47 protein-coding genes and 1 pseudogene are annotated in these 46,088 nt (G+C 64.6%); 26 read left to right on the forward strand and 22 right to left on the reverse strand.

All coding sequences use genetic code 11. The features are described from left to right. Positions 1–209: 209 nt before the first annotated feature. Positions 210–509, forward strand: a complete 300-nt coding sequence (locus RFM40_RS28535; RefSeq protein WP_320278675.1) for a DUF1330 domain-containing protein — start codon at positions 210–212, stop codon at positions 507–509. A 54-nt stretch (positions 510–563) separates the two neighbouring features. On the opposite strand, the gene RFM40_RS28540 is transcribed toward RFM40_RS28535, so the two are convergent. Together RFM40_RS28540 and RFM40_RS28545 are read right to left on the reverse strand one after the other, a co-directional pair. After that, positions 564–1,199, reverse strand: coding sequence for an ankyrin repeat domain-containing protein (locus RFM40_RS28540; RefSeq protein WP_320278676.1), 636 nt, complete (start codon positions 1,197–1,199; stop codon positions 564–566). A 164-nt stretch (positions 1,200–1,363) separates the two neighbouring features. After that, positions 1,364–2,575: an MFS transporter gene (locus RFM40_RS28545; protein ID WP_320228653.1), complete on the reverse strand. Its 1,212-nt coding sequence runs from the start codon at positions 2,573–2,575 to the stop codon at positions 1,364–1,366. Positions 2,576–3,013: 438 nt separating this feature from the next. On the opposite strand from RFM40_RS28545, the gene RFM40_RS28550 reads away from it, so the two are divergent. Beyond that, complete coding sequence (locus RFM40_RS28550) at positions 3,014–3,433, forward strand: VOC family protein (RefSeq protein ID WP_320278677.1); 420 nt, start codon at positions 3,014–3,016, stop codon at positions 3,431–3,433. On the opposite strand, the gene RFM40_RS28555 is transcribed toward RFM40_RS28550, so the two are convergent. From RFM40_RS28555 to RFM40_RS28590, 8 genes are all read right to left on the reverse strand, one after another. Further along, positions 3,430–4,956, reverse strand: coding sequence for a winged helix-turn-helix domain-containing protein (locus RFM40_RS28555; RefSeq protein WP_320278678.1), 1,527 nt, complete (start codon positions 4,954–4,956; stop codon positions 3,430–3,432). The genes RFM40_RS28550 and RFM40_RS28555 overlap by 4 nt on opposite strands. Positions 4,957–5,019: 63 nt before the next feature. Further along, positions 5,020–5,250, reverse strand: a complete 231-nt coding sequence (locus RFM40_RS28560; RefSeq protein ID WP_320278679.1) for a hypothetical protein — start codon at positions 5,248–5,250, stop codon at positions 5,020–5,022. Positions 5,251–5,308: 58 nt separating this feature from the next. Further along, complete coding sequence (locus RFM40_RS28565; protein WP_320223916.1) at positions 5,309–5,461, reverse strand: hypothetical protein; 153 nt, start codon at positions 5,459–5,461, stop codon at positions 5,309–5,311. Positions 5,462–5,546: 85 nt separating this feature from the next. Continuing rightward, a complete protein-coding gene (locus RFM40_RS28570; RefSeq protein WP_320228658.1) occupies positions 5,547–6,440 on the reverse strand; it encodes a carbohydrate ABC transporter permease in 894 nt (297 codons plus the stop codon). 1 nt (position 6,441) lies between these two features. Beyond that, entirely contained in the window at positions 6,442–7,341 is a 900-nt protein-coding gene (locus RFM40_RS28575; RefSeq protein ID WP_430691740.1) for a carbohydrate ABC transporter permease, read from the reverse strand. 132 nt (positions 7,342–7,473) lie between these two features. Next, positions 7,474–8,799, reverse strand: a complete 1,326-nt coding sequence (locus tag RFM40_RS28580; RefSeq protein ID WP_320228660.1) for an ABC transporter substrate-binding protein — start codon at positions 8,797–8,799, stop codon at positions 7,474–7,476. A 35-nt stretch (positions 8,800–8,834) separates the two neighbouring features. Beyond that, complete coding sequence (locus tag RFM40_RS28585; protein ID WP_320278680.1) at positions 8,835–9,911, reverse strand: ABC transporter ATP-binding protein; 1,077 nt, start codon at positions 9,909–9,911, stop codon at positions 8,835–8,837. Between the two features lie 207 nt (positions 9,912–10,118). Then, on the reverse strand, positions 10,119–10,721 hold the full coding sequence (locus RFM40_RS28590; protein WP_320228662.1) for a DUF922 domain-containing Zn-dependent protease: 603 nt from the start codon (positions 10,719–10,721) through the stop codon (positions 10,119–10,121). 166 nt (positions 10,722–10,887) lie between these two features. On the opposite strand from RFM40_RS28590, the gene RFM40_RS28595 reads away from it, so the two are divergent. From RFM40_RS28595 to RFM40_RS28605, 3 genes are all read left to right on the forward strand, one after another. Continuing rightward, positions 10,888–11,115 (forward strand): hypothetical protein, encoded by a 228-nt coding sequence (locus RFM40_RS28595; protein ID WP_126100798.1) that lies wholly within the window; start codon positions 10,888–10,890, stop codon positions 11,113–11,115. Between the two features lie 92 nt (positions 11,116–11,207). After that, positions 11,208–12,305 carry a flavin-containing monooxygenase gene (locus tag RFM40_RS28600; RefSeq protein WP_320278681.1) on the forward strand — a complete coding sequence of 366 codons (1,098 nt, stop codon included), beginning with the start codon at positions 11,208–11,210 and terminating at the stop codon, positions 12,303–12,305. 307 nt (positions 12,306–12,612) lie between these two features. Continuing rightward, on the forward strand, positions 12,613–13,242 hold the full coding sequence (locus RFM40_RS28605; RefSeq protein ID WP_320228664.1) for a glutathione S-transferase family protein: 630 nt from the start codon (positions 12,613–12,615) through the stop codon (positions 13,240–13,242). 36 nt (positions 13,243–13,278) lie between these two features. Here RFM40_RS28605 and RFM40_RS28610 read toward each other — a convergent pair whose 3' ends face one another. Next, positions 13,279–13,815, reverse strand: a complete 537-nt coding sequence (locus tag RFM40_RS28610) for an Hsp20/alpha crystallin family protein (RefSeq protein WP_320228665.1) — start codon at positions 13,813–13,815, stop codon at positions 13,279–13,281. 454 nt (positions 13,816–14,269) lie between these two features. On the opposite strand from RFM40_RS28610, the gene RFM40_RS28615 reads away from it, so the two are divergent. Further along, positions 14,270–14,497, forward strand: coding sequence for a hypothetical protein (locus tag RFM40_RS28615; RefSeq protein WP_320228666.1), 228 nt, complete (start codon positions 14,270–14,272; stop codon positions 14,495–14,497). Between the two features lie 42 nt (positions 14,498–14,539). On the opposite strand, the gene RFM40_RS28620 is transcribed toward RFM40_RS28615, so the two are convergent. Next, entirely contained in the window at positions 14,540–15,547 is a 1,008-nt protein-coding gene (locus tag RFM40_RS28620; protein ID WP_320228667.1) for an aldo/keto reductase, read from the reverse strand. Positions 15,548–15,620: 73 nt separating this feature from the next. Beyond that, entirely contained in the window at positions 15,621–16,118 is a 498-nt protein-coding gene (locus tag RFM40_RS28625; protein WP_320228668.1) for a GNAT family N-acetyltransferase, read from the reverse strand. A gap of 319 nt (positions 16,119–16,437) precedes the next feature. Between RFM40_RS28625 and groL the strand changes: the two genes are divergently transcribed. The 8 genes from groL to RFM40_RS28665 all read left to right on the forward strand — a co-directional run bounded on the left by groL (position 16,438) and on the right by RFM40_RS28665 (position 26,906). Further along, a complete protein-coding gene (gene groL, locus RFM40_RS28630; protein WP_320278682.1) occupies positions 16,438–18,066 on the forward strand; it encodes a chaperonin GroEL in 1,629 nt (542 codons plus the stop codon). 177 nt (positions 18,067–18,243) lie between these two features. Then, on the forward strand, positions 18,244–18,468 hold the full coding sequence (locus RFM40_RS28635) for a hypothetical protein (RefSeq protein WP_126100791.1): 225 nt from the start codon (positions 18,244–18,246) through the stop codon (positions 18,466–18,468). Between the two features lie 239 nt (positions 18,469–18,707). Further along, complete coding sequence (ligD, locus tag RFM40_RS28640) at positions 18,708–21,194, forward strand: DNA ligase D (RefSeq protein ID WP_320228670.1); 2,487 nt, start codon at positions 18,708–18,710, stop codon at positions 21,192–21,194. A 398-nt stretch (positions 21,195–21,592) separates the two neighbouring features. Next, entirely contained in the window at positions 21,593–22,504 is a 912-nt protein-coding gene (gene ku / locus RFM40_RS28645) for a non-homologous end joining protein Ku (protein ID WP_320228671.1), read from the forward strand. Positions 22,505–22,515: 11 nt separating this feature from the next. Then, positions 22,516–23,619 (forward strand): tetratricopeptide repeat protein, encoded by a 1,104-nt coding sequence (locus tag RFM40_RS28650; protein WP_430691741.1) that lies wholly within the window; start codon positions 22,516–22,518, stop codon positions 23,617–23,619. A 214-nt stretch (positions 23,620–23,833) separates the two neighbouring features. Further along, on the forward strand, positions 23,834–24,487 hold the full coding sequence (locus RFM40_RS28655) for an alpha/beta hydrolase family protein (RefSeq protein WP_320278683.1): 654 nt from the start codon (positions 23,834–23,836) through the stop codon (positions 24,485–24,487). Positions 24,488–24,654: 167 nt separating this feature from the next. Next, positions 24,655–25,431, forward strand: coding sequence for an exodeoxyribonuclease III (locus RFM40_RS28660; RefSeq protein ID WP_320278684.1), 777 nt, complete (start codon positions 24,655–24,657; stop codon positions 25,429–25,431). Between the two features lie 347 nt (positions 25,432–25,778). After that, a complete protein-coding gene (locus RFM40_RS28665; RefSeq protein WP_320278685.1) occupies positions 25,779–26,906 on the forward strand; it encodes a hypothetical protein in 1,128 nt (375 codons plus the stop codon). Between the two features lie 125 nt (positions 26,907–27,031). Here the strand turns inward: RFM40_RS28665 and RFM40_RS28670 are convergent, their stop codons facing one another. The 3 genes from RFM40_RS28670 to RFM40_RS28680 all read right to left on the reverse strand — a co-directional run bounded on the left by RFM40_RS28670 (position 27,032) and on the right by RFM40_RS28680 (position 27,572). Beyond that, entirely contained in the window at positions 27,032–27,124 is a 93-nt protein-coding gene (locus tag RFM40_RS28670) for a lasso RiPP family leader peptide-containing protein (RefSeq protein WP_320223187.1), read from the reverse strand. 132 nt (positions 27,125–27,256) lie between these two features. Next, entirely contained in the window at positions 27,257–27,355 is a 99-nt protein-coding gene (locus tag RFM40_RS28675; RefSeq protein WP_292345590.1) for a lasso RiPP family leader peptide-containing protein, read from the reverse strand. Positions 27,356–27,479: 124 nt separating this feature from the next. Next, complete coding sequence (locus tag RFM40_RS28680) at positions 27,480–27,572, reverse strand: putative RiPP precursor (protein ID WP_320223186.1); 93 nt, start codon at positions 27,570–27,572, stop codon at positions 27,480–27,482. Between the two features lie 344 nt (positions 27,573–27,916). Between RFM40_RS28680 and RFM40_RS28685 the strand changes: the two genes are divergently transcribed. Together RFM40_RS28685 and RFM40_RS28690 are read left to right on the forward strand one after the other, a co-directional pair. Continuing rightward, positions 27,917–29,509: a WD40 repeat domain-containing protein gene (locus RFM40_RS28685; RefSeq protein WP_320278686.1), complete on the forward strand. Its 1,593-nt coding sequence runs from the start codon at positions 27,917–27,919 to the stop codon at positions 29,507–29,509. A 260-nt stretch (positions 29,510–29,769) separates the two neighbouring features. Continuing rightward, positions 29,770–31,782, forward strand: a complete 2,013-nt coding sequence (locus tag RFM40_RS28690) for an amidase (protein WP_320278687.1) — start codon at positions 29,770–29,772, stop codon at positions 31,780–31,782. Between the two features lie 177 nt (positions 31,783–31,959). On the opposite strand, the gene RFM40_RS28695 is transcribed toward RFM40_RS28690, so the two are convergent. Next, the gene (locus tag RFM40_RS28695) at positions 31,960–33,180 is read right to left on the reverse strand and encodes an MFS transporter (protein WP_320228678.1); all 1,221 of its coding nucleotides are present in this window, start codon (positions 33,178–33,180) and stop codon (positions 31,960–31,962) included. Positions 33,181–33,277: 97 nt separating this feature from the next. Here RFM40_RS28695 and RFM40_RS28700 point away from each other — a divergent pair, with 97 nt between their 5' ends. Beyond that, complete coding sequence (locus RFM40_RS28700; RefSeq protein ID WP_320278688.1) at positions 33,278–34,186, forward strand: LysR family transcriptional regulator; 909 nt, start codon at positions 33,278–33,280, stop codon at positions 34,184–34,186. Between the two features lie 10 nt (positions 34,187–34,196). On the opposite strand, the gene RFM40_RS28705 is transcribed toward RFM40_RS28700, so the two are convergent. Then, complete coding sequence (locus RFM40_RS28705) at positions 34,197–34,715, reverse strand: hypothetical protein (RefSeq protein WP_320278689.1); 519 nt, start codon at positions 34,713–34,715, stop codon at positions 34,197–34,199. Positions 34,716–34,858: 143 nt separating this feature from the next. Here RFM40_RS28705 and RFM40_RS28710 point away from each other — a divergent pair, with 143 nt between their 5' ends. The 6 genes and pseudogenes from RFM40_RS28710 to RFM40_RS28735 all read left to right on the forward strand — a co-directional run bounded on the left by RFM40_RS28710 (position 34,859) and on the right by RFM40_RS28735 (position 39,661). Beyond that, positions 34,859–35,410, forward strand: a complete 552-nt coding sequence (locus tag RFM40_RS28710) for an isochorismatase family protein (RefSeq protein ID WP_320228681.1) — start codon at positions 34,859–34,861, stop codon at positions 35,408–35,410. 226 nt (positions 35,411–35,636) lie between these two features. After that, positions 35,637–36,092: a GFA family protein gene (locus tag RFM40_RS28715; RefSeq protein WP_320278690.1), complete on the forward strand. Its 456-nt coding sequence runs from the start codon at positions 35,637–35,639 to the stop codon at positions 36,090–36,092. Positions 36,093–36,391: 299 nt separating this feature from the next. Further along, a pseudogene (locus RFM40_RS28720) lies at positions 36,392–37,590 on the forward strand (amidohydrolase family protein). A gap of 171 nt (positions 37,591–37,761) precedes the next feature. Next, positions 37,762–37,932 carry a DUF2934 domain-containing protein gene (locus tag RFM40_RS28725; protein ID WP_320223176.1) on the forward strand — a complete coding sequence of 57 codons (171 nt, stop codon included), beginning with the start codon at positions 37,762–37,764 and terminating at the stop codon, positions 37,930–37,932. Between the two features lie 82 nt (positions 37,933–38,014). Continuing rightward, positions 38,015–39,322 (forward strand): mechanosensitive ion channel family protein, encoded by a 1,308-nt coding sequence (locus RFM40_RS28730; protein WP_320228693.1) that lies wholly within the window; start codon positions 38,015–38,017, stop codon positions 39,320–39,322. Positions 39,323–39,463: 141 nt separating this feature from the next. Then, complete coding sequence (locus tag RFM40_RS28735) at positions 39,464–39,661, forward strand: DUF1127 domain-containing protein (RefSeq protein WP_320228683.1); 198 nt, start codon at positions 39,464–39,466, stop codon at positions 39,659–39,661. A gap of 144 nt (positions 39,662–39,805) precedes the next feature. On the opposite strand, the gene RFM40_RS28740 is transcribed toward RFM40_RS28735, so the two are convergent. Beyond that, positions 39,806–40,120: a GYD domain-containing protein gene (locus tag RFM40_RS28740; RefSeq protein ID WP_320228684.1), complete on the reverse strand. Its 315-nt coding sequence runs from the start codon at positions 40,118–40,120 to the stop codon at positions 39,806–39,808. A 245-nt stretch (positions 40,121–40,365) separates the two neighbouring features. Then, entirely contained in the window at positions 40,366–41,106 is a 741-nt protein-coding gene (locus RFM40_RS28745; protein WP_320276517.1) for a sulfotransferase family protein, read from the reverse strand. Between the two features lie 343 nt (positions 41,107–41,449). On the opposite strand from RFM40_RS28745, the gene RFM40_RS28750 reads away from it, so the two are divergent. Continuing rightward, entirely contained in the window at positions 41,450–42,613 is a 1,164-nt protein-coding gene (locus tag RFM40_RS28750; RefSeq protein WP_320278693.1) for an aminotransferase-like domain-containing protein, read from the forward strand. Between the two features lie 268 nt (positions 42,614–42,881). On the opposite strand, the gene RFM40_RS28755 is transcribed toward RFM40_RS28750, so the two are convergent. Continuing rightward, positions 42,882–43,418 (reverse strand): hypothetical protein, encoded by a 537-nt coding sequence (locus RFM40_RS28755; protein WP_320278691.1) that lies wholly within the window; start codon positions 43,416–43,418, stop codon positions 42,882–42,884. Between RFM40_RS28755 and RFM40_RS28760 the strand changes: the two genes are divergently transcribed. Both RFM40_RS28760 and RFM40_RS28765 read left to right on the forward strand, forming a co-directional pair. Beyond that, positions 43,417–44,271 (forward strand): hypothetical protein, encoded by an 855-nt coding sequence (locus tag RFM40_RS28760; RefSeq protein ID WP_320278692.1) that lies wholly within the window; start codon positions 43,417–43,419, stop codon positions 44,269–44,271. The genes RFM40_RS28755 and RFM40_RS28760 overlap by 2 nt on opposite strands. 182 nt (positions 44,272–44,453) lie before the next feature. Continuing rightward, the gene (locus tag RFM40_RS28765) at positions 44,454–44,999 is read left to right on the forward strand and encodes a YbhB/YbcL family Raf kinase inhibitor-like protein (RefSeq protein WP_320228687.1); all 546 of its coding nucleotides are present in this window, start codon (positions 44,454–44,456) and stop codon (positions 44,997–44,999) included. A gap of 33 nt (positions 45,000–45,032) precedes the next feature. On the opposite strand, the gene yghU is transcribed toward RFM40_RS28765, so the two are convergent. Next, positions 45,033–45,902, reverse strand: a complete 870-nt coding sequence (yghU, locus tag RFM40_RS28770) for a glutathione-dependent disulfide-bond oxidoreductase (RefSeq protein ID WP_320228688.1) — start codon at positions 45,900–45,902, stop codon at positions 45,033–45,035. Positions 45,903–46,088: the final 186 nt, after the last annotated feature.

Below are 46,088 nucleotides of genomic sequence, written 5' to 3' on the forward strand. Positions count from 1 at the left end.
GCCTGGAGTGGCTGATGGCGATGCCAATCTCGATCAGCCAGACGGTGAGCAAGGTGAAGTCGTTGCGCCGCCATCGCCGTGGCGCCGCCACGGCGGGCTTTCTTCTGTATGAGGAGATTCCAATATAAAATCCGCATCGGCAGAGTTTCGACGAGAGGGGGCACGCCGGGTCCCCGGTCCTGATGATTTACAACGGGAGGAGAAACGCGATGGCCGCCTATCTGATTGCAGATGTCGATGTCATCGACATGGCCATGTTCGACGAATACAGGCGCGAGGTGCCGGCGACCGAGGCCCGCCATGGCGGGCGCTATCTCGCGCGTGGCGGCGCGACCAGGGTGCTCGAGGGCGACTGGGAGCCGCATCGCCTGGTCATCGTCGAATTTCCCGACATGACAAAGTTGATCGCCTGGTACGATTCCCCGGAATACGCGCGACTGAAGGAGCTACGCTTCCGCTGCGCGAAGACGCGCATCATAGCGCTCGAAGGGATGCCGCCGGTAGGTTGAGCCTATGATTTGTCGTGCCGGGAAACATGCGGTGGCGCATCGCCGCCTCCGCATTCACTTGCCTTCGAAGAAGGCGTGGATCGCGGCGTCCAGCTTCTCGATGAGCTCAGCGTTGCGCGTACTGCCGGCCCAGATCAGGGCGTTGAGCCGCATGTCCTTGTTGAGGAAATTCACCTTCCGGGTGCCCAGCAGATAGCCCGCGACCGCGTAGTGGCGGCCCTTGATGGCTTCGATGAGCGCGCTGTTGCGTCCGGTCTTGTCGGCTAGATTGACGTCCGCGCCATGCTCGATGAGCAGCTTGACGACGTCCAGATGGCCGTTTCTTGCGGCTTCGATCAGCGGGGTCCTGCCGTAGTAGTCGGCGCGGGCATCGATATCGATTTGCGGATGTTTCACCAGCGCCAGGATACAGGCGAGATGACCCTTGGGCGCGGCCAGGCTCAAGGGCGTGCTCTTCCATTTGTTTCTGGAGTTCACGTCGATCGCCGGGTGGCCGATCAAGGTTTCGAGCACTGCGATGCGGCCGTTGTGGGCAGCGAGATGAAGCGCCGACCAGCCGTCTTCGTCGGCCTGGTTGATGTCCGCGCCCGCCTCGAGTTCCGAGCCAAGCGCATCGGCATCGCCACTCTCCGCCGCGATCAGCAGGCGGGACCAATTCCTGGCTTCTGCGGCTTCCGTGCCTGCGGCCACTGCAATGTCCCCGCAATCATGGATCGCGCCGGCCTGACCGGCATTTCAGATGCAGCGTCTTGGCGCAGAGTTTCACACTCGCCGTCGTCGGGCAAATGGATTTCTCGCCGAGGCGAGCCGGCGGTTCCGTGAAGATCGGAACCGCCGAATGTTCATCGCGATGCCTACGCCATCTGCAGTCGCTGCCTGCTCGGCTGAGGCGGGAAGGCAATCGCGATGCCGGCCGCGCCGAGTCCCACCAGCGCCGAGCCGATGAACAGCCAGGAATAGCTGGCATAGGCGTCGTAGATCATGCCACCGGCTAACGGGCCGAACGACATGCCGAGGCTGGAGAGCATCGTGGCGGCGCCGAACACGGTGCCGATGATGCGCGGCCCGAAATATTCGCGCGCCAGGACCGCATAGAGCGGCATGACGCCGCCATAGGTGGCGCCGAAAATGACGGCCAAAATGTAGAACTGCTCGAGTTGGCCGACCGCCAGATAGGCGGCGATCACCGCGGCCTGGATGGCAAGGCCGGTGATCAGCACCGGCTTGACGCCAAGCCGGTCGCCGAGCACGCCGTAGAGCAGGCGGCCTCCGAGGCCGGCGAGCCCCTCGACGCTGTAGATCGAGACGGCCGCCATCGGCGCCACGCCGCAGGCCATGGCATAGCTGACCATGTGGAAGATCGGCCCGGAATGCGCCGCGCAGCAGGCGAAGAAGGTCGTCCCCAGCACCAAAAATTGCGGCGAGCGCAGCGCCTGGCCGACGCTCATGCCGGGGTCGTCCGTGGCAGGCGAGGGCACGCTGCCGTCGCTTGCCACGACCGCCGACGGCGGCTGGCGCACCAGCAAGACCACTGGCAGCAGAAGCACCCAGGCCATGACGCCGATGTCGAACATGGCGGTGCGCCAGTCATAGGCCGAGATCAGCCAGCGCGCGAAGGGCGAGATCGTCATCGGCGCCACCCCCATCCCGGCCGAGACCAGCGAAACGGCCAGGCTGCGGTTGGTGTCGAACCACGCAGTGGTGAGCGCGATCATCGGCGCGAAGAAGGCGCTGGCCGCGAGACCGACGATCACGCCGTAGCTGAGCTGGAAGACCAGCAGCGAGTTGGCGCGGCTCGCCACCACCAATGCCAGGCCAAGCAGCACCGCGCCGGCCAGCACGACGGGCCGCGCTCCGACGCGGTCATAGATCGAGCCCCAGGCGAAGCCGCCGAGCCCCATCACGAGGAAGTTCAAGGTCATGGCGCTGGAAATGCCGGCGCGCGACCAGCCGGTGTCGATCGACATCGGCTCGAGAAAGATCGCCAGCGAGAACATCGCGCCGAGCGCCACACAGGTCATCAGCGCGCCAGCCGCGACGATGACCCAACGATAGGAATGGTTCATGGTTTTCTCCCATGCCGTAAGGCATCCTGTTTGATGCGGCACGTTTTTCCAGGCTCATCGCGCCGCTTGCGTCCGAAGGACGCCCGGTCGGATGCTGATCCTACAATCTGGTTGCATTTTTTATCTGGTTTTTTTGCTGTCGATTATTGGGCTATGGCTAGACAGGTCGCGATCCTTCACACCCTCCTCTGTCCTGCCGGACATCTCCCTCACAAGGGGGAGATTGGCAGTTTCGGCGCCAGCGCTTTTCCTGCGATGTTGGAGATTGCGAAAGCCGTCGTGACATCTGATCTCCCCCCTCGTGGGGGAGATGTCCGGCAGGGCAGAGGGGGGCGCTGTCCCGCCAGCCTTTCAGCATGTCAGCAATCATCGGCACCCCACATTGACCGGACGGGCGCCCCTTCTAAATTGCCCCGTGACAACAGGAGGCACCACCCCATGCAACTCTACCGCGGCCGGCTCATCGATCACATCCAGTTGGTGGTGCGCGACCTGAAGGCCAGCCGGCGTTTCTATGGCGCGCTCTTCGAGGTGCTGGGCATCCCTATCGGCGGTGAGGCCGAAGATTACTTCTGGGCGGACGAGCTGTTCGTCTCCAGCGCCGACAGCCGCGCGGCGCTCGGCATGCTGACCGGCCGCCACCATCTCGCCTTCCAGGCCAAGGACCGCGCCATGGTCGACGCCTTTTACAAGGCGGGGCTGGCCGCTGGCGGCAAGGACAATGGCGCGCCGGGCGAGCGCCCCTACCACCCCGGCTACTACGCCGCCTTCCTGCTCGACCCCGACGGCAACAACATCGAGGCAGTGTTCCACGGCGAGGCGAAGCGGAGCGCCGATGCGGTGGAAATCAGTTTCTAGGGAAGGGCGTCGTCCCAGCCGGCGCGCTGCAGCCCCAGGCGCATCCGCTCGCGGTCCTCGGCGCGTTCGATGCGCAACTCGGCCAGAATGTCCGCCGCGGTTAGGCCTGGCTCCAGCGCGCGGCCTTGCCTGGCGCAGGCCGTGGCCTTCTCCGTATCGCCCTCGAGCGCGTGACACGCGGCCAGCCACGCCCATTGCCAGGCACTCTTGCGCGGCAGGCATGATAAGGACGCCACCACGTCCCTGTAGCGTCCAAGCACGAACAGGGCTGCGGCCCGGTCGCAATAATACCAGACTGGATGCATCGGATTGAGCTGGACGGCCTGGTCGAGCAGGGCCAGGCCGGCTTCGCCATCACCGCGCAGCGCTCGGAAATAGCCGATCTGAGCCAGCGTGTCGGCGTCGTAGGGGTTCAAATCGAGCGCGCGGGCGAAATGCTTCTCGGCGGCGTCGTATTCATCGAGCCCCCGATGAAGGAGGGTCTGTGCCAGGATCCGATGGCACCTTGCCTCGTCGGGACTGAGCGCGATGGCGTGCAGCGCCCGGTCTCGCGCCCCATCGAGCACGGCGCGCGGCGCGTCGGCATAACCGCCGATGATCACTTCGGCCAGCGCCAGATAGGCGTGCGCCAGCCCGTAGCCAGGATCGCGCTCGATCGCCTTCAGGAAATGCGCGCGCGCCGCCTGGTTTACGCCCTCGCCATAGCTGCGCAGCAATTCCCTCCCGCGCAGGAAATGCAGATAGGCCTCGACATTGGCCGCCGGCGCCGGCAGGCCGCGTCGCATCACCGCGCTTTCTATATTGGCGACCAGCGCGGTCACGATCCGCTGCGCCAGCATCGTCTGGAAGGCGAAGATTTCGCCTTTGGGGAAGCTGAACGTCTGCGACCAGACGCGTCGGCCCGATGTCGTCTCAGTGAGCACCACGCGCGCGCTGTAATCCTCTCCAGCGGCCTCGACGGTGCCTTCGGCGACATAGTCGGCTCCGAGCCGCTCGGCGGTCGCCCTGACGTCCTCGCTCAAGTGCGCGGCCAGCGCGAAGGCCGAATGGCGCGCCAGCACGGCGACTGTCTTGAAGTAGGAGAGCGCGTTGGTAATTTCCTCGACCGCCCCGTCGAACAGCGCCTTGGCAGTGGCGTCGGCGGGGTCGATATGGAACGGCAGGACGGCCACCATCGGCTCGGCCCGGGCAGCGGCCACTTCGGCAACGAGAGGCGGCGCTGCCTGGCTGTCGGGGGGCTGGAACAGGTAGCCGCGGCGCGGCACGGTGCGGATCAGCGTCTGCGCCTCGTCGCCGATGGATTTGCGAGCGTCGTGGATGGATTGGGTGAGCGAGTCTTCGGAGACGGTGAATCCCGGCCAGACTGCCTGCAGCAATTCTTCCTTGCTCAGCACCCGTCCGGGATTGCGTGTCAGGAACGCGAGCAGCTCGAAGGTTTTTGGCCGGACCGGCACGATCTCGCCGTCACGCCGGAGCGTACCCCGGTCAAGGTCGAGAACCGCGCCGCCGATCTGTAGCGCCAACCCGCTGCCCCATCGCCGCGCCTCATTGCGCACCGTTCATGGGAACGGCAAATGCGGGCGAGGTCAAGCTGGAAACAAGTGCAAGCGTGAAAAGAGGCCGCGACGGCGAAGCCGTGGGCCGGGTGGTTCGGTGACCGGGTCAACCGATGTCTCGCTGGACGCCAGCCGTTCGAGATAGGCCAGCATCTCGTTGCTCTCGCCGCAGCATGGGCCGGTAAAGCCTGTCGAGAGGAATCGAAGCAATTCATCCCGTGCCAGCTGGGCGGGTAACGGCGCGTCAGCGTTGATGTTCATGACCAACCTCCAGGTGCTCGTCGCGGTGATCGAAGCGCAAGCATTGCGGCGACAGGGCTTATTTGTCCTGAACGGCTGCTGACATTTTGCTGAATTCCATCGCCGCGTCCGGCTCAGGCTGGCGGGCAAAGGCGGGCTGTGACGCCATGCGTCGAGACAGCCGGATACTCTTGGTGTGCTGATGTTCGTGGCATTTGGCGATGCCGTCCATGCCGCTATCGCGCGGGCGGCTGAACGTGGAACTCCTGACGCGCCGCATCATCCGCGACGCGGCGAAGCTGGCGCCGGGGCGGCGCCTATTCCTTCACCGCGCCCGTCATCGAGGAAACATAGTGCTCGACGAAGAAGGAATAGAGGACGACGACCGGCAGCGAGCCGATCAGCGCGCCTGCCATCAGCGCTCCCCATTCATAGACGTCGGAGCGGACCAGCTCGGTGAGCACGCCGACCGGCACCGTCTTCTTCTCCGACGACTGGATAAAGGTCAGCGCGTAGATGAACTCGTTCCAGGATAGGGTGAAGGCGAAGATGCCGGCCGAAATCAGGCCCGGCACAGACAGCGGCAGCACGATCTTGGTAAGGATCTGCCAGCGGCTCGCGCCGTCGATGAGCGCGCATTCCTCCAGCTCGAACGGGATCGAACGGAAATAGCCCATCAAGAGCCACGTGCAGAACGGGATGAGGAACGTCGGATAAGTGAGGATCAGCGCAAACGGCGTGTCGTAGAGGCCGAGGTTGAACACCATCACCGACAGCGGGATGAACAGGATCGAGGGCGGCACGAGATAGGCGAGGAAGACCGCGAGGCCGACTTGCCGTGCGCCCGAGAACCTCAGCCTTTCGATCGCGTAGGCCGCCAGCACCGCGGCCACCAGCGACAGGAAAGTAGCGGCGGTCGAGATGATCACCGTGTTGAGCAGCCAGCCGGGATAGGAGGTCTCGAAGAGCAGGTAGCGTATGTGCTCCAGTGTCGGATGCACGACCCAGAACGGATTGTAGTTCACATAGTCGGTCATCTCGACATTGGGTTTAACCGCCGTGATCGTCATCCAGTAGAACGGAAACAACAGCACGACCAGAAACACCACCAGCGGCAGATAGACCGTCACCACCCGGCGCGGCAGGCTTTGCAGATAGCCCATGCCGCCTTCGTCGGTTTCCATGCGTTCGGCTTCCTTGATCGCGGCCATGTCAGTCTCCGCCGCCCTGCTGCCACCTGCGCCGTTGCAGGCCGAAATAGCTGAACAGGATCGCCGCCAGCAGGAAGGGGATCATGGCGACGGCGATCGCCGCGCCTTCACCGAGCTGGCCGCCGGCAATGCCGCGCTGGAACGACAATGTCGCCATCAGATGCGTGGCGTTCACCGGTCCGCCGCGGGTCAGCACATAGATCAGCTGGAAGTCGGTGAAGGTGAACAGCACCGAAAACGTCATGGTGATGGCGATGATCGGCGTCAAAAGCGGCAGCGTCACGTGGCGAAACAACTGCCAGCGGCTGGCCCCGTCGAGCGTGGCAGCTTCATAGAGCGACTGCGGGATAGTCTGCAGGCCGGCAAGCAGCGTGATCGCGACGAACGGGATGCCGCGCCAGACATTGGCCGCGATGACGGAAGCGCGCGCATTGGTCGGGTCGCCGAGGAAGTTGATCCGATGGTCGATCAGGCCCATCTGCTGCAGCGCCCAGGACAGGATCGAAAACTGCGAATCGTAGATCCACCAGAAGGCGATGGCCGACAGCACCGTCGGCACCACCCAGGGCAGCAGCACCACGGCGCGGAAGAACGACTTGAAAGGCAGCTTCTCGTTGAGGATGAGCGCCAGCCACAGGCCGAGCACGAATTTCAGGATCGAAGCGCTGACCGTGTAGAGCAGGGTATTGAAGACCGACAGCCAGAACACGCTGTCGCTCCAGAGATATTCATAGTTCTCGACGCCGATATAGATGCCGGGCCGGCCGATGCGTGTGTCGGTGAAGCCAAGCCAGACGCCGAGCCCCAGCGGATAGGTGAGAAAGACCAGGAGCAGCGCCGCCGCCGGCAGCATGAAGCCGAGGCCAAGCGTGTTGTGGCTCTCGGCGAGCCGCGAAAGCATCGACGGACGCCGCTGAACGGCAACGGATGGCACGGCCATGGCGCGGTCTCCCTGCGAGATGCGGTGGAACGGTGGGTGACCGCGCTGGCTTCCGTATCCCGGAAACGATGCGGCCACCCGCTTCAGATGGGATCAGACGCGGTAGTAGCGGTTGGCGCGTTTTTCCGCCTCTTCCATCGCCTCTTGCGGCGTCGCCTGTCCGGTCACGGCCTTGGCGAACATGTCGACCAGCACATAGTCGGCCATGGTCGCGGCCGATGCGTAGCCGAGCGGCCCGGCATAGCCGTTGGGGCGCAGCGTCGCCGAGGCTTTCGCGTAAGCCGCGTTGTTGGGGTCCGCCTTCCAGACCGGATTGTTGTCGAACGCCTTCAGCGTCTGGCAGCAATAGCCTGCCGACGACGTGATCCAGTCCGACATCTGCGGATCCTCGAACATGAACTGCAGATAGGCTTTGGCCGCGTTGGGGTAGGGCGTGTAGTTGAAGATGACGGCCGTGGTCACCTGGAACAGCTCGACCGATTTTCCGACGGGACCGATCGGCAAATTGGTGGTGCGGATGTCCTTGGCTATTTCGGCCAGCTTCGGGTCGTTGTCCTTGTTGACCTTGGCTGTGTTGTAGGCCGAGATGCCGTTGGCGATCACGCTCACTTCGCCGGCCAGGAAGGCACGGTTGTTGTTGACGTCGAGCCAGCTTTCGGTGCCGGGAATGAAGGTCTTGTAGAGCTCCTGGGCATACTCGATCGCCTTGAGCGTCTCGGGGCTGTTGATCGTCACCTTGCCTTTCTCGTCGACCATCTGGCCGCCATGGCTCCACAGCAGCCAATGCGCGTAATTGTTGCCGTCGCCGACGCCGTGGCCGTGGGTGAAGCCGGCCGGATGGCCCTTCGCCTTGAGCGCCTTGCAGAGTTCGAGGAAGCCGGCGGTGTCCTTCGGGAATTCGGAGAAGCCGGCCTCCTTCACCCAGCTTTCGCGATAGACGATGGCGTTGCCGATGGTGGCCAGCGGCAGGCCGAGGAACTTGCCCTCGCGCGTCGCATACTGTTTCGGGCCGTCGTGCCAGTCGCCATATTTCTTGCCGAGATAGTCGCCGAGTTCCGTCACGTCGAGCAGCTTGTCGGGATATTGGTGCGGGTCGTCGAACCAGACGAACATCAGGTCGGGGCCGGAGCCGACATTGGCGGCGACCGCGGCCTTCGGACGGATGTCTTCCCAGCTCTCCTTGTCGACGCGGACCTCCACGCCCGTCGCTTCGGTGAAGCGCTTGGTATTTTTGAGCCACTGGTCCTCGTCGCCCTGCACGAAAGGCGACCAGCGCAGCAGCCGGAGCTTGGCGCCTTCCTCCGGCTTGTAGGTCAGGCCCTCTTGCGCGAAGGCGCTCGAGCCGACGAAACGGCTGCCCAAGGCCCCGGCGGCCGCGCCGGCGGTCGTGCGGATCACGTCGCGTCTGGTGAATTTCATGCTCGTCTCCTCCTGTTGCTTCCTCGTTGCGTGGTCTATCGCGCGGCTTCGATCCGCTGGCCTGTTTTGCCGTGGAACAGATGGATGGGACCAGGCTCGACCGACAGCCGAATGGATTCTCCCGGCGCGAAGGAATGGCGCTCGCGGAAATTGGCGACGATATCCTCGCCGCCGGCCGTCCGGCCGATGATCTGCACTTCTGAACCGGTCGGCTCGATCACCGCCACGGTGACCGGGATACCGTCCTCGGCCAGCCGCAGATGCTCTGGCCGTACTCCGAGCACGATGGTTTCGCCGTTGCCGATCGAGGGTGGTTTCGGCAAAGGCACGGAGACGCCTCCGGCACCCCGGAAGGACGGCGCGCCATCGTTGGCGAATGTGCCCTTGAGCAGGTTCATGGCGGGCGAGCCGATGAAGCTCGCGACGAAAAGGTTGTTCGGCCGGTCGTAGAGTTCGAGCGGCGGCCCGATCTGCTCGACGACGCCGTCATGCATGACCACGATCTTGTCGGCCATGGTCATGGCCTCGATCTGGTCGTGGGTGACATAGACGGTCGTGGTCTTCAGCCGCTGGTGCAGTTCCTTGATCTCGGCCCGCATCTGAACCCTGAGCTTGGCGTCGAGGTTCGAGAGCGGCTCGTCGAACAGGAACACCTGCGGATTGCGCACGATCGCCCGGCCCATGGCGACGCGCTGGCGCTGCCCGCCCGAAAGCTGGCGCGGATAGCGGGACAAAAGCGGCACCAGCCCGAGGATTTCGGCCGCCCGCTTCACGCCGGTATCGCTTTCCGCCTTCGAGACACCTTTGAGCATGAGCGAGAACGCCATGTTCTCGGCCACCGTCATATGCGGGTAGAGCGCGTAGTTCTGGAAGACCATGGCCACGTCGCGCTCCTTCGGCGCAACGTCGTTGACGATCCGGCTGCCGATCGAGATATGGCCGCGCGAGATTTTTTCCAGCCCGGCAATCATCCTGAGAAGGGTCGATTTCCCGCAGCCCGAGGGCCCGACAAGCGTGACGAACTCGCCGTCTTCTATGTCGACGCTGACGCCATGCAGGATCTGGGTAGCCCCGAACGATTTGTAGACATCGCCAATCGCGACAGACGCCATCGAATTCCTCCCGATGGTCCCTGCGAAATCTCGCGGGGAGCCGTTTCTACTCAGGTGTGGTTGAAACGGATGCCGGCAAGCATCCACCACTGGCGTCGGCGACGTCTGCCCCAGCTCCCCCCGGGTCACGCGACTGTGAAACGGTAGCGCTACCAAATCCGCCTGTAAAGCGGCGGCGCGCGCCCTTATACTTTCGTCGTTGAGGGCTCACTTGCCAATCAGGAACGCCGCGATCAGGCTCTGCAGGTTCCCGCCCGCGCCGAACTCGACCTTGTCGAAGTCCCGGCTGGCTAGGCGCTGGGCCTTGGAAAGCTGATCGAGATATTGCGTCAGCTCGGCCCTGATCTTGGTGCAGCCGGGGTCATCAGCGACGGTGAGGCCGGTGCTGAAGGCGACGATCTTGTCCACCATGTCGACGATGCCGGCGCCATGCACCTTCTCATGCGCGGCGAGCCCGGCGGCAAACGCATCCCAGCGCGCCTGCACGGCGGGCGCAAGTTTTGCGGCGGGTCTTGGCAAAGTGTAGGTGATGATGAGTTTTGGCCGCGCCGTCTTCAGCACGCAAGCGCCCGCCTGCGGTTGATAATCTCGCTGCCAGGTCAGCTTGAAGTTGGTGTGCGCGATGGCCCGCCGCTCATTGCCGGCCGAGTCCTTGCCGATCACCGGACCCTTTTCGCCGATCGAGACATAGAGCGCCTCCACTGTCTGGCCCGAGATGGCATAGTTCGCAATTTTCTCGACCGGCTTCCAGTCGGCGAGAGCGGGCGTGGTGAGGAGCAGGGCGGTGAGGAAGGGAACAGTTCGCTTCATGGGGACGCGGTGGGATTCCGGGCGAGGGCCTTGTGCATAGCGGCTAACAGCGGTTGGAGCAAAGAGGGGGTACTGTCCCGCCGGTGCCCGACTTTGGTGCCCGCCCGGAACCGCCCGGCCCGCTATCCGTTTCTATGCCATCGTCCCGACCCAGGGGGAGGACAAGATGACCCGCAACGAGATCATTTCCGTGCTTGGTCCTGTCGACGAGGCCGTGATCGCCGACATCGCGCTCACCGGCGCCAGCCTCGAGGAACTGCGCGAGGCCTTCGCCTGGATCGGCGCGGACGAGGCGCTGATGAACGAGGGTCGTGCGATGCCCGGCGCGCGCGTGGCGCGGCTGATCGAGATTTTGGAGCCGCCAGAAGACGAGCCGGAGGCGCCGACGGAGTAGCGCCGGCGCGCACTCCGCATAGGTGTTTCTCCCCACTTGCTGCTTTATACCTCCCGGCATAGCCTGATATGGCCTTGCGGGAGGAGGGGAGCATGGACACCAATGTCGTCATTGTCGGCGCGGGACCGGCCGGTCTGGCCGTCGGCGCCTGCCTGAAACAGGCTGGGCAGGACTTCGTCATCCTCGAAAAGGCACATGAGGTGGCACCGGCCTGGCGGCGGCATTACCGGCGGCTGCATCTGCACACGGTGAAGTCGTTTTCCTCGCTGCCTTTCATGCCGTTCCCCAAAAGCCACCCCCGCTATGTGCCGCGCGAGAAGGTCGTCGCCTATCTCGATGCCTATGCCGAGCGGTTCGGCCTCGAGCCCCGTTTCGGCGTGACGGTGAAATCGATCCGCCGCGAGGGCGGAAAATTCCTGGTCGACACCGATGCCGGCGAGATCCGCGCCCGCAAGATCGTGATCGCCACCGGCAACAATGCCGAGCCGATCGTGCCGGGCTTTCCTGGCATCGAGGCGTTCAAGGGAGAGGTGCTGCACAGCGCCGCTTACACCGAAGCGGCACCCTATGTCGGCAAGAGCGTGCTGGTGGTGGGCATGGGCAACACGGGCGCGGAGATCGCGCTCGATCTTGCCGAGAGCGGCGCCCATCCGACGATCTCGGTGCGCAAGGGCGTCCACATCGTGCCGCGCCAGCTCTTCGGCGTGCCGATCCAGATGGTGGGCATCGCCAGCCGGCCGATGCCGCAGGCTCTGAACGATTGGATGTTTCCAAAAATCCTGGATCTCGCGCTGGGCAGGCTGGAGAAATACGGCATCGTGCGCCCGAAGACCGGCATTCTTGCACAGATCGACGCCGGGCGCATTCCGGTGATCGATGTCGGCACCGTGGCGGCGATCAAAGCGGGCAGGATCGGCATCGCGCCTGACATCGCGAGCTTCACCGAAGACGGTGCGAAATTCGCCGGCGGGCGGGAGAAAAACTTCGACGCGGTGATTTTCGCCACCGGCTATCGGCCAGGCTATGACGGCTTTGTGCCTGCGGAGCTGCGGCCAGGCAAGAGCGGGGTGAATGCCCGTGCCTCGGAGCTCGGCGTCTATCTCGTCGGCTTCTACAATCCGGTCACCGGCCTGCTGCGCGAGATCGGCATCGAGGCGAGGGCTGTGGCGAAGGATATTGCGGGGCGGTGAGGGCGGTTGATGCTGCATAAACAGCGTACGCCGGCGTTCTTGCGCGCCCCCCTCTGTCCTGCCGGACATCTCCCCACAAGGGGGGAGATCGGATGTCGCGCCGGCTTTCGCCAATCGCCGGCGTTGCAGAAGATAGCCGGCGCTGAAGCTGCCAATCTCCCCCCACGTGGGGGAGATGTCCGGCAGGACAGAGGGGGCGCTGTCCTGCCAGCGCATTAAAGCTCACGTCAGCGGACGCGCTGCATAAATCGGGTGGCGCCCCTTATCGCCCCATGCCAATCCAATCCCGTCAAACCGGGGATCCGTCATGCTCACGCTCTACGATTACCTGCCATCGCAAAACGCCTGGAAGGTGCGCGTCCTGCTCGGCTTGCTCGGCATCGCTTACGAAACCCACCAGGTGTCGATCTTCGAGGGCGAGAGCCACACGCAAGCGTTCCTGAAGCTCAATCCGGCCGGTGCCGTTCCGGTGCTCGGCCTGGAGGACGGCGAGGCGATCGCCGAGTCCAACGCCATCCTCACCTATCTCGCCGAGGGCACGCCGTATCTGCCGGCGGACCGCTTTTCCCGCGCCAAGGTCATGCAGTGGCTGTTCTTCGAGCAGTACCATGTCGAGCCGGTCGTCGGCTCGCTGCGCTTCTGGACGCTGACCGGGCGGCTGCAGCGCAACCAGGCAATGGTTGCCGGCAAGCGCGAGGCGGGCGCCCGTGCGCTCGGCGCACTCCAACGCAGCCTAAAAGGCAGGCCGTTCCTAGTCGGTAATGCGCTCACCATCGCCGACATCGCCGTCTATGCCTACGGCCACCGTGCGGAGGACTGCGATTTCGCGCTCGCCGATTATCCGGCGGTCAGCGCCTGGATCGATCGGGTCCACGAAGCGATCGGCCCAGGCTATCCCGTGCACCCCTACAGCATCGACCCGCATTCGGGCGGTTGAGCGGCGCTGCCGGGCTCGGCGCCCGGCAGCCAGCGTTCAATGCTTGCTCTTAGTCGAACCGGCACCGGCGCCGCCGATCGGAATGCGTCTGGCTTTCGCTTGGGCGCGTTGGGTCTTTGGCAGCGTCACCGTAAGCACGCCGTTGTGGAAGTCCGCGCGCACCTTGTCTTCCTCGACCTCGGTGCCGAGCGGAATGCGACGTTCGAAGCGGCCATAGAAGCGCTCGGAAAACTGCCTGTCCTTATCCTCGGTCTCCGACTTCTTTTCGCCGCGCAGTGTCAGTACGCCGTCGTCCAGCATCAGCTCGACGTCCTTCTCCTCCATGCCGGGCATCTCGGCCATGATGCGGACTTCGGAATCGGTGTCCGAGATTTCCACGCTCGGCCATCCGGAGCGCCCGCCAAAGGATTCGCCGAGCGACGGCATCCTGCTGCCAAAGCCGCGGAACGCGTCATCGAACAGACGGTTCATCTCGCGATGCAGCGCCATGAAGGGATCGCGATCGTTGTCGCGATAGAAGCCGGGAGCCTGATTGCCTTCCCTGGCCCAGGGAATGAGATCACGAATTGCCATGTTAGTGTTCTCCTTTCTCGCGTTCGCAGAAACGATGCAGGTACCTGGGCACCGGACAGCCTGCTGGGCCGTGCATTCCCTTCGGCCTGACTGGTCGTCCGGAGCGTCAAACCGTGCTTCGGGCGGACCCGGCATGTCCGGCACTTGCGCACGAGATCGGTAGCATCGATTTGGTGGTCGGCTCACCGAAGTCAAGACGCGCTTTTGTGGTGCGGCGGGGTTTTTTCTGCCGGCCCCCGCTAGGCATCGATTGGCGCCCCCTTGGTCAGCGCCGAGACCCCCCGGAAAATGCCGGAACGGGAAGCCCGGGCAAGGCGTTTCCGTTCCAGCAATTCGAGGAAAGTGCGCAGCGAGTTCCGTCCTGAATTGCGTGAAAACAGTAGAGCGGCGAACCGGTGCCGTCTCGCTTCGGCGCCTGGCGGTCCCTCATACGCCAGCAAATGGGAGATCAGGAATGGTTCGCACCATCGCTATCGCAATTCTCGCCACTGGCATTACCAGCCTGCCCGCCACGGCGGCCGAGGAATACTGGGTCGCCAGGGATGCCGTCTCGAAGCAATGCGAGATTGTGCCGAAGAAGCCGGACGGGACGCTTGTCGTCGATCTCGGCAAGAAGAAATACGCCAGCGAGGGAGAGGCGAGGAAGGCAATGGAGGCGTTGCCGGATTGCAAGAAGAAGTGAGGCGCTGCGGATCTTCCCCTCAAGGGGGGAGATTGGCAGGCCCTACCGATCCACCGTCGACATCTTCCGCTCATCATATCTCGGCCCGGAAACCTTGTCGGGCGTCAGCGCCATGTCGAGCCCCAGCATCTCCGTGGCGTCGAGCTTGATGTCGGCCGCCGCGACATTTTCTTCGAGATAAGTCCGTCGCTTGGTGCCGGGGATCGGCACGATGTCGATGCCGAATTCCGGACCCTTGGCGAGCAGCCAGGCGATCGCCACCTGGCCAGATTTCACGCCCTTGGCGGCGGCGATGTCGCGCACCGTGGCGGCCGCGGCGACATTGGCGTCGAAATTCTCGCCCTGGTAGCGCGGGTCCCCGCGCCTGAAATCACCTTCGGGATACTCTTCCGCGCGCTTGACGTCGCCGGCGAGGAAGCCGCGCCCGAGCGGCGCGAACGGCACCAGCCCGATGCCCAATTCCGCGAGCGCCGGGATGATCTCGGGCTCCAGGTTGCGCTCCCACAGCGAATATTCGCTTTGCAGCGCCGAGACCGGATGCACGGCGTGCGCGCGGCGGATATTGGCGATGCCCGCCTCCGACAGGCCGAAGAAGCGCACCTTGCCTTCCTCCACCAACTCGCCAACCGTGCCCGCGACATCCTCCATCGGCACCTCGGGGTCGACGCGGTGCTGGTAGAGCAGGTCGATGCGGTCGGTGGCGAGCCGCGCGAGCGAAGCGTCGACCACCTCGCGGATATGCTCGGGCCGGCTGTCGCGCCCCGTTCCGTCCTGCTTGCCGTCGACGATGCGGAAGCCGAACTTTGTCGCGATCGTCACCTGATCGCGCCGGCCCTTCAGCGCGCGTCCGAGCAGTTCCTCGTTGAGGAAGGGCCCGTAGACTTCGGCCGTGTCGAGGAAGGTGCAGCCGAGCTCGATCGCCCGGTGCACGGTGGCGATCGATTCCGCCTCGTCGGCCGGCCCGTAGGACTGGCTCATGCCCATGCAGCCGAGGCCGATGGCCGAGACGACGAGCCCCTGGTTGCCGAGTTTCTGCTTGCCCAGGCTCATCTGTCTGTCTCCGGTGAGAAATTAGCGCTTGCGAAATTATAGGGCCGGGGCGGAACACGTCCAGCGCCGCGCTTCAGGCCATCGGCAGCAGCCGGCGCATGATCAGCGAGGCGTGGCCGCCGACGCCATGCGCGGCCGGCCGGCGCTCGACCACCTCGAAGCCGTGCTTGCGGTAGAAGGCAACCGCCCGGTCGTTGCCCTCGATCACCTCCAGCGCGATGCTGGGAATGCCGGCATGGGCGGCAAGCACTGCATGCAAAAGGTCGACGGCAAGGCCGCTGCCGAATTCCTGCGGCTCGATATGCAGCCGGTTGAGCGTGACGTCGCCATTCTCATCCATCGCCGCCATCGCATAGCCGGCGATCGAGCCGTCCGTCCGCTCCGCGACGAAAGACATCTTGTTGTCGTCGGCAAGTTCGGCCGCGAGCTTGTCGGGCGCATGCTTCTCGTCGGAGAGCCTGGCCGTGGCATCTTCGCCCATGATCGGCGAATAGGTACGCCGCCAGGACTGGCCGAGCAGCCGCGAGACGGCGGCCAGGTCGTTCTTCGTCATCGCCCTGATCTGAACCATCCCTATCTCCCTTGCTCGCCAGCGGCGGCACAGCCTCTTGTGCCGCTTGCGCGAAGGTCTGGCAAGGCCGGCGGTCGGGTCTCGTTGAACGGGCTGACGAGGCGAAGCGTTCCGATGCTGCGGCGCACAAGTTGCGACAGCAGTGGGGGAGATATAGTCTCCGTTTCGCTGTCCCGAATAACCTCATGATTACAGCGCGTTGAAATCAAGACGGGTGCCGAAAAATTCCGGACCGGCGCCCTTGAAACCTCTTTGCGCCAGACTAGTTGCGATAGGCACGCGAGGTCCGGCTGCAGACCCTCGCGGAGGGAGGGTTCCAATGGCTGCCAAGGAAGTAAAATTCCATACGGAAGCTCGCGACAAGATGCTGCGTGGCGTCGATATTCTGGCCGACGCGGTTAAGGTGACGCTCGGCCCCAAGGGGCGCAACGTCGTCATCGAGAAGTCGTTCGGCGCGCCGCGCATTACCAAGGACGGCGTGACCGTGGCGAAGGAAATCGAACTGGTCGACAAATTCGAGAATATGGGCGCGCAGATGGTGCGCGAGGTGGCCTCGAAGACCAGCGACGTCGCCGGTGACGGAACCACCACCGCCACCGTGCTCGCCCAGACGATCGTTAGGGAAGGGGCGAAGGCCGTTGCCGCCGGCATGAACCCGATGGATTTGAAGCGCGGCATCGACAGGGCCGTGGAAGTGATCGTCGCCGAGCTCAAGGCCAATGCCCGCAAGGTGACCCGCAACGACGAGATCGCCCAGGTCGGCACCATCTCGGCCAATGGCGACGCGGAGATCGGCCGCTTCCTGGCCGAAGCGATGCAGAGGGTTGGCAATGAAGGCGTAATCACTGTCGAGGAGGCCAAGACCGCCGAGACCGAGCTCGAGGTGGTCGAGGGCATGCAGTTCGACCGCGGCTATCTCAGCCCTTACTTCATTACCAACCAGGACAAGATGCGTGCCGATCTCGATGAGCCCTATCTGCTGATCCATGAGAAGAAGCTGTCCAACCTGCAGGCGCTGCTGCCGATCCTGGAGGCGGTGGTGCAGTCGGCGAAGCCGCTTCTGATCATCGCCGAGGACGTCGAAGGCGAAGCGCTGGCGACGCTGGTCGTCAACAAGCTGCGTGGCGGCCTTAGGGTCGCCGCCGTCAAGGCGCCGGGCTTCGGCGATCGCCGCAAGTCGATGCTGGAGGACATCGCCATCCTCACCGGCGGCCAGGTCATCTCCGAGGATCTCGGCATCAAGCTGGAGAACGTCACGCTGGACATGCTCGGCCGCGCCCGGCGGATCACTGTTGAGAAGGAGAACACTACCATCGTCGACGGCGCCGGGGCCAAGCCCGAGATCGAGGGCCGCGTCGCCCAGATCGGGCAGCAGATCGACGAAACTACTTCCGACTACGATCGCGAGAAACTGCAGGAAAGGCTGGCCAAGCTCGCTGGCGGCGTCGCTGTCATCCGCGTCGGCGGCTCGACCGAGGTCGAGGTCCGCGAGCGCAAGGATCGTGTCGACGATGCGCTGCACGCCACCCGCGCCGCGGTGGAGGAGGGCATCCTGCCCGGTGGCGGCGTGGCGCTGCTGAGAGCCGCAAAGGCGCTCGACGCGGCAGCCGTCGACAACCCTGACCAGAAAACCGGGGTCGAGATCGTGCGCCGTGCGCTGGAAACGCCGGTGCGCCAGATCGCCGAGAACGCGGGCGCCGAAGGCTCGATCATCGTCGGCAGGCTGCGCGAGAACGGGCAATTCTCTTTCGGCTGGAACGCACAGACCGGCGGCTATGGCGACCTCTACGGCCAAGGTGTGATCGACCCTGCCAAGGTGGTGCGCACCGCCCTGCAGGACGCCGCGTCCATCGCCGGGCTGTTGGTCACCACCGAGGCGATGGTGGCAGAAAAACCGAGGAAGGAGGCCGGTCCCGCGACGCCTCCGGGGGCGGGAATGGACTATTAGAGCAGCGCGGCCATGGCTGGCTAAGCAGCCCGCTTTGCAGATGGCGAAGCCGGGAGGCTTCGCCATCTATCGTGTTGCGGGCGTGATCGCCGCCAGCTGCGCCAAATTGACTCGCTCTCCGCTCTCCGCCATCCTAATAGGCGCCGCCCTTGAGCGGCAGCGTATTTGAGTGAGGTCATGGCCAGTCCCGTCGCGAGAGAAAATTCCCGCCGCGCCGCGGTGAAGAAGGCGCTCGACCGCCACAAGATCTATGTTTCCGCGCAGAGCTTTTCCGGCGGCACCTATCAGGCGCGCGTGCTGGTTGACGGCGAGGCTTATTGGGTCGACGAGTTCCGGCTGAGCCAGCTGAGGCAAGGGTTGACGCCGGCTGAGCTCGAACTGACGCCGGCGACTGACGATTGAGGGTAGTGCCTTCGTCATCCCAGGGCGGAGCAGGAGCGAAGCGACGTCGCGGAGACCCTGGGATCCATGCCGTGACGTCGGCGCGTCGCGGCGGTCCAAGTTCTGCTCGGCTGCACTCCGGGGTTAAGGTCACGGCATGGATCCTCGGGTCAAGCCCGAGGATGACGACCGCGCGGGCTGGGGGGCGCGAAGGAACGCAGCCTTTGCGATTGTCTGCTCTGCGCTTTGGCATCTAACCCATGCCTGCCAAACTCAAACCCTATCGCGCCAAGCGCGAATTCAGCAGGACCCCTGAGCCCGCGGGCGGGTCAGAGGTCGGCGGCGGCTACCGCTTCGTCGTGCACAAGCATCACGCCAGCGCCGACCACTACGACCTGCGCCTCGAAGTCGGCGGCGTGCTGAAAAGCTGGGCTGTCCCCCGCGGGCCCTCGCTCAACCCGGCCGACAAGCGGCTTGCGGTCGAGACCGAGGACCACCCCATCGAATATATCGACTTCGAGGGCGTCATTCCCGAGGGCGAATATGGCGGCGGGCCGATGATCGTCTGGGACGCCGGCACCTGGGCGCCGATGGAGGATGTCGAAAAGAGTCTCAGGACGGGCGCCTTCAAGTTCCGGCTGGCCGGCCAGAAGCTTAACGGCGGCTGGATGCTGACCAGGCTGAAACCGAAACCCGGCGAGGACGAGAACAAGAAGAACTGGCTGCTGTTCAAGGAGCGCGACCTCGCTTCCGACACCAAGCTCGACATCCTCGAAGCGCGGCCGGAAAGCGTGAAGTCGGGCCGCCGCATCGAAGAACTGGTAGCGCCGCCGAGGAGGCCAGAGCGCCTGCCGCCCAAGCCAGGCTCTTTGAAGCCCGGCGCGCTGCCCGGCGCCGTCAAGGGCGACCCGCCAAGCCGCATCGAGCCGCAGCTCGCCACCCAGGTGACGGCGCCGCCGGGCGGACCGGTGGAGGATACAGGCACGCTCTGGCTGCACGAGATCAAATTCGACGGTTACCGCACCATGGCGCATGTGGTGGACGGTGAGGTGCGGCTGATCACCCGCGGCGGCATCGACTGGACCAAGCGCTATGGCGATCTTCCGCAAGCTTTCGCGCGATTGCCGGTCAGCCAGGCGATCATCGACGGCGAGATCATGGTGCTCGACGACAAGGGCATCTCCCGCTTCGCGCTGCTGCAGGACGCGCTCGCCGAAGGCGCCGGCTCCAAATTGCATTTCTATGCCTTCGATCTTCTGCACCTCGACGGCTGGGACCTGCGCAAGGCGCCGCTGCAGAAGCGTAAGGCGCTGCTCGCCGAGCTGCTCGCCGGTCAGACCGCCAATTCCGCCATCCAATACAGCGACCATGTCGAGGGCGATGGGCGCGGGCTCTATGACCAGGCCTCGGACCTTGGGCTGGAAGGCGTCGTTTCCAAACGCGCCGACGCCACCTACCAGAGCGGCCGCACCAAGAGCTGGACCAAGGTGAAGGCGCAGAAGACGGAGGATTTCGTCATCGCAGGCTATACCGTCTCTGACCGGGCGGAAGGCCTGGCGGCGCTCGGCATGGCCGAGTTCGAGAACGGCGAATTGCATTATCGAGGCAAGGTCGGCACCGGCTTCGACCGCGACATGGCGACCGAGCTGCTCGCCAGGCTGGAACGTCTGACGACCGGCGCCACGCCGCCCGAAGGCGCGCCGCGCGAGATCATGCGCGAGATGCACTGGGTGAAGCCGCTGCTCTCCGCCCGCGTCCGTTATTCCAACCGCACCGCCGACAATGCGATCCGCCATGGCGTCTTCCGCGGCCTGCGCGACGTCGGCGGCCTGACCACGCCGGTGTCCGTCAAGCGCAAGCGGCTGATCGCCGAATCCGACCTCGCCACCATCTGGGTCACCAATCCGGAGCGGCGCTTGTTCGGCAAGACCGGGCCGACCAAGCTCGACATCGCCGTCTATTACGCGCTGGTCGGCGATTTCATGCTGCCGCACATCATCGGCCGCCCGGTGTCGCTGGTGCGCTGCCCGACGGGCAAGCCGCAGGACTGTTTCTTCCAGCGCCACGCCTTCACCGGCATGCCGCCTTCGGTCGTCACTTTCGAGGCCACCAACTCCGAAGGCGAAACCAAATCCTACCTCTCGGTCGAGGGAGCAAAAGGCTATCTGGCGCTGGCGCAATTCGGCGTCGTGGAATTCCACACCTGGGGCACGCACCGCACGAAACTCGACAAGCCCGACCAGATCGTCTTCGACCTCGATCCGGGCGAGGGGATTTCGTGGCGCGAGGTGGTGGAGGCGGCCGTCCACATCAAGGCCGGGCTCGAAGGCCTCGGGCTGGTGCCGTTCGCGAAAACCTCCGGCGGCAAGGGCATCCACATCACGGTCCCGGTGACGCGCAAGCAGAACTGGAAGAAACTGCACCAAGCAAGCAGCACCATTTCGACTTTCCTCGCTTCGAGCGCGCCGGACACCTTCACCACGACGATGGGCAAGGAGAACCGCAAGAAGCGCATCTTCATCGACTTTCACCGCAACGCCCGCGGACACACCTCCGCCGCCCCCTATTCGTTGCGCGCCCGCACCAACTTGCCGGCCTCGACCCCGGTGAGCTGGACGGACCTGGAGACGATCGACGCGCCGGAGGATCTGAACTACGCCTCGCTGCCCGGATTGCTGGAGACGTCTGGCGATCCGTGGGCGGAGATCGATGAGGCCGCGAGGGATCTGCCGGTGTTTGAGCGCTAGTTCCTCGCCCCCACGAATGTGGGGGAGAGGTGGCCGCGCAGCGGCCGGAGAGGGGGCAGCGCCAGCGCATGCAGTTAAGGCGCGAAGAGCATTCAGGTTCGCGCCATTTCCCCTCTCCGTCTCGGCTTCGCCGAGCCACCTCTGCGGGGGCGAGGAACTGGCGCTGCGCCATCGACGCTTGCTACAATTTGAACTATCCTCCCGCGCAATTCCGCCCCAAAAACATTTCGCTAGGAATTCGGCTGTAAGGTTAGGGGTCGGTGTAGGATTTCCACGGTGCTGCTCGTCCTTCGGACGAAAGCGCTGCAGAGAGCATGATCCCAAAAAGTGGGAACCGGTTTTTGGAGGAGATCATGCTCAAGCTAGAATGTCAGTGCATGGCCGCGTAGGAGTTCATCATGGCGCCCAGGGCAAGTTGGAAAGGTTACCTCAAGCTCAGCCTCGTCAGCTGTCCGGTCCGGCTTTATCCGGCCACCAGCGCGAGCGAACGCATCTCGTTCAACCAGCTGCACAAGAAGACCCACAACCGCATCAACATGAAGCCGGTGGATCCCGAGCTCGGCCTTGTCGAGCGCTCGGACCTGGTCAAAGGCTACGAATACGAGGACAAGCAGTACATCATCATCGATGACAGCGACCTCGAGGCGGTGAGGATCGAATCCAACCACACGATGAACATCGAGGCTTTCGTCGATGAGAGCGAGGTCGATGTCATCTACCAGGACTCGCCCTATTATCTCGCGCCCGACGGCGCGATGGCGGAGGAGACCTTCATCGTGTTGCGCGAGGCGATGCGCAAATCCGGCAAGCTGGCGATCGCGCGCCTTGTGCTCTCCAGCCGCGAGCGCGTGGTGACGATCGGCTCGCGCGAGAACGGCATGTTCGTCTGCACCTTGAGAAACCCCAACGAAGTGCGCGGCACGGCTGAATATTTCGGCAACATCCCGGCCGGCAAGCCGGACCCGGAAATGCTCGACCTCGCCCAGGCACTGATCAAGCAGAAGGAAACCCACTTCGATCCGAAGAATTACGAGGATCGCTACGAAGTGGCGCTGATGGCGATGATCCGCGAGAAGCTCAAGGGCCACAAGCCGATCATTGCGGCCGCGCCGGAGCGCGGCAACGTCATCAACCTGATGGATGCGCTGAAGGCCAGCCTTTCGCAGCAGGCGAAGCCCCCGGCCAAGTCGAAGAGCAAGGCCGACGAGGCGCCGGCCAAGCCCGCCAAAAAGGCGGCCGCCGGCGGCGGCGCGCCTGAGAACCCGCTGAAGGCGAACCTGCTGAAGGCCGTCGGCAAGAGCAAGAAGTGACCGGAGGGCCAGTGATCCTTCCCGGCGCTGTCTTCGGCGTCGTCGGCGCGCTGGCCGCCTTCCCCTTGCGGCTTGCCGCGCGCGAGGTTGAGCGCCGCCATGCGGAGCTGAGGCGCGGCGTCACCCGCCGCACAACGCATGTCGTGTTCGGCCGAACGCTTCTCGCCAAGACGGCGCTGACGAAAGCCGGCGACGTCGAGATCGAGCGCCGCGTGAAAGCCGAGCGCGACGCCGGCCGCCAGCTCGTCAGCGAGAACGGTTTTCTCCGCCTGCTCGGTTTGATGAAGGCGCCGGAGGCGTCGTCGCTCTCCAGGCAATCGCTCATCGACCAGTCGCGGCTTGCCGGCGACGATCTCGACATGTTGTCGCTGTTCGACGCTTTCGAGCACGACGCCGAGCCTTATTCCTTCCGCGATCTTATCCTGGCCAGGAAATATGCCGGACTGATCGCCAGCGGCGCTGCCTGGGGTGCGATCGCGCGTTCCGTCCACCGCTCCGGCCCGGTCGCCTCGCTCACCGCCAAGGCGCTCAACCTTGGCTCCCAGCACGGCCGCCCGGACGCGATCTATCTCGACGAAGGCAGAAGCGAGCTCGACGGCCAGCTGCTGTTCGATCTCGGTTCCCCGGAAGACGACACGCTGGAGGAGCTCTTCGCCGAGGCGGAAGCCGCGGAAGAGGAGGGGCGCCAGGACGACGCGACCGCACTCTATCAGCGCTGCCTCGCGATCGACCCGACGGATGCGATCGCCGCTTTCAACCGCGCCAACTGTCTGCGCGGCGCCGGCCGCGTGGCGGAAGCCGCGCATGATTATGCCCGTGCGATAAAGCTCGATCCGGGCTTCGTCGAAGCCTGGTTCAACCTCGCCGGGCTGATGAGCGACGAGGGCAAGGTTGCTTCGGCGCGCAGGCATCTGCAGAAGGCGATGGCGCTGGACAAGACCTATGCCGACCCGGTGTTCAACCTCGCCCGGCTGGAATTCGATGCCGGCAATCTTGCCGAGGCCCGCGGACTCTGGGCGCGCTACCTGGAGCTCGATGCGGAGTCCGAATGGGCACGCATTGCGGCACGGGGAATACAGTTCGTGGATCTGCACATGGCGCGGACGGCGGGGTAGCGCCTCTCCTTCACTCCTTGTGGGCGAAGGTGGATCGGCGCGTCAGCGCCGAGACGGATGAGGGGTGTTGGAAGGAATGAGACGCCGGTGATCTGTCGCTTGCAAGGATATCGATGACCGTGTCCGCCAAGCTGGAACACCCCTCATCCGTCCGAGCTTCGCTCGGCCACCTTCTCCCACAAGGGGAGAAGGGATCGCCCACGTTGGAGCACCCATGACCTACTTCCTCCTCGACGGCCCCGAAGATGCCCCTATCACCATCCTGCTCGCCCATGGCGCCGGCGCGCCGATGGACTCGGCCTCGATGGCCGCCACCGCCAAGGCCTTGGCCGCGGCCGGCTTCCGCGTCGCGCGCTTCGAGTTCCACTATATGGCTGCCCGCCGCTACGGCCACCGCAAGCCCCCGCCGCGCGCCGAGACGGTGAATCCGGAATACATCAAGGCGATCGCAGACCTGAGGGCCAAGGGCGTGGCCGGCAAGCTGATCATCGGCGGCAAGTCGATGGGCGGGCGCGTCGCCTCCATGGTCGCCGACGAGATGTTTGCTAAGGGCGAGATCGCCGGCCTGGTCTGCCTCGGCTATCCTTTCCATCCGCCCGGCAAGCCCGAGCAATTAAGGACAAAACATCTCGCCGACCTGAAGACCCCGACGCTGATCTTCCAGGGCACGCGCGACGAGTTCGGCACCAAGGAAGAGGTCGCGACCTACGGCCTTTCCGCGGCAATAGAGGTGATCTGGCTGGAAGACGGCGACCACGACCTGAAGCCGCGCAAGGCGATCTCGGGCTTTTCGACGGCCGATCATCTGAAGACGGTAGCGGAAACGATAAAAGCACGGATGGCGCTGCCATCCGCCTCGTCATCCTAGGGCGGAGCAAGGAGCGAAGCGACGCGCGTAGACCCTAGGATCCATTCCGTGACGTTAAGGCGTTGCAACGGTTCAGAATTCTGCCCCGCCCCGTTCGATGGCGGGCGTCACGGCATGGATCCTCGGGTCAAGCCCAAGGATGACGAAGCGAGGGGCGCCTTCGTCAAATGAAACTCGCCACCTTCAACATCAACAACATCTACAGCCGGCTGGAAAACCTTCTGGCCTGGCTCGCCAAGGCAAAGCCCGATGTTGTCTGCCTGCAGGAACTCAAGGCGCGCGACACGCAGTTTCCGCTGACCCGGCTCGCCAATGCCGGCTACGGCGCTGTGTGGAAGGGCGAGGCGACCTGGAACGGCGTCGCAATCCTCGCGCGCGGCGCCGAGCCGGTGCTGACGCGCGACGCGCTGCCCGGCGACGATGCCGACCGCCAGGCGCGCTACATCGAAGCAGCGGTCGACGGCATCGTCATTGCCTGCCTTTACGGGCCGAACGGCAATCCGCAGCCGGGGCCGAAATTCGAGTACAAGCTCGCCTGGCACGAGCGCTTCGCGGCCCACGCCGGTGAGCTTCTCGACACCGGCCTGCCGGTGGCACTTGCCGGCGACTACAACATCGTACCCGAGGCGCGCGACATCTACCAAACCCGCTCCTATGACGACAACGCGCTGGTGCAGCCGCAAAGCCGCGCCGCCTTCGCGGCGTTGATCGAGCAAGGCTGGACGGATGCGCTGCGAAAAGTCTTCCCGAAGGAGGAGAAGCTCTACACCTTCTGGGACTATCGCCGGAACCGCTGGCCGCGCGACGCGGGGCTGAGACTCGACCACATCCTGTTGTCGAAGAAACTGGCGCGCAAGCTGAAGGGAGCGGGCATCGACCGCGAGGTGCGAGGAGGGGACAATCCCAGCGACCACGCGCCGGTGTGGGTGGATCTGGCGACCTGACCTTCTCCCCTCGAGGGAGAAGGTGGGTCGGCGCGTAGCGCCGAGACGGGGTGTTGGAAGAAATGAGGCGTCGGTGATCTTATTGCTTACGGGGTATCCTGAACGCATCCGCCAAGCTGGAACACCCCTCATCCGACCGAGCTTCGCTCGCCCACCTTCTCCCACAAGGGGAGAAGGGAAAGTCGGCGCTGTCCTGCCAGCATCTCAGTCGTTTGATGCCAGCATCTCGCAAGTAATGGCTGTGCAGCAACGACGTCTCACGCTAGCTTTTGCAGGATTTGGAGGGGGCTCGGACTTTATGCTTTTCATCTTGGATATTTTTCTCCAGCCATCGCTCGCCCATCATCATGGCTGACAACGCCCTCGTCCTCCTCGTCTCAGCTCTCGTCCTCGCCGGCGCCGGTGCCCTCATCGCGCTCGCCTTGCGCTGGCGGCGCAGGCGCCGCAGGGTGCGCGGCAACCCCAATCCTGCCCGCGACTATGCGCCTCGCAGTGCCTGGGGCCCGACGTCCGGCAAGCTCAATTTCTCGTCCTTTGTCTTCATGGATGTCGATGGCGACGGGATCTATGGCCAGGCCGACCGCCCGATGGCCGGTATCGCGGTGCGGCTGTTCGACGAGCAGGGCCGCTTCCTCGCCCTGGCGCGGACCAATCCTGCCGGCTTTGCCAATTTCCCGATGTCGTCGAAGCGGCGCAGCGCGGCGATCCGCGCGTCCGGAACCTATCGGTTTTCCGTCTCGGTGCCGCCGGGCTGGCGCGCCAGCGGCGCCAACGAGAACCAACTCGTGCGCCTGGCGGAGGCGCCCGGCTCGCTCGTCGGTCTGGTCGGGGAGGGCCTGCCAGGGCCGGTCGGCCTCACGCCGTCGCGCACGGTGAGCGGCAGGATGCCCGTCGGGGCGGCGGCTACGCTGTCGGTGATGGGCAGGGGCAAGGTGCTCGAAAGCCACGCGCTCGGTCCGGCAGCCGCTTTCCGCTTCCCTGTTTCCGGCGAGGCCGATCAAGTTGCGATTGCCGACGGCGGGCTCGACCGGCGTCTCGCGCTGTCGGCCTATCCGGCCGAACTCGGCCTGCTTGCGCCCGGCGCGCTCCGGTCCGGCCCCCTTTGGGCCGGCGCGCCGCTCATCACCATCGGCTTCGACGATGTCACCACGCGCGGCCTGTGCAAGATCCCGTCGGGCCATGCCGGGGTCGACTGGTACAATCTCAACGCCATGGCGCGCGATCACACCAAGAACAGCGAGGGCTATGTCAACGGCAACGTCTCGGGCGCCTACATCGCCTATACCAGCAGCGGCCATCCGGCGGAGTTCGCTCGCGCGGCGCCCTTCGGCTTCCATTCGGTGATGCTGACCGCGGCCTGGCTGGGTTCAGAAGGCGAGACCGCACTGGTCGAAAGCTGGCTGGGGACGAGCCGGTCGCGCGCGACGAGATCACGCTGTCGGCGCTGGCCCCGGTTCACTACGCGCCGATGCTGAAGGCGGTGACGCGTGTGCGCCTGTCGACAAAGCACCACTGGCAGATGGTGCTCGATGATCTGACGCTGGCGCTCTGATGCGTATGGGCCACGCGCGGCCTTGCCTGAATGCAACGCGCTTTCGTGCTAGAGCGTAACGAGGGAGCCGCCGCCATTGGCCGTGACCGCCGAAAGCCTGCCCTTCTTTACCAGCGTGGGCTTCTCATAGATTTTCTTCATGGCGCGTCTCCCTGATTCCCCGAATCGAGACAAACCAACAAGCAGCCTAGACAACATAGGCCGTGTCGCCTGTCATCAAAACTATGGACCAGTCTTGGCGGCACTGCCACCAGACGGTTCTAACTGTTCCGATCAGCGGAGGATGATAACGGAGCCGCCGTTGACGACCGCCGTAACCGCCGAAAGCTTGCCTTTGCGGACGACGGTCGGCTTTTCGTAGGTCTTCTTCATGTTGGATTCCCCCTTTTAACGGATCAAGCTGTCCACCCCGGCAAGGCAGCCAATTCTTCAAGAGCGCTACAAGGCAGCGCGGAAGATTGGAGCCGCGGGATCGAGCCGATAAGATTGTGTGGATTCAGCCCGGCGTCGGAGTTGAAGATACTGTCGCGACGACCGCCGACAGTTTGCCTTTGCGGGCCAAGGTAGGCTTCTCGTAAATCTTCTTCATGCTGTGGCTCTCCTGAAAATCCCCGCCGGATAATGTCATATGGATGTTTCCTGTCAACTAAGGCGGTTGGTTGAGCTTTAATTCTTGTGGAGTGTGGCTTTCTGCTCACGCAGCGGGCACTTATGGCGTGAAAGACATCACGCAGCCGACCTCGGCTTCGGATATTGGTCCGACGGTCGAGTAAAGTCGAAAAGGCTGATCGCCTTTGAGTGGAAGAAGAGCGCCCGGCGAAGCACATTTATCTTTCCTCGTGTGATGTCTTGCACTTAGCCTGGAAAGAAAGCTCGGCTAGGATGGCTGATGCGCGCTTTCCTCTATCCGGTAGGAAGGCGCGGGGGGCGCCGATGACAAGATCGACCGACAGGCTGCTGGCGCTGGCGATGCTCGTCGTCGGCTTCGCCTGCTTCGCCAAGCTCTATCTGGCTCTGGGCGGCCAACCCCCGGCCACGACGCGCGCCGAGATATTCGGCGCGGCGGGCGTGCTTTCGATTCTCGCCTGGCTTTTGTTCCTCGTCGGCCTGCTGCCGGCGGCGGCTAGGCATGATCCGTCGGCGCCTCTCTTCGGCCGCGACGCCGAGATCGCGCCGGCCGGCCATCCCTCGCTGCGCCGCTTCGCGCTTGCCGTGCCACTCGTTGCCCTGCTCGCCATCGTCGCCGACCAGTTCGGCCCGTGGCGGGGGCCTGGTGGCGAACCTGTCGAATCCAAGGAGGTCACCGCCGCTCCGGCGCAGCCCGCGACGCCGGTCGAGCCTGCGCCGGCCCCGGCTCCGGAGCCGGCTACCCCCGCTCAAGAAACGGCGGAGGGCCTGCCCGGCGAGCCCATCGCGGCGCCTGCCCAGCTGACGCCTCTGGCCGCAGTACCGCCCGACCTGACGTCCGTGCCACCAGCTCAGCCGTCAACGCAGCAAGCTTCCCCAGCGGCCTCGCAGCCCGTCCAGCAGACCGCGCTGGCCCCGGTCGCGCAGCCCGAAATGGCCTTGCCACCAGAAACGGTTGCGCCGCCTCCGCCCGCGCCTCCCGCGCAGCCGACCGCGCCGGAAGGCCATCGCGACGCCGTGGTCTGGCTGGCGGTGTCGGCCGACGGGCACGAGATCATGAGCGCCAGCACCGACCGCGTGATCAAGCTCTGGGACATCGACGGCAAGAGGCTGATCCGCGATCTCGGCGTCCACAAGGACATGGCGCGCGGCGCGCTCTTCATGCCCGACGGCAAGACCGCCCTGACCGCCGGCGACGACGGCGAGATCGTCTTGCGCCAGTTGTCCGACGGCGCGGTGCTGCACGTCTTCTCCTCAGGGGCGAATGGCGGCGTCAGGCAACTGAAGATCAGTCTGGACGGCAAGCGCGCCGTCAGCGGTCACGACACCGGCTCTGTGGTTGTCTGGGATCTGGAAAAGGGCGCCGTACTGCATGTGCTGCCCGGCCACGACTGGTCGGTGAGCTCGGTCGCCGTTTCGCCCGACGGCACGAGGGCGCTGACCGGCAGCATCGATGGCGAGCTGAAGCTGTGGGACATCGTCGCCGGCAAGCAATTGCGCAGCTGGCACGGCCACGACCGCGGCGCCTATGGCGCGCTCTTCACCGCCGACGGCCACCATGCGGTGACCGGCAGCGGCGACTATACGATCAAGCTCTGGGACCTCGACAGCTTCAAGGAGGTGCGCCGCTTCGACGGCCATTCCGGCACGGTCTATGCGCTGGCGCTGTCTTCCGACGGCAAGCGGCTGGGCTCGGTCTCGCTCGACGGCACGGCTAGGCTATGGAACATGGACACCGGCGCCGAGATCGCCGAGTTCGACCCCGGCACCGGGCCTATGTACTCGGTCGCCTTCGCCGCCGACGGCACGCTTCTCACCGGCGGCATCGACCGCACCATCCGCGACTGGCCGGCGGGTGGAGGGGATGGGGTGGTGCTGTTCGCGGGCGCGCCGGAGTAGCCTAAGAAGTTTGTTCACGGATAGGTCGGCGGGACAGCACCCCCTCTGTCCTGCCGGACATCTCCCCCGCAAGGGGGAGATTGCGCGCTCAGTCGCTTTCGCAAATCTCCAATGTCGTAGGGGTGGTGGAGCGCAGAAGCTGCCAATCTCCCCCCTTGCGGGGGAGATGCCCGGCAGGGCAGAGGGGGGCGTGACGGAACGCGGCCTTCGCGATTATGCCGTTGCCGGACGCGTGGTCACTGACAAGGAAGCGCCAGCCGATGAACATAGTCGAAGCCTCGATCGCAGACCTGCGCCGCGCGCTGGAGGAAGGCACCGTCACCAGCGTCGAGCTGGTCGGCGCTTACTTGAGGCGCATCGCCCATTACGACCGGCACGGCATCGCGCTCAACGCCGTTCCCATCCTCAACCCGAAAATGTTCGAGGAAGCGGCAGCCTCGGACCGGCGTCGCCGCGAGGGCAAAACCTTCGGCCCGCTCGACGGCATCCCTTACACCGCCAAGGACAGCTACAAGGCGAAGGGCCTGACGGTCGCGGCAGGCTCTCCCGCCTTCGAGCATCTCGTCGCCACCGAGGACGCCTTCACCATCGAACGGCTCAGAGCCGCCGGCGCAGTGCTGATCGGACTCACCAACATGCCGCCCATGGCCAATGGCGGCATGCAGCGCGGCGTCTATGGCCGGGCCGAGAGCCCCTATAACAGGGATTATCTCACCGCTGCCTTCGCCTCCGGCTCTTCCAACGGCTCCGGCACGGCGACGGGGGCGAGCTTCGCCGCCTTCGGGCTTGGCGAAGAAACCTGGTCGTCGGGCCGCTCGCCGGCCTCCAACAATGCACTGGTCGCTTACACGCCCTCGCGCGGCGTGATCTCGGTGCGCGGCAACTGGCCGCTGGTGCCGACCATGGATGGGGTGGTGCCGCATACCCGAACCATCCCAGACATGCTGGAACTGCTCGACGTGATCGTCGCCGACGATGCCGAGACGCGCGGCGATTTCTGGCGCGTGCAGCCCTGGGTGCCGATCCCGAAAGCGTCCGAACTCAGGCCGGCGAGCTATACCGGGCTCGCTTTGGAGGGCGCGCTTAAGGGCAGGCGACTCGGCGTGCCCAAAATGTATATCGGCAAGGATGAAGGCGCCGACCGGCCGATCGAGACCCGCGCCTCGGTGCTGGAGCTCTGGCGGCAGGCGGCGCGCGACCTGGAAGCGCTCGGCGCCGAGGTGGTCGAGGTCGATTTTCCCGTCGTCTCGAACTACGAGCGCGACCGGCCCGGCACGCTGTCGATGGTCGATCGCGGCCTGGTGCCGAATGAGTTTGCAAGCCGCGAGATTTGGGACCTCTGCATCTGGTCGTGGGACGATTTCCTGCGCGCCAATGCCGATCCGGGCCTCCCAGATCTTGCCTCGGTCGACGGCCCGAAGATTTTCCCGCAGCCGCCGGGCACGCTGCCCGACCGCTATGGAGACGACGGCTTCGACCTGGCCGACTATGTAGAGCGGGCGAAGAAGGGTGTAGCGTCGCTTGAGGATATTCCCACCATCGAGGAAGGCCTGAAGGGTCTGGAGGAGACGCGCCGCGTCGATTTCGAGGACTGGTTGCAGGTGAACGGACTCGACGCCGTGGTGCTGCCGGCCGCCGCCGATGTCGGCCCCTCGGATGCCGACGTCAACGAGCAGTCTGCCGAACTTGCCTGGCGCAACGGCACCTGGGTCGCCAACGGTAATCTTGTCTGGCGTCATCTCGGCATCCCGACGGTGACGGTGCCGATGGGCACCTTGGCCGATATCGGCATGCCGGTGGGCCTGACCTTCGCCGGCAAGGCCTATGACGACACGGCGCTGCTGCGCCTCGCCGGCGACTACGAGCGCGCCACCCAGCGCCGTACCGTCCCGCCGCGCGCGCCGGCGCTGGCGGATGATGTGTTTGTGGAGGGCGGGGGGACGGACCGGCCTAGCGATGTGCCGCTCACCCTCGCGCTGACCGCCGAGACGACCCATGCCGGCGAGACTGACGAGATCGAGATCACGATGGAGATCGATGCGGGCGAGGCCGAATCGGATGCGGCCATCATCAAGGTCCACGTTAACGGCGAGCCGGTTCTCATGCGGGTGAGCGGCAACCGCTACACCGGCCGGGTGGTCGTGCCCGCTTCGACGCACCAGGGCTTCCACAGCGTCTGGCGCGGCGCCTATGGCTCGATCGTCACTGCGATCGTGCGCCTGCCGGATGGGCGCGCCGCAGGGGTTTATGTTGTCACGGGCGGGATTGGTTAGCGCGACGCGAATCTCCCCCCTCGAGGGGGAGATGTCGCCGAAGGCGACAGAGGGGGTCATCGCGCGTGGAGCGCCGACGCCCTAAACGACGAAAGATGACGCTGGCGATCTATGTGAGACGCCCCCCTCTGACCGCTTCGCGGCCATCTCCCCCTCAAGGGGGGAGATAAGGCGGCGCTACCCCACCCAGTCCACCACCAGTGCTGCGACCCCAAACACTGCCCCCGCCGCGCATACGGCATTCCAACCGCCCCACGCCCAGCTAAACCCCGCCAGCAGCGAGCCGATCGCGCCGCCGATGAAGAAGATGCCGACGAACAGCCCGTTGAGCCTCCCGCGTGCCTTCGGCTGCAGCAGGTTGATGGCACGGCGGCCGAGAGTCTGGTCGCCGGTGACGCCCACATCGAGCAGCACGGCGCTGACGCCCATCAGTACCAACGGCAGCCATGCGCCGCCGGCGGCGGTCGCGCCCGCCCACGCCGCAAGCCCGAGCGCCGCGATGAGGCCGAGATGGCAGAGAACCGTCGCCGGCCGCGTGAAGCCGCGGTCGCCGGCGCGGCCGAAGATCGGTGTCGCCGCCGCTGCGCCGGCGCCGACCAGCGCGAAGAGCGCGATGCCCCTCTGGCCAAGCTCGAAGGGAGGCGTCGCAAGCCTGAGCGCCACCGCCGTCCAGAACACGCTGAAGGTCGCCATCACCAGGCTCGCCGTCAGCGCGTGGCGACGCAGCACCGGCTCCTGGCGCAACAACTCGAACAGCGAGACGAGCAGCGCCGCATAGCTGGAATGCGCCAGCGGACGCCGCCTCGGCAGCGTGAGGCCGAGCAGGATGGCGAGCAGCGCTAGCGCCGCGGCGCTGATGCCATAGAAGGCGCGCCAGCCGAAGGCGTCGGCGACGAAGCTTGCCAGCGGCCGCGACAACAGGATGCCGATCATCAGCCCGCTCATCACGTCGCCGATGACCCGGCCGTCCTGTCCGGGCGGCGCCATGGAGGCCGCGACCGGCACCAGCACCTGGATGCATGAGCAGGCGGCACCCAACACGAACAGCACCGCGAGCAGCGAGCTGGCCGAGGGCGCGAATGAAGCGATCGCCGCGGCAAGCGCCGCCGCGCTCAACATGCGCAGCACCAGCGCCCGGTTCTCGATCAGATCCGACAGAGGCACCAGGAAGAACAGCCCGGCGGCATAGCCGAGCAAGGTCGCCATCGAGACGAGACCGCTTTCGGAGGCCGCGGCACCCAGCGACGGGCCGATCAGTCCGACCAGTGTCTGCGGCGCGAACAGGTTGGTGACGATGATGCCGACCGAGGCGGCGAACAGCAGCGTCTGCGATCGGGTGATCGTGCCGTCGGTTTCACTTGGCCGCTCCGCCAGTTGCGTGTTGTGTGTGCCGTGCATGAGACTTCCTGTTGTCCGCATATCCAGCGAGGACTTTATTGCAAACGATCATAATGCTACAATTGAATTGACCTGATAATGATTATGCGAGGTGCGCATGAACATTCACGACCTCGAAGCTTTCGTCGCCGTTGTCGAGACTGGCTCCATCGTCGGCGCCTCGGCGAGGCTGAACCTCACCCAGCCAGGTGTGACGCGCCGCATCCAGAATCTCGAGGAGCGGCTGGCGACGCCCTTGCTCGACCGCCAGTCGAAGCCGCTGAAGCCGACCGCTTCCGGGAGGGAGGCCTATGAGCATGGCCGCCGCGTGCTGCGCTCGCTCGAAGATCTGAAGGCGGGCGTCTCGCCGGCCGGCGAGGTGAGGGGCGAATTCCGCCTCGGCATCATGCCCTATCTTTCGACCAGCGCGCTCTCCGAGCCGCTCGACAGCCTGCGCGCCGCCTTCCCGCAACTGACGCTGAAGATCACCTCCAGCCTGTCGCCGCGCTTGGTCGAGCAGGTGCTGCACAGCGAGATCGACGCGGTCGCCGTCTGCATCGCCGACGGTGTGGCGCCGCCGCCCGAGCTGGTGGGCGACGACCTTGGCGTGCAGGCGGTGCTGCTGGTCGCCTCGCCCAGTCTCGGCGTGCCGAAGCCGGCCGAGCTCACCGACCTTGCGCGTTACCACTGGGTGCTGAACGAGACCGGCTGCGGATTTCGCGCCTTCATCCGCCACCGCTTCGAGGTGGCGCGGCTGCCTTTCCACGTCGGCGTCGAGGCGCAAGGCGCCGATCTCAGGATGTCGCTGGTGGCGCGCGGCCACGGCATCGGCGTCGTCACGCCCGGCGCGCTGTCCGGCAGCCCGTGGCGCGACGCGGTCGAGGTGGTCGACTGCCCCGGCTTCAAGCCGCAAGTGCGTTGCTGGCTGTTGCACCGCCCGCCCGCGGGGAGGCTCGCGCGTCCGATCGCGGTGTTCCGCGACGCGCTGGCGCAATCGCTCAAGGGCCCGATGCCACTGATGTCGTAGGGGCGGGGCGCTATCTGCCCCTTGGTGGGGAAGAAAGCGATTTCAACACTTTAGCGAAGCTAAGTGTTAGAAAGCGCAAGAGAGGGTGCGCAGCGCCGACCTTCCCTTTGCTCAACTCAGAAGAGGGCAGGGAGGCCAGCCATGAATCCCAAAACTGCTGCTGCATTTTAACGAATACGGGCACCACGTCATAACCTTCGCCAAATATATTGACTAATTCGCTCTCCTTGGGACGCTCTCCCGCTTTCACCTTGCAGACCACCAATCCACGACTCATGTCTGTCACAGTGCCTTCAGGGAAAACATTGCAACTCGCGCCGTAACAAAAGGGCAGAATTCCTTCCACTTCGAGCTGCTTGCGGATTTGGCACAGGGCTTCGAAATAGTCGTCTTCTTCCGCCTCGATGACCTTGTTCCGATAACTGCAGGTGAGTCTGCACCTGGTTCCCACGTCATACAGCGTGAACACCGCTTGCTCGTCGCCGCCCGTGCCTCCTCCGATCAGGAATACGGTGTATTGTTCATTCATTGTCATCCCCCAAGCCCTCGGCTGATTGTAGTTGTGACGTTTTCAAAGTTCAACTGGGGATTGTCAGTCCTGACTCAAGGGATAGCGGCCCGCCGGCTCGTCACCGCCTTGACCCATCCCCTACGCACGCTATCCTCGCCGCCATGCCGAACACCGCTCCCTCAGCCACTGCCCCGCTCATCGTCATCGACCTGCAGACCGGCATGTTCGACGGCCGTTTCGATCCGCCTATCCACGATGCCGACATCATCGCCGAGCGCGCCCGCGCGCTGATCGACTGGGCGCGGAAATCCGGCCGCAAGGTGGCCTTCATCCGCCATGACGGGCCGGCGGGCGATCCGCTGGCGCCCGGCGCTTCCGGCTGGCCGGTTTGGCCGCAGCTCGGCCAGGCCGCCTCAGAGCCCACCTTCGGCAAGACCGTCGGCAACGCTTTCTCCAACGCCGAGCTTGGGCAGTGGGTCGCGGGGCAGGGCGCGAGCGATGTGATGCTCATCGGCGCCCAGACCGATTTCTGCGTTGCCGCAACGGTGAAAGGGGCCTTTGCCGAAGGGCTTGGCGTCACCGTGGTTTCGGATGCGCATTCGACGCTGGATTCTCAGGAGGAGAAGGCGCCTGACATCATCGCGCGGCACAACGAGGCTTTCGTGAAGCAGGGCGTGCGGCTGACGACGACGAAGGCGTTGGTTGGAGATTGAGTACCGAAAAGCCGCGTTCCTTCGCGCCCCCCTCTGTCCTGCCGGACATCTCCCCCACAAGGGGGGAGATTGGCTGTCTGGGCGCCCCGCTTTGTCCTACGGCGTTGGAGATTGGCGAAAGCCAAGGCGACGTCTGATCTCCCCCCAAGTGGGGGAGATGTCCGGCAGGACAGAGGGGGGCGCTGTCCCGCCGGCATTTGTTGTTGAAACTTCAAGGAGCCCCATCTTGCCCCACCTCACCCTGCCCGCCGCAGGAGGCTGCCGCTGCGGCCGCGTGCGCTTGAAGATTTCGGCAAAACCCTTGCTCACCATGGCCTGCCACTGCACCGGCTGCCAGCTTATGTCGTCCAGCGCCTACTCGCTGAGCGCCGCCATCCCCTCGGACGGGTTCGAGATCACCAAGGGCGAGCCGGTGATCGGCGGCCTGCACGGAGCCTCGAGGCACTATTTCTGCGGCTACTGCATGACCTGGATGTTCACCCGGCCGGAAGGGCTCGACTGGTTCGTCAATCTGCGCCCGACCATGCTCGACGACCCCGCCTGGTTCACGCCCTTCATCGAGACCTGGACCAGCGAGAAATTGCCCTGGGCGATGACGCCAGCCGTGCACAGCTACGCGGCTCTGCCGGCTTTCGAGGAATATGAGGGGCTCGTCGCGGAATACGCCAAGACACAGGCCTGATCGACCCAAAACAAAACGGCGACCCGGGTCAGATCGCCGTTCAGTTCATGGTCGACGCGGCCGTTGGGGGCGACATTGTTGGGGATGTGCTTGGGCGTCCGCGTCGACCAAGGCGGCCTCGTACCGCAGATATAGCATTGCATATCTTCTAGGCGCGCGCACTTCCGCGATAGCGGAATAGGCAGCACCTCTTTCCCCTTGTGGGAGAAGGGGAAGGGCGAAACACTTTCTACCTCTCGCCGCATTGACCGCGGCCTCCGCAGCGGCGACGAATAACGCTTTCACTTTCAACGGATTGCATCTTGCGCCAAACCCATTTCCTCAACGCCAGGCTCGCCGACGGCTCGCTGGCCGACCTGACCGTCACCGACGGCCGCTTCAGCGCCATCGCGCCCGCCGCCAATGCCGCCGCTCCGCCGGCCGGCGCCGTCGACCTCGCCGGCCAGCTCGTGCTGCCGGCCTTCGTCGAGGGCCACATCCATCTCGACACCTCCTTCTATGGCGATGCCTGGCGTCCGCACATTCCCTGCACCGACGGTTTTGACGTGCGCGAGCGCGTCGCCTTCCAGATGCGGAGCCTTGAGCAGGCCGCGCCGATGGATGAGCGCGCGAAGAACCAGCTCGAGCTTTGCGTCTGCCATGGCAGTCTCGCCATGCGCAGCCATGTCATGGTCGATGCCGCTGTCGGGCTGAAGCATGTCGAGACGATCCTCGGCGTGCGTGAGAAATATCGCGAGCTGATCGACATCCAGCTCGTCGCCTTCCCGCAGAGCGGCATTCTGTCTTCCCCGGGCACGGCGGAGCTCCTGGACGAGGCCCTGAAACTCGGCTGCGATCTGATCGGCGGGCTCGACCCGGCGAGCTTCGACCGCGATGTGAACGGCCATCTCGACGTTGTCTTCGGCCTTGCCGAAAGGCGCGGCGTCGGGGTCGACATCCATCTGCATGACGCCGGTACGCTCGGCCTGTTCGAGATCGAGGAGATATGCGCCCGGACCGCGGCGCTGAGCATGCAAGGCAAGGTCGCCGTCAGCCACGCCTATGCGCTGGGCGACATTTCCGTCGACGCTCTGGCCAGGGCCGGCGAGATGCTCGCAGCCTCCGGCGTTGCCATCATGACCAATGCGCCCGGCAACCATCCTTTCCCGCCGGCGGCGGCGCTCCGCAGGGCGGGCGTCACGGTCTTGCCGGCTCCGACAATATCCGCGATTCCTGGTGGCCCTATGGCGATGGCGACATGCTGAACCGCGCCAACATGATCGGCTACCGTTCCGGCTTCTACGAGGATCGGGAACTGGAAGCGGCCTGTGACGTGGTGAGCCATGCCGGCGCCAAGGCGCTGGGCCTGGAAGGCTATGGCATTGCGGTCGGCGCCAAGGCCGATTTCGTCGCGCTGAAGGCCGAGCATGTGCCGGAAGCGGTGGTGGCGGTGCCGAGGGAGCGCACGGTCTTTCGCCGAGGCATGCTGATCGCGAGGGACAGCAGGATGACGAGCTGACGGCATCGCCGCGGTCCGGCCTGCGCCCGATCTATCGAGCCGCAGATTGCCAAGGGTGGCGAAATGGTTGGGTGAGGGGGCCTGAGAAAATCGGCCGCCGCCAGGCCTTCGCATGGATCGTTTCGCTGGCGCCAACGTTCCTTCCGGTGAAACAGAGACCGGGAGGTTTTCATGGCTGACCAAACAAGGGAAGAACGCATCCGCCAGCGTGCCTATGAGCTTTGGGAAAAAGAAGGAAAGCCCGAGGGCGCCGACTTGCGCTTTTGGGAACAGGCGATGGGCGAGATCGACGAAGAGGATCAACGGAAGAATTCGTCGGACAAACGCGCCGCCGGCGCATAGTCGCCCGAGCGCGTGAACGCGCGGCTTTGAATAGGCCCCGCAACGGCGGGTTTATTAGCCCGTCAATGATGGTCGTGTGGCAATGGATGTTCGCGACGCCATCAGCCGAGCGCTGGCCTGGTCCAGCGAATGGTTCAACTACGCCACCTCGCTGTGGCTCTTCTACCAACTCGCCATTGTCCTCACGCTGTTCCTCGCGGCCAGGTTTGCCGGGCGGCGCGTCGAGCTGCTGATCGAGGACCGGGCACGCGAGATCAAGGGGCATCCCGGACTGCTGAGGGTCGTGATCGCCCTGCTGCGACGCACCGACTGGATCCTCTTCACGCTTTTCCTGCTTGCCGCGCTCAACGTCATGCGCCCTTTCGTGTGGCCGAGCCACCTCTACCTCATCCATGTCACCCTTTCGCTGTCGCTCGCGTGGCTTGTCGCGTCGGTGCTGTCGCGCATCGTTCACAACCGCCTCGTCGCCCGCCTTCTCGGCTGGCTGATCTGGATCTACGCAGCGCTTGTCATCCTGGGCGTTAGTGATGAGACCGCGACGTTGCTGGACAGCCTCGCAATCCCCATGGGCGCGATCCGCCTTTCGGCCCTGCTGCTGCTCAAGGCGCTGCTGCTGCTGGTCGCCACGGTCTGGCTTGCCGTGGTCATCGGCAATTATGTCGATGAGCGCGTCCGCATCTCCGAGGAGCTGACGCCCTCGATCCGCGTCCTCATCGGCAAGGTGGCAAAGATCGGACTGGTCCTGGTTGCCGGCGTTGTCGCTCTTTCGGCCGTCGGCGTCGACCTGACGGCGCTGACGGTTTTCTCCGGCGCGATCGGTGTCGGTCTCGCCTTCGGGCTGCAGAAGGTCGTATCGAACTTCGTCTCCGGCATGATCATCCTGCTCGACAAGTCGATCAAGCCGGGCGACACCATCTCGCTCGAAGGCACATTCGGCTGGATACGGGAATTGCGGGCGCGCTTCGTCTCGGTGGTGACGCGCGACGGCCGCGAATATCTGATCCCGAACGAAGACTTCATAACCCAAAGGGTTATCAATTGGTCGTTCAGCGACAACCTCGTGCGGCTCGACGTGGATTTCGGCGTCTCCTACGACGCCGATCCGCATAAGGTCAGCGAACTGGCGATCGAGGCCGCGATCAGCGTCGGGCGGGTCGAAGCCGATCGGCGGCCGGTCTGCTGGCTGACGGGGTTCGGCGACTCCTCGCTCAACTTCGTCCTGCGCTTCTGGATCCACGATCCGCAGCAGGGCCTGACCAATGTGCGTGGCAAGGTGCTGCTGGCGCTGTGGGATACGTTCAAAAAGAACGGCATAGGCATTCCCTATCCACACCGCGAAATCATCGTGAGGGACGGGGCCGGGCAGAAAGGCAATTGGGCGGCCCGCTGAACGGCGGTGGAGCGCGACCATGCGCCTCCGTCGTTTAAATTAATTTGCACACAAATGTTTCAGGGCGCTCCGGCTTCGTGAAGCATTTCACCGTTCGCGCGCAATCGGCTGGTTACAGACGCACCGCAAAAGCGGCGCCCGATGAGCGGGCAGATTTTGTGCCGCTGCTTTGTGGAGGTCCCGATGTTCAAAAGCCTTAATCGCATCCGCGCCGCCTTTGCTCGGGCAAGCAAGCGCCGCAGGACGATGCGCGAGCTGAACGAACTGCCGCCGGAGATCCGCAAGGACATCGGCTGGCGGCAGACCGCTCATGACGATGAGATTCGGTTGCCGTTTTAAGCAATTCCAGGAAAGCTACGCTGCGGTTTCCGTCCGGAATTGAGTAACCTAAGCGCGTCGCTCGAATCCGTTTCTACGGCCACGCGCTTTAGCTGGACGCCAGGCAGCACCGGCACGCTTGTCCGTGCTGCCTGGCCAAGACGGTCAGCCGGCGGGCTTGTAGACGCCGGCAGCCTTTTTGGCGGCCGCGAGCACTGCCTTCATGTCGAGTTCTTCGAGGACGACCATGTCGCGCACCGAACCGCTTGCCCGCACGGCAAGCGCCATGCCCATCCCGGCGGTCTGGTCCGGCACTTCGCCATTGACGACGACGTCATACTTGCCGCGCGTGAACATCAGGCTGCTCATCTTGCCGCCGACGCTTTCAAAAAGCGCCTTGATTGCAGCTTCCCGGTCCGATCCCTGCATAAGCCCCTTGGCGGCCTGGGGTTCGTAATTCGCTAATATGGTAACCTTCATGGCTGTCTCCTCCAATATCACGTCTCGGGCTGCCCAATGATGTGAGCAGCGCGGACTTTCCTGGTTTTCCCTGACATTTGACCTGGTCCGTGGACCACCTGGGCAAACATGGCCAATGGCGGTTCAGCCGGAGCATGCTTCGGCTTGCGATAACATGCGCCTATTCTAATATATCGGCAATTCCGCCAATCGACGGAACCCCGGGCCGCGTCGCCGGCCCTACCGACCGCTGGGGATGGCTATAGCTACCCCAGCCACCACCAGAGCCCGCCGACCGCCAGTGCGATCGCCAGTGCCACGCCGGCCAGCATCACATAGGAGCCGACGATCATATCGCGGATGATCTTCTTGATGCTGGCGCGGTCGTTGAGGTTGGGGAAGGGCTCGTTCGGAAGCGGAACGCCGAGGAAATCGCAAAGCGGGCCCCAACCGTCGGTCACCTTGAAGACCAGCAGCCTTTCCGGCGACACCGACGCCTTCACCTCGTCGATATAGGCATTGTAGCGCGCCACCGCCTTGTTGCGGTCGTCCATGACGCCTTTCAGCGTGCGGCCCCAGACCAGCTTGCGCGACATGTCGCCGAACTTGCGGCCGAACGGCGTCAGCCATTCGAGCACCTTGAACTGCCAGACATTCTCGGTGAAGTAGATCGTGTCGATGGTGCTGTCATACCAGGCTTCAGCGCCGCGTGGATGCAGCGTCAAAAGCACCTTGGCATGGGGGTAGGCGGCCATCAGCTCGCGCCACACGCAGCAGCCCGGATTGTCGACCGTCGCCTTGTAGTTGGCGAACACACGGTTCCAGTCGTGCTGGCTCCCCGGCGGACTGTTCGCCACCTTGCGCCAGAAGTCGAGATGGCCCTTGTTGGCCTTGTTTATGATGACTTCCTGCATGTGGTAGCTCGGAAAGCCCAGCCTGTTCAGCGCGGCGAAAGTGGACCACGTGCCGGTGCGGCCGAAGCCGGCCCCGATAAGTTCGAGTGTCATTGCCCCCATCCCTTCGGCCGGCCCCAACCCTTCGCCCGGATTGATTTTCTTCTTGGCGGACCGGCCTCGGCTTGTATGCTGCCCCGATGTCGCCTCCCGGGCAACATTTTCTATTAGCACTGCCGAAAATATGTGGGCCAGCGCTTGGTGCCCAAAAGTGTGCGGCGATTTTGACATGCGTGAACAACAATGTCGCCTGGACGATGGGCTACGACCGTTTGGGCTATTCACGTCGGGCATGGAGGCTGATAATAGGTCAGCCTGATTGACCTAAACTACGAAAACGCCCCGCGGGAGGTGCGCCTTGACCCTATTGAACCTTCTGGCCTCGCGCTCGTCGCGCATGAAGGCCTCGGAAATCCGCGAGCTGTTGAAGCTGCTCGACCAGCCCGACATCATCTCCTTTGCCGGCGGCATTCCGGATCCCTCGCTGTTTCCGGCTGAAGCCATCGGCGACGCTTACCAGGCCGTGCTCGGCGGCGCGGAGGCGGGGACCGCGCTGCAGTACCAGGTCAGCGAGGGTTTTCTGCCGTTGCGCAAATGGCTGGCCGGCTACATGGGCAAGCTCGGCGTCCAATGCGACGAGGCAAACATCTTCATCTCCTCCGGCTCGCAGCAGGCGCTCGATTATCTCGGCAAGCTATTCCTGTCGCCCGGCGACACCGCCCTGGTCACCTGGCCGACCTATCTCGGCGCGTTGCAGGCCTTCAATGCCTACGAGCCGCGTTATGACCGGCTGAACACGGCCGGCGGCAACATGACGCCGGAGGCTTACCGCGCGGCCGCCGCGAATGGCGGCAAGGTGAAATTCGCCTATCTGGTGCCGGACTTCGCCAACCCGACCGGCAACACGCTCGATGCCGCGCAGCGCAGGGCGGTGCTCGACCTCGCCGGCGAGCTCGACATCGCCGTCATCGAGGACGCCGCCTACCGCGCGCTGCGCTATGACGGCGAGGCGGTGCCGCCGATCCTGGCGCTGGACTGCGCGCGCTCCGGCAGCATCGACAACGCCCGCACGCTCTATTGCGGTTCCTTCTCCAAGATCCTCTCGCCCGGCATGCGCGTCGGCTGGGTCTGCGCGCCGCGCCATGTGGTGGAAAAGCTGGTGCTGATGAAGCAGGCGTCCGACCTGCATAGCCCTTCGATCAACCAGATGGTCATGCACCGCGTCGCCGAGGCCATTTTCGATGGCCAGGTGGACAGGCTGATCGGCGCCTACCGCAAGCGGCGTGACGCGCTGCTCGGCGCGCTCGAGGCCGAGATGCCCGACGGCATTTCGTGGAGCCGGCCGAATGGCGGCATGTTCGTCTGGCTGACGCTGCCGGAAGGCGCGGATGCCACCGAACTCCTGGCGCGTTCGGTGAAGGAGGCGCGTGTCGCCTTCGTGCCCGGCAACGCGTTCTACGCCGACGGCACCGGCCGCAACACGCTGCGCATGTCCTTCACGCTGGCCAACGACCGCGCGGTGAATGAGGGCGTGCCAAGGCTGGCGAGGTTGTTGAGGTAGCTAATCTCCCCCTCAAGGGGATCACCAGCCGGCTATCACCTCCTGCTCGCACATCCGTGATTGGTGGTGCACAGGCGTGATTATCAGCGCGCCCGTTCTTCGGCCAGGGTTCCGGCCGATCCAACACCCCCTGGATCGACCGGCCGCGAAGTCCCACCCTCACGGCCTCGAACGAAAGAGCCCCGTCGGCCTCCACCGGCGGGGCTTTTTCATTGACGTTTCCCGCGTCGGGGAAACCGACGGCGCGAAGCGAACAGGTCAACCGGCGCTATTTGTTGCAGTTCTGCATGTCGGAAGTCATGGCGCCGCTTGGAGTGTTGTTGTCGGTGTCGTAGCCGCCGCTGTCTTTGCAGCGATCCTCCATGCCGTTCGACTGTGACTGCGTCGTGGAACTGGTCGTGGTGGAGTCCGTCGGATTTGGCGTGGTGCCTGTCACCGTTCCGCTACCGGTCGTGCCGCCGGACATGTCGCCGCTCGTGCCGCCAGACACGCCACCGGAAACGCCGCCCGACGCACTCGCGCCAGTCGACTGCGCCATCGCGGCCGAGGTGGCAAGCGCGACGGATAGCACGGAAGCTGCAAAAATTTTCTTCATCATTGGAAGCCTCCAAACTGTTTCATCGTTGATTGCCTCAGATTTCCAACGGAGGATTGCGGTGGGATGTTCCGGCTGAAAGAATTCGTGAAGATCCGCATCGCCGCGCTTTTTCAAGGCATGGCGGGCAGATCGCGCGGCGGCCGGCACTTGTAGGGGAGGACCGGCAAGGTCAAATGCTTCGGGCCAATTTGCGAAAGAGGATCGCATGAATGCATCGCCCCGCGTGACGCTGCTGCTCGGCAGTGCGCCTGACGTCATGCGCTGCTCCGCGTGGCCGAAGGATGCCTTCGCTAGCATCGTTGCCATCAACAATGCCTGGCGCGTGCGCCCCGATTGGGACATCCTTGTCCATGCTGGCGATTTTCCACCCGAGCGAATGCCGCAGCCTGATCCGATGCGGCAAATCTTCAGCGCCGCCCATTATGTGCCGGCGCAGAACAGTTTTGGCGGTTTCGTCTATGCCGGCGCCACCATGTCGCTGACGGCGGCCTACTGGAGCATCCACAATCAGAGGCCCGACGCGCTAGCCTTCCTCGGCTGCGACATGATCTACGACGATGCCGGCGACACCCATTTCTACGGCACCGGCCGCGCCGATCCGCTGCGCGACGACGTCACGCTGCAAAGCCTCGAGGCGAAGTCCGCGCGGCTGCTGATCCATGCGCTCAGGCGCGGCACGCTCTGCGTCAACCTGTCGGACCTGCCGCGCAGTCGGCTGGTTTTCCCAAAATTCTCCTTCGAGGCGGTGCGGGAGCTGTCGCCGTCGCTTCTTGCCGCAATGCAGTCAGAATTGCGCGCCGGCATCGACCTCGATGCGGTGGAGGTAGCCGATGCGATGGAGCGCGAGTTCGGCTATTTCTACGAGGACGGTATATTGGAACCATCTCGACCAGATCGATGGGGCCAAGCTCGCCCGCATCGACAGGCTGTGGATTGCGGCTGTCGCGGATCTGGTGGCGCCGCCGCTGGAGGAATGCAACGCGGCGGAGTAGGGGCGCCAATCTCTCCCCCCTTGAGGGGAAATGTCGCCGAAGGCGACAGAAGGGGTCGCCGCGCGTGAAGCGCCCGCGCCTTCCTCGACGAGAGAGGTCGTCGGCGATCTACGTGAGACGATCCCTCTGGCCGCTTCGCGGCGATCTCCCCCTCGAGTGGGAGATTAGCGCCAACCGTCACACAAAGTTGCTCGGTTCCGGCCCGCCTTTCGGATAGACTTATGGCAATCCAAGCAGAAGGAGTGGAGCCATGACTTCACGCTTTGGCCTTGCCGCACTTGCCTTCGCTGCCTTCGCCACCCAGGCATCCGCCTTCGAGATATCCAGCCCGTCGGTCTCCAACGGCAAATGGGACGCGAAATATCTCGGCGACAAGGCCGGCTGCGGCGGCAAGAGCGTCTCCATCGCGCTTGCCTGGAAGGACCCGCCGGCCGGTACCAAAAGCTACGCGCTCACCATGTTCGATCCCGATGCCAATGGCGGCAAGGGGTTCTGGCATTGGCTGGCCTGGAACATCCCGGCAAGCGCCAAGGGCCTCGCCGAAGGCGCAGGCTCCAAAAGCGGCAAACGCATGCCCAAGGGTGCGGTGTCCGGCGAGGGCGGCGTCGGCCGCGCCGGCTATTTCGGTCCGTGCCCGCCGCCCGGCAGCGGCACGCACCACTATGTCTTCACGCTCTACGCGCTGGGTGAGGCCAAGCTGCGCACGCCGGAAAATCCGTCGCCGGAGATGGTGTCGGTGGCTGCCAAGAGCCAGGCGCTGGGCGAGGCGACGGTGACGTATACCTATGGGAGGTAGCTGATCTTCCCGCTCGAGGGGGAGATCAGCAGATCACTCCGCCGCTTGCAGCTTGTCCTGCGTCTTCGTCTCGAAATCCCTGGCGTCGTGGCGTTCGTGTAGCTGGTAGGCCGGATCGCCGGAGATGCGGTTGACCATGCGGCCGCGTTTGACAGCCGGCCTCGCGTCGATCGCGTCGGCCCAGCGCTGCACATGCTTGTACTCCTGCACGGAGAGGAACTGCGCGGCGTCGTTGTAGCTGCGGCCCTTGGCGAGCCCGCCATACCAGGGCCACACCGCCATGTCGGCGATGGTGTAGTCCGGCCCTGCGAGATATTCGCTTTCCGCGAGTCGCCGGTCCAGCACGTGCATCTGCCGCTTGGTCTCCATGGCGAAGCGGTCGATGGCGTATTCGATCTTCTCCGGCGCATAGGCGTAGAAATGGCCGAAGCCGCCGCCGAGATAGGGCGCCGAGCCCATCTGCCAGAACAGCCACGAGAAGGTTTCCGCCCGCGCCGCAAGCTCCGTCGGCAGGAACTCGCCGAATTTTTCCGCCAGATAAGTCAGGATCGAGCCGGATTCGAATACGCGCACCGGCTTCGGCTCGCTGCGGTCCATCAGCGCCGGGATCTTGGAGTTCGGATTGACCTCGACGAAGCCTGAGCCGAACTGGTCGCCGTCATTGATGCGGATCAGCCAGGCGTCGTATTCGGCGCCCTTGTGGCCGCGCGCCAAAAGCTCCTCCAGCATGATCGTCACCTTCTGGCCGTTGGGCGTGGCCAGCGAATAGAGCTGCAGCGGATGCTTGCCGACAGGCAATTCCTTCTCATGCGTCGGCCCGGCGATCGGCCGGTTGATGGAGGCGAAGGCGCCGCCATTCGGCTTGTTCCATGTCCAGACTTTCGGCGGGGTGTATTGGTTCATCGGGGTGGCCTTCCTGCGGGGCGGATTCGGGTTGGTTGCGTTAGACTTAGGTACGGTTCCACGTCCGTCAAAGAAAAAGTTCAACTTTCGTTGAACTAATGACTGGGCCAGTGCCTTTGCCTTCTCCCCTTGTGGGCTAGTGTGCGCACACATTTGCTTCGGGTTCATATTTGGGAGGCCAGAACG

It is taken from the genome of Mesorhizobium captivum (assembly GCF_033977165.1).
Classification (GTDB): domain Bacteria; phylum Pseudomonadota; class Alphaproteobacteria; order Rhizobiales; family Rhizobiaceae; genus Mesorhizobium; species Mesorhizobium captivum.

Excerpts from the sequence above, each read along its gene's own strand:
- RFM40_RS28535 (WP_320278675.1), top strand. The coding sequence starts at position 210 with ATGGCCGCCTATCTGATTGCAGATGTCGATGTCATCGACATGGCCATG.
- RFM40_RS28545 (WP_320228653.1), bottom strand. The coding sequence starts at position 2,575 with ATGAACCATTCCTATCGTTGGGTCATCGTCGCGGCTGGCGCGCTGATG.
- RFM40_RS28550 (WP_320278677.1), top strand. The coding sequence starts at position 3,014 with ATGCAACTCTACCGCGGCCGGCTCATCGATCACATCCAGTTGGTGGTG.
- RFM40_RS28560 (WP_320278679.1), bottom strand. The coding sequence starts at position 5,250 with ATGAACATCAACGCTGACGCGCCGTTACCCGCCCAGCTGGCACGGGAT.
- RFM40_RS28565 (WP_320223916.1), bottom strand. The coding sequence starts at position 5,461 with ATGGACGGCATCGCCAAATGCCACGAACATCAGCACACCAAGAGTATC.
- RFM40_RS28570 (WP_320228658.1), bottom strand. The coding sequence starts at position 6,440 with ATGGCCGCGATCAAGGAAGCCGAACGCATGGAAACCGACGAAGGCGGC.
- RFM40_RS28575 (WP_430691740.1), bottom strand. The coding sequence starts at position 7,341 with ATGCTTTCGCGGCTCGCCGAGAGCCACAACACGCTTGGCCTCGGCTTC.
- RFM40_RS28580 (WP_320228660.1), bottom strand. The coding sequence starts at position 8,799 with ATGAAATTCACCAGACGCGACGTGATCCGCACGACCGCCGGCGCGGCC.
- RFM40_RS28585 (WP_320278680.1), bottom strand. The coding sequence starts at position 9,911 with ATGGCGTCTGTCGCGATTGGCGATGTCTACAAATCGTTCGGGGCTACC.
- RFM40_RS28590 (WP_320228662.1), bottom strand. The coding sequence starts at position 10,721 with ATGAAGCGAACTGTTCCCTTCCTCACCGCCCTGCTCCTCACCACGCCC.
- RFM40_RS28595 (WP_126100798.1), top strand. The coding sequence starts at position 10,888 with ATGACCCGCAACGAGATCATTTCCGTGCTTGGTCCTGTCGACGAGGCC.
- RFM40_RS28600 (WP_320278681.1), top strand. The coding sequence starts at position 11,208 with ATGGACACCAATGTCGTCATTGTCGGCGCGGGACCGGCCGGTCTGGCC.
- RFM40_RS28605 (WP_320228664.1), top strand. The coding sequence starts at position 12,613 with ATGCTCACGCTCTACGATTACCTGCCATCGCAAAACGCCTGGAAGGTG.
- RFM40_RS28610 (WP_320228665.1), bottom strand. The coding sequence starts at position 13,815 with ATGGCAATTCGTGATCTCATTCCCTGGGCCAGGGAAGGCAATCAGGCT.
- RFM40_RS28615 (WP_320228666.1), top strand. The coding sequence starts at position 14,270 with ATGGTTCGCACCATCGCTATCGCAATTCTCGCCACTGGCATTACCAGC.
- RFM40_RS28620 (WP_320228667.1), bottom strand. The coding sequence starts at position 15,547 with ATGAGCCTGGGCAAGCAGAAACTCGGCAACCAGGGGCTCGTCGTCTCG.
- RFM40_RS28625 (WP_320228668.1), bottom strand. The coding sequence starts at position 16,118 with ATGGTTCAGATCAGGGCGATGACGAAGAACGACCTGGCCGCCGTCTCG.
- groL (WP_320278682.1), top strand. The coding sequence starts at position 16,438 with ATGGCTGCCAAGGAAGTAAAATTCCATACGGAAGCTCGCGACAAGATG.
- RFM40_RS28635 (WP_126100791.1), top strand. The coding sequence starts at position 18,244 with ATGGCCAGTCCCGTCGCGAGAGAAAATTCCCGCCGCGCCGCGGTGAAG.
- ligD (WP_320228670.1), top strand. The coding sequence starts at position 18,708 with ATGCCTGCCAAACTCAAACCCTATCGCGCCAAGCGCGAATTCAGCAGG.
- ku (WP_320228671.1), top strand. The coding sequence starts at position 21,593 with ATGGCGCCCAGGGCAAGTTGGAAAGGTTACCTCAAGCTCAGCCTCGTC.
- RFM40_RS28655 (WP_320278683.1), top strand. The coding sequence starts at position 23,834 with ATGACCTACTTCCTCCTCGACGGCCCCGAAGATGCCCCTATCACCATC.
- RFM40_RS28660 (WP_320278684.1), top strand. The coding sequence starts at position 24,655 with ATGAAACTCGCCACCTTCAACATCAACAACATCTACAGCCGGCTGGAA.
- RFM40_RS28665 (WP_320278685.1), top strand. The coding sequence starts at position 25,779 with ATGGCTGACAACGCCCTCGTCCTCCTCGTCTCAGCTCTCGTCCTCGCC.
- RFM40_RS28670 (WP_320223187.1), bottom strand. The coding sequence starts at position 27,124 with ATGAAGAAAATCTATGAGAAGCCCACGCTGGTAAAGAAGGGCAGGCTT.
- RFM40_RS28675 (WP_292345590.1), bottom strand. The coding sequence starts at position 27,355 with ATGAAGAAGACCTACGAAAAGCCGACCGTCGTCCGCAAAGGCAAGCTT.
- RFM40_RS28680 (WP_320223186.1), bottom strand. The coding sequence starts at position 27,572 with ATGAAGAAGATTTACGAGAAGCCTACCTTGGCCCGCAAAGGCAAACTG.
- RFM40_RS28685 (WP_320278686.1), top strand. The coding sequence starts at position 27,917 with ATGACAAGATCGACCGACAGGCTGCTGGCGCTGGCGATGCTCGTCGTC.
- RFM40_RS28690 (WP_320278687.1), top strand. The coding sequence starts at position 29,770 with ATGAACATAGTCGAAGCCTCGATCGCAGACCTGCGCCGCGCGCTGGAG.
- RFM40_RS28695 (WP_320228678.1), bottom strand. The coding sequence starts at position 33,180 with ATGCACGGCACACACAACACGCAACTGGCGGAGCGGCCAAGTGAAACC.
- RFM40_RS28700 (WP_320278688.1), top strand. The coding sequence starts at position 33,278 with ATGAACATTCACGACCTCGAAGCTTTCGTCGCCGTTGTCGAGACTGGC.
- RFM40_RS28705 (WP_320278689.1), bottom strand. The coding sequence starts at position 34,715 with ATGAATGAACAATACACCGTATTCCTGATCGGAGGAGGCACGGGCGGC.
- RFM40_RS28710 (WP_320228681.1), top strand. The coding sequence starts at position 34,859 with ATGCCGAACACCGCTCCCTCAGCCACTGCCCCGCTCATCGTCATCGAC.
- RFM40_RS28725 (WP_320223176.1), top strand. The coding sequence starts at position 37,762 with ATGGCTGACCAAACAAGGGAAGAACGCATCCGCCAGCGTGCCTATGAG.
- RFM40_RS28730 (WP_320228693.1), top strand. The coding sequence starts at position 38,015 with ATGGATGTTCGCGACGCCATCAGCCGAGCGCTGGCCTGGTCCAGCGAA.
- RFM40_RS28735 (WP_320228683.1), top strand. The coding sequence starts at position 39,464 with ATGAGCGGGCAGATTTTGTGCCGCTGCTTTGTGGAGGTCCCGATGTTC.
- RFM40_RS28740 (WP_320228684.1), bottom strand. The coding sequence starts at position 40,120 with ATGAAGGTTACCATATTAGCGAATTACGAACCCCAGGCCGCCAAGGGG.
- RFM40_RS28745 (WP_320276517.1), bottom strand. The coding sequence starts at position 41,106 with ATGACACTCGAACTTATCGGGGCCGGCTTCGGCCGCACCGGCACGTGG.
- RFM40_RS28750 (WP_320278693.1), top strand. The coding sequence starts at position 41,450 with ATGAAGGCCTCGGAAATCCGCGAGCTGTTGAAGCTGCTCGACCAGCCC.
- RFM40_RS28760 (WP_320278692.1), top strand. The coding sequence starts at position 43,417 with ATGAATGCATCGCCCCGCGTGACGCTGCTGCTCGGCAGTGCGCCTGAC.
- RFM40_RS28755 (WP_320278691.1), bottom strand. The coding sequence starts at position 43,418 with ATGCGATCCTCTTTCGCAAATTGGCCCGAAGCATTTGACCTTGCCGGT.
- RFM40_RS28765 (WP_320228687.1), top strand. The coding sequence starts at position 44,454 with ATGACTTCACGCTTTGGCCTTGCCGCACTTGCCTTCGCTGCCTTCGCC.
- yghU (WP_320228688.1), bottom strand. The coding sequence starts at position 45,902 with ATGAACCAATACACCCCGCCGAAAGTCTGGACATGGAACAAGCCGAAT.